This is a genomic window from Tateyamaria sp. LSS28 (assembly GCF_059611725.1).
On record NZ_JCAPFI010000001.1, the window covers coordinates 109948 to 167618 of the forward strand.

Consider the following 57671-nt stretch of genomic DNA (forward strand, 5'->3'; position numbering starts at 1 on the left):
CTGCCTCGCGGCTCATATAGTCCAGCGGTCGCGGCAATGAGACGGTCGAAGACCGACCATATCCCGCGCGAGAATAGGCCAGCACGCCCATTCCTGTCGCCGCGGCCAGCTCGGCAGGCCAGTCCCGCCACAGCCCGACTGATCCAAGCCCCTCGTGCAGCATCACCAGTGTTGGCGCGTCACCGGGCGCAGGTCCCCAACACGCATAATCCAGCACTTGCCCCGCAACCGAAACCTTGCCCGCCGACCACTCCATCACACATCCTCGCGCAGCTTGAACCGTTGGATCTTGCCCGTCGCCGTCTTGGGCAAGCTGTCCACACATTCGACCCAGCGCGGGTATTTCCACTTGCCCACGCGGTCCTTCACATGATCCTTCAGCATCTCTTCCAACCCATCAGGCCGCACGCCATGGGGCACGACAAAAGCCTTGGGCTTGTCCAACCCCTCCGCATCTTTCACCGCCACAACGGCGCATTCCAACACGGACGCATGAGACGTAATCGCCTGCTCCACCTCGAACGGGCTGACCCAGATACCAGAGACCTTGAACATGTCATCGGTCCGTCCGCAGTACACAAACCGCCCGTCCGCGCGGCGCTCGTACTTGTCACCGGTCCGCGTCCATACACCCTCGAATGTCTCTCGTGTCTTGTCGCGCTGGTTCCAATAGCCGCCCGCGGCAGAGGCACCATTGACCAACAACTCGCCCACTTCGCCCGTGCCAACATCCACGCCATGCTCATCCACCAGCCGCACCTCATAGCCCGGCACCGGCACGCCCGAGGTGCCATAAACAACATCACCGGGTGCATTCGACAGAAAGATATGCAGCATCTCCGTCGATCCAACCCCATCCAGGATCGGCACACCGGTCAGCTTTTCCCAGCGGGTGCCGACATCTTCCGGCAGCGCCTCTCCGGCAGAAATGCACCTACGCAACGGGGCATCGGGCGTCCCTTCCGCCTCCATATGCGCCACCATGGCCGCATAGAGCGTCGGCACCCCGCAAAACACGGTCGGCTGTTCGTCGGCGATCACCTGCACCATAACATCCGGCGTAGGCCGCCCGCCAAAGATCACGACTGTTGCCCCAACCGACATGGGAAAGGTCATCGCATTGCCCAAGCCATAGGCGAAAAAGAACTTGGCCGCCGAAAACACCACGTCGTCTTCACGTACCTGCAAGACCTGTGCACCATAGGTGTCGGCGGTGGCCCGCAGCGCCGAATGGATGTGATACACACCTTTGGGCTGCCCCGTCGAGCCCGAGGAGTAGAGCCAGAACGCCGTCTCGTCATCCTTGGCCTCGAACGGCGCAATCGAGGCGTCAGCCCCGGCCATGAAGCTCTCATAGGCCTCCGTCCCGTCCCGGGCGTCGCCAATCACAACGACCCGGCGCAGGTACGGATTGTGCGTCAGAACAGGCTCCACGACCTCCAACAGCCCCTCCGACACAACCAGCATCGTGGCGCGACTGTCGCGCAGGATGGCGTCATAAACGGGGGTCGCCAGCAACGTGTTCAGCGGCACTGGAATAACCCCGGCCTTGAGCGCGCCCCAGAACAGGATCGGAAACTCGATATGATCCAGAACCAGCATCGCCACCCGCTCCTCGGGCCGGATATCCGCCGCCAGAAACGCCGCCCCTGCGCGCCCCGACGCATCAGCCAGCGCGCCATAGGTCAGGCTGCGTTCCGTGCCGACCTCACGAAAGGCAAGCTTGTCGCCCCGCCCCTCGGCCACATGTCGATCCACGAAATACGATGCCGCGTTTGCCATGCGTCCCCTCCCAAAGACTCATGAAGATGCTTTATCCTGCATCCCGCGCCCAATTGCCGCAACCACACGACAGGCTATGCGCAATTTACTGCAACCCCAGCAAGCGTGCCGCATTATCCTTCAAGATACCGGGCCGCACCTCATCCTTGATGTCGATACTATCAAAATCGTTCAACCACCGCTCGGGTGCGATCATCGGCCAGTCCGATCCAAACAGCACCTTCTTACGCAAGATCGAATTACAATACCGCACAAGGATCGGCGGAAAATATTTTGGCGACCACCCACTGAGGTCGATATAGACATTCGGCTTGTGCTGCGCGACGGCCAACGCCTCTTCCTGCCAAGGGAATGACGGATGGGCCAGGATGATCTTTAGGTCCGGAAAATCGACGGCCACATCATCCATATACATCGGGTTGGAATACTTCAGGCGCATCCCGTTGCCCCCGCGCATGCCGGACCCCACCCCGGTTTGCCCGGTGTGGAACAGCGCAATACCGCCCTCATCCTCGATCACCCGATAAAGGTCATAGGCCATGCGATCATTGGCAAAAAAACCCTGCATGGTCGGGTGAAACTTAAACCCCTTGATGCCAAAGTCTCGTATCAGCCGCTTGGCTTCGCGCACTCCCATCTTGCCCTTCCACGGGTCGATACTGGCAAAGGGGATCAGGATATCGCTGTTCTCCGCTGCAATCTCGGCGACCTCTTCATTGGCGTAGCGGCGATAGCCCGTCTCCCGCTCTGCATCGACGGGAAAGATAACAGCGGCGATGTTCTGCGCCCGGTAATGGGCCGCCGTCTCCGGCACGGTCGGCGGATGTTTCCAGGGCGCGCGGAAATACTCCGCCATGGTCGATTGCAAGTCGTCATAGCCGTCATCCGCATGACACCCGCACGGCTCTTCCGCATGGGTGTGGATGTCGATGGCGCGGATCTTTTTCAGATCAATCATAGAACAATACTCGCAGGGTCGTTGTCGTCATAAAGCCGGTCCACCAGATGGGCCCGACGCTCCAGCAGCTTGGCAAAATTGAGGTTGCCCTTGGCCGTCACCTCACCCGCCCCGATGTCAGGTAGCTCCGACAAAACCAAGGCGCGCGCCACCACCCGGGCCGACCCTGAGACGGTTTCAGATCGGATATACATACGCTGTCGTATGTTATCTGATGCTGCGCAGCATAACGCACCGTTGTCAGCCGTTCCATCCACCGCATCAGGCCCCGGAACCACCAACATCCCGACCTCATCGCGCCCGGCACCGCAGATCACCACATCCTGCGCCAACGGACCAAGCAGCGCCAGCATCTCCAACCGGATTTGCGCCGCCTGCACCCATATCCCCGTGCTCAGCTTAAAGTCCTCGGACAACCGCCCGTCAAAGCGCAAGCCCTTGACCATATCGTCCGGATCAACAAAGCGCATCGCATCTCCAGTGACAAAAAATCCTTCACTGTCAAATGCTTCATCAGTTTTCGCAGGGGCATCGTGGTAACCCGAGAACACGTTGTCTCCTTTCACCCGCACGTCCATGCGTCCCGCCCCGTCGTCGATCAGCTTCACGGTCACGCCCGTCATCGGTACGCCGACAATGCCAGCACCCTTGGCGGGGACATGCTGCAACAGCGCAGCAGGCGCTGTCTCTGTCAGCCCCCAGCTTGACGTGATCAGCGGCATCCGTCCCGCTTCTTCCATTGCCATACGCTCAAGTATGCTCCACGTCTCCTGAGGCAGCGACGCACCGGCATAAAAGATCATATCAAGGTCGCGGAAATAGGTCTCTCGCAGCGCTGCATCCCGCTCCATCGCCGCCACCAATTGTGCAAACCCAATCGGCACATTGAACGAGATCGTACCCGACACCAGCCCCAGATTCTCGACCGTACGCGCAAACTTCGCAGGGATCGGCGCGCCATCATCAATGTACAGCGTGCCCCCATTCGCCAGCACCAGATTGAAGTTGTGCGAGCCGCCAAACACATGGCTCCACGGCAGCCAATCCACCAACACCGGCGGGCGGGCAGAGACAAAGGGCAACCCATCCCGGATCTGCGCCTGATTGGTGGTCATCATCCCGTGGGTCGTCACCACGGCCTTTGGATCGGACGTCGAGCCGGAGGTCAAAAGCAGCTTCGCCACGGTCTCGGGCCCAACACCGGCATGGGCCGCATCCACATCCGCCGAACCGGTCAAACCGTCCAACGCAGCCGCACGCCCAGACACCACACGTGACACCAGTTTGGGGCACTCAAACACATCCAGCGCAGGACCAAACGCGTCATCATCGGCGGCATAGACCAGCGCGGGCTTCACCAGGTCGCGCACATACTCCAACCGCGCCCGGGCCGCCGGGATCAGGCTGTATTGCACGGCCACGGGAACGGTCACCAGGCCAACATATTGCGCGGCCAACGTCAGCAACGCATGGTCAACCGAATTGCCAGACAGGATCAGGATCGGCCCATCGACACCGCGCGCCAAAAGCCCAGCGGCCAGATCACGCACGCGGGCACGCGCACCTGCATACGATACCGTATGCCAACCTTCTCCGGACCGCTCGGCCAGAAACACCGCACCCGGTGTCCGCGCCGCCCACCGATCCAGCCACACCCCCGTACAGCGATCGACGGCAGACATCTCGTATCCGGACCGCAACAGGATCGTTCCGTCCGCCCGATCCTCCCGCACGACCTTGTGCGGACGCAGGTCCAGATGATCCGTCATCCCCGCCCCTCGATCCGCATCAGCGCTTTCTTCACGGCAGCAATCTCGACCTCGCGCAGCCCGTCCAGCATACGCCGATCATGGGCGCGCACCGCAGCCCGCGCCTTGTCATAGACCTGCCGCCCTGCCAACGTACACTGCAACGCATAAGCACGGCGGTCCGTCTCGCTCGGCGCGCGCGTAACCCACCCGGCTTCCTCCAGCTGATCCACATAGACCACCACGTTTGCCCGCTCGACCGACAGCGCCTCGGCCAACTGGCTGGGGCGCAGGCCCGGGTTCTCAACGATCATCGACAGCACGGAAAAGGTCAGCATGCGCAGCCCAAAAGGCTCTAACGTCCGCGCCAGATCCGCCTGCAACACGTTGAACGCCCGCTTCATGTTATAACCGACAAAGTCGCGCAGCGCCGCGTCCGACGCGCCACCCTCGGGCTTCTCCTTTGGCTTTTCCATCACCGGAACCTCGGGCTGCGTTTTTCAAGAAATGCCGCCAAACCTTCGGCAGCATCGGGAGAGGTCTGCGACAACGCCGTGGCAAGGCTTTCGACAAACAGCCCGTCCTGCCGCGACATGTCTGCAATCCGCGCAATCCCCTGGATCATCATATAATTCGACAGCGGCGCATTCCCGGCAATCAGCGCAGCAATTTCCATCGCGCGGAGCAAAGCCTCTCCGGCCCCAACCGCGTAATGCGCCAACCCCAGCGCCACGGCCTCGTCGGTTCCGTATTTGCGCCCAGTCAGCATCATTTCGGTCATCCGGTCCGGCCCCAGTATGCGACCAACGCGCACCGTCGCCCCGCCGCCCACAAAGATGCCGCGCCGTCCCTCAGGCAGCTGAAAAATGCACTCCGGCTCTGCAATGCGCACGTGGGTCGACGTGGCCAGTTCCAGCCCCCCGCCAATCACCGCACCGGTCATGGCCGACACGACAGGCAGCCCGCTGCACTGCACTTTGTCCATCACCGCATGCCACCCGCGCGAATGGTGCAATGTGCCCTCGGCATCGCGCGCCACATGCTCCGACAGGTCCAGACCAGCGCAGTAGTGCCCGCCCGCCCCGGTGATGACCGCAACACGCACCCCTTCTGGCGGTGCGGAAAAGAACGCATCAATCTCGGCCAGAAGCCCGTCCGACATGGCGTTGCGCTTGTCCGGGCGATTCAGCGTCAGGACAGCAATCGCCTCTTGAACATCCACCAATAAATCCGGCATGCACGCCCCTTTAGTTATGCTACATAACTACCCAAACACAGCTCACCCGATTCCAGCAAGCCTGCCGTTAACGGCCCATTAAGGTTAACGTACCGCGCGCGTCCTTAACCCCGCTCGACACACTGAAACCGCCCAAACCGGTGTACGGGGGGTGCACAGGGGGTGTACGCATGGTGACAGACCCATCCCCCTTGTTTTCATGGCGTTAACACCCGTGTCAGGGAAAACCCGTCGCTCAGACCATCGAACGTTGCGCATCAGGGGATCAGGAACAGCGTGATCGCCGGGAAAGCAACCAGCAGAATCACCCGGAAAATGTCGGATCCCACAAAGAACATGACGGCCTTGTAGGTCTCGGTCATCGGCGTCTCCCGGTCCATCGCGTTGATGATGAATAGGTTCATGCCCACCGGCGGCGTGATCAATCCAACCTCCACCACGATCAGCACCAGAATGCCAAACCAGATCGCCACATGCTCGGGCGTCATTCCGAAATCGAGGCCAGAGATGACGGGGAAAAAGATCGGCACCGTCAGCAGAATCATCGACAAGCTGTCCATCACGCAACCAAAGATCAGGTAGAACAGAAGGATGACGCTCAACACCAGAATGGGCGTAAACCCTTGGGATAGAACGAAATCAGCCAACCACTGCGGCGCGCCCGACAACGCCAGGAAGTTGTTGTACAACGACGCGCCCAACACGATGAAAAAGATCATGGCAGTGGTCTTCGCCGTTCCGATCAGCGCCTCTCCCAACACCCGCCAGGTCAGGTTGCCGCTCATCAGTGCAACCAGCCCCGTGCCCGCAGCACCCACCGCAGCGCCTTCCGTCGGGGTGAACCACCCGGCATAGATACCGCCCACAACCAGTGCGAAAATCGCCAGAACCGGCCATGTCTCGGCCAGCGCCTTCCAGCGTTCTGCCATCGGCACCGCCGCGCGCGTGCCCGCACTGTCAGGATAGAGGCGCACGTAGATCGAGATGGTGATGACATAGCCAATGGCGGCCAGAATGCCGGGGACAAAGGCGGCAAGGAACAGCTTGGCAATGTTCTGCTCCGTGATGATCGCATAGATCACCAGGATCACGGACGGCGGGATCAGGATACCCAACGTACCCCCAGCCGCCAGCGTCGCGGTCGAAAAACCCCCTGAATACCCGTATCTTTTCAGCTCCGGCAACGCCACGCGGCTCATTGTGGCCGCAGTCGCAAGTGACGATCCGCAGATCGCCCCAAAGCCGGCGCAGGCCCCAACGGATGCCATCGCGACCCCGCCCCGGCGGTGGCCCAGGAAGCTCTCTGCCGCCTTGAACAGCGCGGTCGACATGCCGGAAAGGGTTGCGAACTGCCCCATCAGCAGGAACATCGGTATGATGGTTAACGAGTAGTTAGAGAATGTGGTGTATGTCTCGGATTTCAGTTTGGCGAGGATCGGCGTCGGGTTGCCGTTCATCGCGAATATCCAGCCCAACAGGCCCATCAGGAACATGGCCAATCCAATGGGCGCCCGCAAAAAAATCAGGCCCAGCAAAATGGGGAACGACCAGAACCCAAGCTCTAGCCGGGTCAGGCCCAGAAATTGGACAATCTCGCGAATCCAGTCCATGTGCCGTTAACCCTCTGGCAAGATTTGGCGGCCCGTCGCGGCTTCCACCAGCCGCGCCCAGGCGCAGTAAACAGCCGTCAGGCTCGCAATGGTCGCAGCACCCACGCTTGCCGCATAGGCCCACCAGACCGGAAACTGCAGGAACAGCGTCGTCTCGCCATTGCCCAGATAGCGCAGCATGCCTTCGTACAAACGCAAGGCGATAAAGACGATGACAATGGCCAGCACGACCTCCCAAAAGGCGCGCAACCAGCCCAAGGGGCGGCGGGGCATGGCAGAGGTAAACACATCCACCGTCGCGTGATTGCTATAGAACTGGCAAACGGGAAAGAAGGCAAAAATGGCAAAGGCGACCCCAGCCTCGGTCAGCTCGTAGGTGCCGTTGATCTCGTCCACGCCGGTCGCCACCAGCCACTCACCCAACGTGACCATCCAACCATCGGCCATGGAATGCCCCAGCTTCGACAGCTCGCGCCCGATGATCGACAGGGTGGTCAGCAGAATCAGAACCAGCAGAACGATCCCCCCGATCACCGCCGACATCCGCGACAGCCATTTCACCACCTCGTGCATATCCGCCTCATTTTATTGGAAAATCGGGCCGCAGCATCTCTGCCACGACCCGATTTCAAAGGTTAAAAAGGATCAGCCTTCGTAGGCATCCATCAGCGCGCGCGCTTCATCGATCAGGGCCTGACCGTCGATGCCTTTGCTTTCCATATCAGCCACCCACTCGTCATAGATGGGTTGGGCCGCGGCACGCCATGCCTCCAGATCATCGCCAGACACGGTCACGATGCTATTGCCATTGTCCACCGCTGCCTGACGGGCAGGACCATCTGAATCCGCCTGCGTCCCACCAGCAAAGATGCTGAACTCCAGACCGGAGTTGTCATCAATGACCTTCTGCAGATCGGCAGGCAGCGACTCGTAGCGATCCTTATTCATCGCCAGCACAAAAGTCAGCGTATACAGGGCGTTACCTTCGAACTCGGTGTGATTTCCCACCAGCTCCGGCACCTTCAGCGCCGCCGTCACTTCCCACGGAATAGTCGTGCCATCAATCACACCCTTGCTCAGCCCTTCGGGCACTGCAGGAACGGGCATACCAACAGGAGTCGAGCCCATCTTTTCAAGCAAGCTGTTCACGGTGCGCGAGCCGCCGCGAATTTTCAGACCCGCCATGTCCGCTGGCGTATTCACTTCCTTGTTCACATGGATCATACCCGGCCCGTGCACCCACGTTCCCAAGATATGCACATCCTTGAACTCAGTGTCTTTCATATGTTTTTCAAACATTTGCCAGTAGGCTGATGACATCGCGCGGGCGTCTGTCATCATGAACGGCAGCTCGAACACTTCGGTGCTGGGATAGCGTCCGGGGGTGTAACCAACCACGGTCCAAACGACATCCGCCACACCATCAATGGCCTGGTCCATCAGCTCGGGCGGTCGCCCGCCCAGCTGCATAGATGGGTAACGATCCACCTTGATCCGCCCACCCGAGGCTTCTTCGACATTGTCAGCCCATACATCCAGCACCAGCTTGGGCACATTGGCCTGCGCGGGCAGGAACTGGTGCAGGTTCAGCGTAACCTCTTGCGCGAGCGCGGCGGTGCCGGAGCCGATGGCGAACGCGGCGGCGCCGAGCATGTTCAGAAATGATTTGCGTGTAAGTGACATGAATTTCCTCCCTTATCCGGTCGGGCACGTGCGGCCTGACTCGCTCTTCCAGAGAGATTGTTATGCAACGCAACTAAATCTGTCACCCGCCTTTGTAACTATATCGCCGCTTTTGGCCGATGCCTGTCAGGCACGTGGGCGGGTTGTATCGGGGTCGTAAGGACCGGGTGCAATGACCCTGCACGACACCAGTTCACCCAGCATATCCACCGTGATTTCAGTGCCTTGCGCTGCCAGATCAGGACGCACAAAAGCGTAGGAAAGGTTCATCCCAACCCGATGCCCCCAATCGCCAGAGGTCACAGTCCCCACGACACTGTTATCCTGCATCACCGACGCCCCCGGTTGCGCGTGCGAGGTGGTGCAGTCGATCTGCAAACTCACCAGCTTGACCGTCGGCCCCTTGGTCTGCCGCATTTCAAGCGCCGCCTTGCCCACGAAATCCTTGTCCATCTTCACGAACCGGTCCAGCCCGGTCTCGAACGGATCGAACTCCGTGATCAGGTCGGCCTTCCAATGCAGATACCCCTTCTCCATCCGCATGGACTCGACCGCCCGCGCCCCAAACAGGCGCATCCCATGCGCCTCACCCGCAGCCCGCAGCGCCAGATAGGCCGCGTAAAGCTGGTTGTTCGGCACATGGATTTCATACGCCAACTCGCCCGAGAAACTGACTGACATCACGACCGCAGGGGCAATCCCCACAAAGGCGCGACGCACCGACAACCAGGGAAACGCCGCGGTCGACCAATCGCCACGAGAGGCAGCTGAAAGCACATCCCGCGCCTTTGGTCCCGCCAGAACAAGGATCGTCCAGTCGTTCGTAAGCGACTGAAACGACACATCAAACCCGTCCGCATTTGCGCGCAGCCAATCCATGTCGTGCCACTCGGCAGCGGCAGCCGACCCATACCAGACGGGCCCATCAGGGATGTTGGCAATTGTCGCCTCACCCTTCACGCAGCCATGATGGTTCAGTAGGTAGCCAAGGCCCACCTTGCCCGCTTTCCGCGTCACCCGCCCACAGATCACGTGGTCCAGAAAGTCATGCGCATCAGGCCCCGTGATCTCAATCCGGTTGAACCCGTTGACCTCAGCCAAGCCAACACCGGTCTGCACCGCCTTCACTTCCCCGGCGACAACGTCAAACGCCTCGTCAAACTGAAATCCATGCGTCACTTCAAAGTCCGGCGCAGGCTTGAAGTACTCGGTCCGTTCCCAGCCGTTCAAGACCGTGAACTCCGCGCCTTCTGCCGCCAATAAAGGGGTCAGTGGTGTCGTCTTCATTGGCCTCCCGGCGGGCCGATGTTCATTCGGGAAATGGAACCGAAACTCGTTCTGATAATCCTCTATCGCCTTCAGTGCGGTCAGTTCCACATTGCCATGCCCCGTGAACCGGCGGGGATCGAGGCACCATGTGTCATAGCACGCCTCGCCATGCACGATCTGCTGCGCCAATAGCCAACCATGACCGCCCCCTTCACCCAGCCCAGCGCGCAACCCAATGATGCAAAACGCATTTCTCTTGCCCGGGATCGGCCCCACCAAGGGCGCCCCGTCGATAGTATAGGTGATCGGACCGTTGACGACATTCTTGATCCCCACCTCTGTCAGCGCAGGCATTCGCTCAAACGCGCCCTCCAGCACATCCGTGATCCGGTCCAAATCATCCGGGCACAGATCGTTCGAGAAATCGGGCGAAATCCCATCCATGCCCCAAGTCTTGCAGTCCTGTTCGTAGAACCCCAGCAGCAGCCCGTTCTTTTCCTGACGGCAGTAATAATCGCTGATCGGGCAACGCAGCAGCGGCATGCGGTGTCCGGCAGCAACGATGCCGGGGATCTCGTCCGTGACAAAGTACTGATGCTCCATAGACGTCACTGGGTGATGGACACCCATCATCGCGCCCACCTCGTTCACCCGATACCCACAGGCGTTCACGACCACCTCGCACGCGATATCGCCCTTGTTTGTATGGACGATCCAGCTGTCATCCTTGAGCTGCGTCAGGCCAGTCACATTCGTCTGCCGGTACACCTCGGCCCCGGCCTTGCGCGCCCGTCGCGCAAGCGCCTGGCAAAGCGAAGCGGGGTCAATATCCCCGTCATTGCCGTCCCAAAGCCCGCCCAGCAGATTGTCGGTCGAGATCAGTGGATGCCTGCGCGCGCACTCCTCGGCATCGATCACCTCGAACTCCACCCCCATGCCCCGCGCCATGGACGCGAAATGGCGATACCCATCCATCTGCGCCTCGGTGTTGGCCAACCGGATGCCGCCATCCCCGTGATTGTACTGCACCGGGTAGTCCGGATCGTCGCGCAGTTCCTGATAGAGGTTGATGGAATGCGTCTTCAGCCCCACCATCGTCTGGTTCATGCCAAAGTTCGTCACCTGCGCCGCGGAATGCCACGTGGTGCCGCTGGTCAGCTCGTCCCGCTCCACCAGAACCACATCGGCCCACCCCTCTTGGGTAAGGTGATACAGGGTGGAACACCCGGCAATACCGCCGCCAATCACAACGGCACGGGTCTGGGTTTTCATGGCAACGCTCCGGCTCTGAATACGTGCCCGAACAATGGGGGCAGCGCCAGCGCGGTCAATCACGGCGCCTCACCTTCATTGTTCTGAAAACATGTATTTGCCGTCATCAAATTCAAAGCGGAGGACTTGCATGCGCGCCAAACATCGCAACCCCTGATCGCATGTCCGATCCCAAACCCATGCGCAAAGGACGCTCAGCCCGGAAGAAAGCCCGGGCTGCAGGCCCACCAACGAACCCGGCCCCGCCAGGACAAGCCGGCGGCCAGTACCGCCCCCTGTCGGACACAGATGTACAAAGCATCCACAACGCTGCCCTGCGTCTTTTGACCGATCTGGGTATGGGAGAGGTCCCGGACCGCCTGCGCGCAACACTGGAACATGCCGGGGCACAGACGCTGCCTAATGGGCGCGTTGCCCTGCCCCGCACGCTGGTGGAAGAGGCTATTGATCAGACGCCCAAAACATTCCCCCTGCATGGCCGCGATCCCGCCCGCACCATCGAAGTTGGTGGGGACGCGGTCCACTTCGGCACCGGCGGGGCCGCAGTCCAAACACTTGATCGGCAAACCCGGTCCTACCGACCTTCAACGCTCAAGGACCTGCATGATTTCACCCGGCTACAAGACACGCTCACCAATGTCAGTTGGTTCACCCGCTGCTGCATCGCAGGCGACATGCCCGATGAGTGGTTGCTAGACATCAACACTGCCTACGCGCTGATGCGAAACACGACCAAACCCGTTGCGACAGCCTTTACACTGGCGGAGCACGTCGCCCCCATCGTCCACATGTTCGACATGGTGGCCGGGGGCGACGGTGCCTTTGCAAAACGGCCCTTCGTCAAGGCGCATATCAGCCCCGTCATATCGCCCATGCGCTTTGGGGCAGATGCGGTCGAAACAGTCTATGCCTGCATCGACCACAACATCCCGCTCAGCTGCATCACGGCGGCACAGGCCGGGGCAACGGCCCCTGCGACACTCGCCGGTTTCCTCGCCCAATCGCTGGCCGAAACGCTGGCCAGCCTGGTCATGGTGCACGCCATCAAACCGGACCACCCCATGGTGTTCTCGAACTGGCCGCTGGTCATCGACCTGCGCACCGGCGCCTTCGCTGGCGGGGGTGGAGAGATCGCCGTGATGAACGCCGCCTCGGCCCAGATCATCAACCATCTCGGTCTCGTGTCCGGCGTGGCCGCCTCCATGACGGATGCCAAGGCGCTTGACGCGCAATACGGCCAAGAAAAGGGCCTGACCTCGCTTGCGGCGGCCCTCGCGGGCGGCAACCTGATCTATGAAAGCTCCGGCATGACAGCGGCTCTTCTGGGTGCCAGTTTCGAAGCCTTCGTGCTGGATGACGAGATGCACGCCGCCACCTACCGCATCCTGCGTGGCGTCGAAGTATCGGACGACACGCTCGACCTTGCGGGCATCCATGCGGCGGTTCTGGGCGAAGGCCACTTCCTCGGCGGGCCTGCCACCATCGCCGCGATGGAGCGGGACTATGTCTATCCCACCCTCGCCGACCGCGAGACGCCAAAGACATGGGAAGACATGGGCGCACTCACGGCTTGGGATCGGGCAGCCGCGCAGGTGGACGACATCCTTGCCAATCACCATCCATCCTATATCGATGACATAGCCGACGCGGCCATCCGTGCGGCGTTCGACATCCGATATCCCTGAAAGGCGCGCCATGACCGTCAAAGACACCCAAGCGATGATTGCGGGTATGACGCCGATCATCGTCCCCGGCGACTGGGTCTTCTGTGCAGTGAGTGGCACGGGCACCATCCCACCCGACGCATTCGCGGTGATCCAGGAAGCCGAAGGCACAACCCTGATCCTGCCCGAAGAAACGGCCAAGGCGGATGGCTATCAAAGCAGCGCGGTCATGCAACTGATCACCCTTCAAGTGAATTCCGACCTCGAAGGGGTCGGCCTGACCGCTGCGGTCGCAACCGCGTTGGCAAAGCAGAACATCCCATGCAACGTGGTGGCCGGATATCACCACGACCATATCTTTGTGCCAAAGACACAAGCCGGAATCGCCTATGCTACGCTATTGGATGTGCAGAACGCCGCACACTGATCGTGTAGTCGTTCCTTTTTACCAGAAGCGCTTTCGTGCATTGGGACAGACAAAATGTCATACGCGTGGTGCGTGTAACAGCTTGAGTCCAAAGTGCCAGTTGCACTGCATCGACCGTATGAGGGTAAAGCGCAGAAAGCTAACTTTGCAGTTTTTGCAAACTTCGGGCGAGGACGGCCCGTAAGAGAATTTCGCGGTCCAGCTGGCTTTCTGCGGCCGCAGCCCGGTTAGCCGTCATTCGCCGCAGGGCGGATCATTACAACTGACTTGAAACTACGGTCTGCGGGGTCCAAGTGCTCGGTCTTGATTGATGTTTGGGCTGTCACGTTACAGCCTGTGCGAATTTATCAAGCGTCCAGACTTCAAAATCAATTCCGAGAAGAGACTTTGCTTCAGCACAAAGAATAGGATGAGCTTCGCCCTCTCGACACCAATCAATCTTTCCATCGTTGGTCACAAGTATTACTTTGGAAGGCGCTTCCACTGTTTCAGGAAGCGTTAAAAGTCCAAAGAGTAGGTCCACCCAAACATAAAAATCTCCGTCGCCGTCATCGCGGAAACCAGGCGGTGTCTTGACTCGTTTTCGGTGTTCTGCGGCTTGATGAAAAGCCAAACGCGGAGCATAAGGAACAATTGCTTTTTCAGATAGAGTTTCCAAAAAATTTAGAGTCTTACGAACTGTGTCAGGATGGAACAATTCGCTATTGTCGTCCTTAAAAGCTTCAAGCCCATCTTTGATCTTACCGAACGCTTCACTCTGGGTTTGGGCGTACCTATCGACTTCCGTCTTAAAGGCATCGAATTTTTTCTGCATCCCTTTAGAGACAGTATCAACCGCGGCTAACTGATTGTTCCAATACTCTTGGATGACTTGTCCAGGCAAAACTATTGGGCCGGAATGTTGTACCGACAAATAGTCAATAATGTCGGAGCTTTTTCGATGCTGTGGGACTCTCAGCACAGCATTGGCGTCAATCGCTATGGCTGCGCCATCTAGACTTGGTGGACCGTTGTCGTTATTTAAGGCAGAGACAAGGGCTTCAAGCGCTGGGATTTCAGCTCTCCGATCAAAGACCTTTGCCATCCTCCCAACAATTGCATCGACACTTTTCGGGGTGCCGTTAACCATACCAGATTTCTCCAGCAGTTTCTGCCAAGCTTTCTCCAATTTCTTTAACAGCTTCAACGTCCCATACTTCACATTTTCCCAACTCATCTACCCACTCACCGGCGACAGCAGTAGGCATCAATACTTCTTTAAATCCTTGCCAACTCAATGCACCTTCTGGCCGTCTACTTTCAGTCGACAAGAAAGTATTACCAATTCTGGGGGCCCAAATTGAGCGCTCATCCTCATTGAATCCGACCCAATCAGTCGGAGTTCGGGGTATGATGTAATGCATCGTTTCGTATTCATCTGGTGCAATTTTTTTGCTAATAATCGAACTTCGCAGGAAGGTCATAGTACCTTTGTTGAAGGGGCGCTTTTTTATCTGATTGATAAACTCTTCCATGCTCGGGTTGAGATCTGCAAACTCTGTTTCCAGAAACCCCCACGTTTTCTCATCATGAACTTTCTTAGCCGCATCGGAGAACCGTCTTTCGATGTTACCTGTACCAAGCGTCCCAACAACCATCCGTCGAACCACTAATTTGAGAATATACTCCAGTCCTTCACGCGGCTCGTCCAAATCGCCAATTGCCATTAATAGTGGTCGAACAGTGATTACATTCAACTGATTGAGTGCAAGAAATACTCGCAATGCAAAGTCGTCAGCTGGACCAGGAAGCGTTGGATCGACCATTTGGGAGTACACGGGAAAGCGATCTTCAAGGAGGTCTAAAAGGCCATAAGCGGTTGGCGGCTCTTTGGAGGCTGATATGCTCCTACCAGCAAGGAATGCAAACAGGTCGCGAGGAAGGATATGTCCACTTTCAACCGTCACGGCATGTCTTATGAACTGAACAAAAGTAGTAGTGCTTGTAGACGGAAATGCACCCGCAAGATTTTGCCAACGATTGTAGATTTCTAGCTTCCTATCTTCCTTCGTTTGGCTAAGAATATAATTTTTTAGCAAATCCGCGGTCGTGAGATCTCTGCCCCGAGTGTTGATAACCTCGAACAAGCTATAAACGGTCGCTGGATCAGGGTGAGCAAAAACAGCAAAATAGAGCTTATGCGTTATGAACTCGGTCCATTTTCCCAGTCGTTTGAATGGATCTGACGCCAAATCTGCAGATAGTAATCTAGAGATTAAATCAAAAGAAGACCGCATTTGCGCTGAGACCCCATCCGCGTCCTTCACCTTTTTTGCTTTTGAGCCATGGTCAAGGATGTCTTGAAGCGTCTCGTCGTCTTTAGGATCGGTCAACACAACTCGAGGATCAGTTTGATCGGTGGAGTAATTGATTGAACGTAGAAAATCTGCTTTTAGGCGATCTGCGAGTGCATCCCTACCACGCTTTTGTGCTTCGTGGTAAAGTGCCGCAGCGAGCAGACTTAAGGTAACAATCCGTTGTTGCCCATCAACAATCTGTCGTCGACTCTCCTCTTCTGTAATAATCACCAGTCCCAAGAAATAGCTATCTTGCTCCAAAGCACCCTGAATATCATTAAAGAACTCTCTGATCTCATCGCTGGTCCAGGAATATTCTCTTTGGAACGGAGGCACTTCGAAGACCGAACTCGCAAAGAGCGAACCGGCTGTGAGTGCATTGGCATTAAGTTCTTTCTGCACGGGACCCTCAGCGTCTTTTAGCTGTTCAACTTAGCTTCATCGGACACATTGCAGTTAGTGGTCCAGGCATTCAATGGATTTCGACAGATTATGTAGTTTTCTTGAAACCTGTCCAAGAGGTGGTCTCCCTGGTAGAAGACTACTTTGCGAGCATTTGGATGCCCGCTTCCCGCGCCGCCTGCAGGTGCAGTACGTCCTCAATGAGTAAAACCAATGTCAGCTTCGGGCTGAGAGCAGTCCTGTGTCAGCACAAGAGGAAAGGCAGCTCCGTCCCGCTGAGCCGCCGGTGATCTGCGTAGAATAAAAGTCAGCTTTTCATGACTCCTATGGCCTTCAACGATGGGCTTGCGGGCGCCTGAGCAACTGCGAACCGATTGAGATTGCTAGGATTGAATATCTCCACGACCTTCGTGTGGATCGCCTATTTCTTCGCGTTACAGATGATCGAACCCGCCGTGGTCTTCACCATTTTCTCCGGTCTGATCCCCGTCGCCATTCTTGCCGCCGCTTGGTTCGGGGTGTCGGAGGCCTCGCCGCTGCGAAACCGCGCTGAAGGGTTCGGCTTGCTCGTGGTGGTCCTTGCCAGCGCCTATATATGCGCCATCACTATGCTTGGGTGATCAGGCTTCTTGCGCGGTGACTGGACCATCGCGGTCGTTGTTGTGATCGGCTTCGCAATCATGTCGTTTCCAGTCTTTGCAATACAAAAGCCGATCTCGCTCATTTCCACACTGACGCTTGCGACAATCACCGCGCTCGGACCGGTATTTGTCCCTCTGTTCCAGATCGTTGAAGGTCGCGTGGACTATGCCCCCGCAACCATGACCAGACTTACGATCTACTTTGCGGGCGCGATCCTCGCGGCCTATGGAGGGGCGAGACGCCCGGACAGAAAGGCTGCGCAAGTATGACTGCAACAGCACCAACATATCGCACCGGCTTTGCGGTTGGCGCCGTGATCATCGCGGTGCTGGCCCTGTCGCTTGGCGATGCGATCATCAAGGCCACCGGCCTCGATCTACCGCTCTGGCAGATGTACATCCTGCGTTCTACGCTCGTTCTCCCGGTGCTCTGGTGGCTGGCGCGGCGCAAGGGGCCGATTGCCTTCACTTCCCTGCTTTGGGTCATCCTGCGCAGCCTTCTACTGGTCGCCATGTGGCTCAGCTACTATTCTGCACTGCCGCTCATGCCGCTGTCTCTCGCAGCTGCGGCCTACTACACGTCGCCGATCATCATCACGGTTCTTGCCGCCCTGCTGGCGGGACGCAGGCCAGCGCCGCGTGTGATGCTGGCGGTCGTTCTGGGGTTTGGGGGTGTGGTTCTTGTCTTGCGGCCTGACGCTTCGGGCTTCGATCTGGCGGCGCTTCTGCCGCTGTTGGCGGCGCTGCTCTACGCCTGCGCAATGGTGCTGACCTCGCTGAAATGTCGTGATGACAATCCCTTCGCGCTCGCCTTGGCTCTGAACATCGCCTTCATCGTTGCGGGGGCCGGGCTGGGCCTGTTCTCGGGTCAGGAAGGGTCGTTCATTTTTGGCCCATGGCAGAGCTTCGATCTCGCGCTCATCGGAACCGTCGCCGCACTCTCTGCCGTGATCCTTGTGGGCAGCGTGGGCGCGGCCATCGCCTATCAGAATGGGCCACCCGCGACGGTGGCAGCCTTTGACTACAGCTATCTCGTTTTCAGCCTGATCTGGGGTGCGCTGTTCTTCACGGAATTACCGGACGCACTGTCTTTGGCCGGTATCGCCATCATCGTTCTGGCCGGGTTCCTGTCCCTGCCGCGCGGCAAAAGCGTGACAGCATGATACGCGCCCCGAAGCTCGCTGCTCTGGCCGTTGTGATCCGGGAAAACACAGTGCTTATGGTGAAGCCGCGCCGCAGAGCTGGATTGTGCGACGAATGTCGGCAAAAGAGCTCTCCAGCCAACTGACCGTTACTGTCAAACATCGGCTTCGGCCCCACCTGGCTTTACGCGGTATAGTCCTGCAACGCCTGCAATGCGCAGCCAGTCTTGTAATCAAGCCAACACGGTCAGCCCGCCCCACAAAGCGACTTCGGTTGCAGAGAGCGCGTGTTCTTTTTATGTTCTGTTCTGCAGCACTGGAACAGAATGGGTATAGTTGGCATGCGATCCACCTTGAGAACCAGGGCAATCAAGATCTGCAACGAGAAGATTGCCAAGAAAGGGGAAAAGGTCGGCCTTTCTTTTTACGCATTCTTTGCCAACAAGAATGACGAACCTGAGTTGCTGATGGAAGCGGCGGAATGGTGGATCAAAACACATGAGTTGGATCATTTTGAGAAGGCCGTTAAAGTCCGTGATATGATCAGTTCCGGCGTTTAAGCAACGGTGGCTTTGTCCCGCTGACCTGCCATCGTGATCTAAATCCCAGGTCTCCTTTGAGCTGCAAAGCAGCCGTTCGGCCAGATTGCAACATCCGTCGATGTCGGCTTGAAGCAGACAGTAGGAGACAGCGCGGCACCTTTGTCGCCAGAGACCAGTCCACGCGCCACTGGCATATCCCTGCGGATCTTGATGCAATCGTACTCCGCGGCAATGCAGCAGTCACCAAAGCTGAATTGATCATCTGCGCCGTGTTTTTGCTGACGGAATAACCGCGACCTGGATAAATGAGCATCGATAACGATTGCTTCAATTGCTGCTTGGCGAAGAACAGCATCACGAAATCGACCACTGGCCAAAAAACTCGGCAGGACTGGCTCTATGCGTATCGGGCAACCGCCGTTATGCTGCTGAACGGGGAGAAGTGATGGAAGCGACAGTTCTGACGTTCGAAATGATGGCGGTCCTGGGGCTGCTGGCTCTAACTGTATTTCTGTTTATCTCCGAGATCATTCGCATCGATTTGGCCGCAATCCTGGTCATGGTGATCTTGGGTGGGCTGAGCACTTTGCCCGGACTGGCCAATCTCTCGAACCGGGCTGACCTTTTTGCGGGATTTTCGTCAAACGCGGTCATCTCGATCATCGCTGTGATGATCATCGGGGCCGGGCTGGATAAAACTGGCCTGATGTCCAAAGTTGCCACGCTGATATTGAAACGTGGCGGCACGACCGAGGCGCGGATTATCCCGATCGTCTCTGGCACTGTCGGTGTTATCAGTTCTTTCATGCAAAACGTTGGCGCGGCCGCATTGTTCCTGCCCGTCATCAGCCGAATATCCGCCCGGACCGAAATACCAATGAGCCGTTTGGCGATGCCCATGGGGTTTTGCGCAATCCTTGGCGGGACGATCACAATGGTCGGGTCCTCTCCGTTGATCTTGCTGAACGATCTCCTGATTTCGGCGAACCGAACATTGCCAGCCGATCAACGGATGGAACCGTTTGGCCTGTTTTCAGTCACACCGATCGGGATGATGCTGGTCCTGACCGGCGTTCTCTACTTTGTGCTTCTGGGTCGTTGGATTCTGCCCGGACAGCGAGGGCGCGGCGAGGACGCAGGCGCTGCGCGGTCAATGCAGACCTATGTCGAGAACACCTATGGGCTGCGCGCCGATATGTTCGAAGTGCGCGTGCCAGAAGGGTCAATCCTGATCGGTCAGAAGCTGGCGGATATCATGGTTGCACATCATATCTACATTCTCGGCACGTCTTACAGAGGCCACAAGGTCATCGCACCAATGGCCGATACCACAATCGAGGCACCCGCACGCTTGGCTATTCTGGGCCTGCGGCGGGTGCTGCAGGATGAATTCGCTGAGCCGTATGGTCTGGAAATTTTGCCTGGCTTGGACGTGTTTGCTGATGACTTTGCCGCGACAGAATCTGGCGTCGCCGAAGTGGTCATCCCACCGGGCTCGACCGTCATAGGTCAGTCGCCCATAGAACTCCGCCTGCGTCAAACGCATGGACTGTCCATTCTGGCGATCCACCGAGGTGAAGATACGCTGAGCCATGTTGAAACCGATGACCACGTTGCCACCCATATCGGTGAGGTCCTTCTACAAGCAGGTGACACACTGGTGGTCCACGTCCAATGGGAGCGGCTGACCCGGCTCAAGTCCGATCAGGACTTCGTCGTCGTGACATCGGATTTCCCCCAAGAGGAATTGCGCCCACACAAGGTAAACTGGGCACTCGGTTTCTTTTTGATGACGCTGGGTCTCATTCTGTTTACCGACCTGCTGTTGTCACTTTCTTTGTTGGCTGGCGCAGTAGGCATGATCTTGTCACGCGTGCTGTCGATCGATGAAGCCTATGAAGCGGTCAGTTGGAGCACGGTCTTTCTCCTGGCGTCGCTGATCCCGTTGGGGATCGCGGTACAAAACACCGGCACGGCGGCTTGGATCGCAGAGCAAATCCTTTCCCTGTTGAATGGCTGGCCGCTTTGGTCTCTGCAGGCTGGTTTGGCAGTGCTGGCGACGATCTTTACGCTCGTGATGTCGAATGTTGGCGCGACGGTATTGCTGGTGCCGTTGGCTATCTCCATTGCGATCTCTTCCGGAGGAGATCCGGCAGTCTTCGCACTGACAGTTGCAATTTCGACCTCAAACTCCTTCCTGATCCCAACACACCAAGTCAATGCGCTGATCATGGGTCCCGCAGGCTACCGGGTTGTGGATTTTATCCGTTCAGGAGGAATTATGACCGTGTTATTCCTGATAGTATCCATGATCGGGCTCACGCTCTTCATCTAGTGCGGCTTAGTATGTTCCCTCAGAAAGTTTAAATCGGGCGGCCCGTTATGCGGCGACAGGTTGGCCGCAGTATTGCAGCGCGGCACGGTAGGATGAAAGTCTGGAAAGGACTGTGCTTGCCAAAGTCGAAAGCGCATGTTTCCAGAGTACTGAAATGGGATGTCGGTCGGATCGTTGGGCGCGCGAAAAATCGGCAAGTTCCCGATGTCAGGCATGCTCTCCTATGACTTCGTCAGTAAACTCCGCGAACAGTTTCGTGAATTGTCGTCAACGATTAACCTGTACGCCTTTGTATTTTGATGCAAAGCATTTGATTTTAAACGTAAGTTTCTTCACGTATCTCACGACTGTCGTGACTATTTCTCGTTCTTATACACGGTATTCGGACCAAGAATTTCCAATACATCCATGCATCCGCACTTGGTTGAACAGCGGGGAGGCCACAGTCTCGGTCTGATCTCCGCAGCAACCAAATCTCAAGCGGAGATCACCCATGCTTTCCGAACTACTTGCAAGCCTGCGCGCCAGACTGCTGACGACCTCGTCACTGGCCCAGGAAACTGTTCGAGATGGACAGACACTGACCAACGGCTTTTTCCAAAGTACCGTTGTCGACAACACCCCGGCTTTCGTGCTGAACAACGACCTTTCCCGGTTTCTGAACTTTGGCGAGGTCGAAACCAATGGCGCACCGTCCGCCGTATCGGTCGAGGCCGAGGACGTTCAGGTCTTTAACTTCCGCACAGGCAGTATCGAAGCCAATGGCGCAGACGCCACGGGCATTGAAGTGACTGACGGCTCCAGCGCCGACATTCGCAACTTTGGCAGCATTGCGGGCGAGTTGAATGGTGTTGAATTCAGCGGGCCAAACAGCTCGGGCACGCTCGACAACTTCCGTGGTGGTGTCATTTCGTCCGACAGCCGCGCGGTCGAGATTGAGGGCCAAGGCATCAGCGTGCGCAACTTTGGCGACATTGTTGGCACGGACGACCAGCGCAACGGCACCATCTATACCAACGCGACGGCAGAAGATGTCAGCATCTCGAACTTCACAGGCGGTACGATTGACGCAGGTGAAGGCAATGACGGCGCCGGCATTTCGTTCCAAGTCGGCGACGAAGCAGGCGACGTGGTGTCGAACTCAGTCTTCAACGGCTTTGGTGCCACCATTCAAGGACGCGGCCAAGCGGCCTCGAACACCGGCGGCGCGGGCGACGGCATCCGCGTCAACAACGGCGTAGAGGGCACAGTGTCTGACACGGACATCGTGAACTCGGGCCTCATCTCGTCCGAAAGCAACAACGGCACGGCGGCAGGTATCCGTATCGCCGACGGCGCCGCAGCTGAAGGTCGTATCCTGAACACCTCAACCGGTGTGATCGAAGGGGTGCGTAATGGTCTGTATATCGGCGAAGCCGAGCATGATCTTGACGTCCTGAACTTCGGGACGATCCAATCGGACAGCCGCGCGGTGAACATCGATGGGACCGGCGTTGATCTGACCAACGCAGGCGACATCCTGGGGATAGGCGACCAGCGCAACGGCACCGTTTACGCCGATGGTACGGCGGATGACTTCAGCGTGCGCAACCTCGCAACCGGAAGAATCGATGCCGGTGAAGGCAACCAAGGGTCTGGCTTTGGAGCCGAGATTGGTGGTGCCGCGGATGGTGCCAACACGTTTATGCTGAACAATGACGGGGTCATTCAGGGCCGTGGCAATGCGCCAGCAGGCAACAACCCAGCGGGCGACGGCGTACGGATCGGCAATGTCGGCAACACCGGCACAACTGATGCCACCATCACCAACTCGGGCGAGATTCTATCCGAAGGTGCCAACGGAACGGTCGCAGGTGTTCGTGTCGTCAATGGCGTGAACTTCCAGGGTGAGCTTTCCAACTCAGGCTTGATCGCTGGTGTTCAAAACGGTGTCTACTTCGGGACAGGCGACCACACTGGCGGTTCATTCGTGAACGAAGCAGGCGGCGTTGTGTCCTCGGACAGCCGTGCGCTGAACATCGACGGCACGGGCCTGAGCGTTGAAAACGCGGGTTCGATCCTTGGTACAGCCGATCAACGCAACGGTACTGCCTATGCCGATGGCACTGCAGATGACTTTTCAGTCGTCAACAGCGGCTCCATTGATGCCGGTGCTGGCAACCAGGGCTCCGGGTTTGGGGCCGAGATTGGTGGCGCCGCTGATGGGGTGAACAGCTTCACGCTCGATAACTCCGGCACAATCCAAGGCCGTGGAAACGCAGCTGCGGGCACACCACTGGCTGGCGATGGCATACGGATCGGCAACGTTGGCAATGTCGGCGTAACCGATGCCATCATCAACAACTCCGGTGCCATCACGTCCGAAGGTGCCAATGGCACCGTCGCTGGTGTTCGTGTCGTAAACGGCATCGACTTCAAAGGTGAGTTGAACAACTCCGGAACGATCTCCGGTGTGCAGAACGGTGTCTACTTCGGCACGGGTGATCACACGGGCGGGTCCTTTGTGAACTCTGGTGTAGTGTCGTCTGACAGCCGCGCGGTCAACATCGATGGTGAAGGTCTGGAAGTTGTGAACTCCGGCACGATCCTCGGCACCGGCGATCAGCGTAACGGCACAGTCTATGCCGACGGTACAGCTGACAACTACACCTTCACCAACACCGGTGTTGTAGATGCCGGACTGGGCAACAACGGTTCCGCCGTGTCATTGCAGACCGGCGACGTGGACGGTGATGTTGTGTCAGCCGCCATCTTCAACGAAGGCATCCTGCAAGGTCGCGGCGACGCGGTCGAAGGCAACACTGTCGGTGACGGCCTGCGCCTCTTCAGCAACCAGGAAGACGCAAGCTTTGCCGGACTGGTGCAGAACGAAGGCGTCATCGCAGGGTCCGAAGATAGCGACGCCGCAGCGGGTATCCGCATCGACGGTGGCCTGAACCTGCTGGGTGCGATCCTGAACGAAGGTGAAATCACCGGTACGGTCAACGCCATCGACGCAACCGAAGCGGGCGACGTCACCTTCGTCAACGATGACGACGGTGTGGTGAACGGCAACGTGCTGCTGGGCGCCGGAGAAGACATTGTTGTCGACCTTGGTCAAATCAACGGTGTTCTCGACGGTGGCGCAGGCGATGACGTTCTGATTGCCGGACAAGGTGACAACGTGATCGTTGGTGGCCTTGGCAACGACTTCATCGAAGGTGGCGCAGGCATCGACACGGCTGACTTCTCCGATCAGGACGTGGCTGTGACCGTGAACCTTGGGGCCAACGGAAACGGAACCGCCACCCGCGAAACCGGGTTCACGGTCTCTGTCGAAAATGTTGCGGTCGGTGCATCCTTGCAACCCACCGAAAACATCAACGACGCGGCCGGATTTGTAGCAGAAGCCCTTGCCGGGAACCTGTACTACAACATCCACACCTCGGACTTCCCCGGCGGTGAGATCCGTGGCCAGTTCGAAGTTGTCAGCGATGAGGGCGACGGGCATGCGCGTGTCATCGAACTGGTGGCGACACTCGACGCAAGCCAGGAACCTGGTCCGACCTCCGACAGCGACGCGACAGGCACGGCGACACTGACCATCTCGGTCGATGAAGCCACCGGCCAGGTTGTCTACTCTTCGGAACTGACAGTGACGGGCCTGAACGAAGCAGACCTGCAAACCCCGGTTCCGGGTGTCGTGTCGGCCATCCACCTGCACAACGCACCTGCCGGGATCAACGGTCCCATCGCGCAGGACACGCTGGTGGACGCTGGTGCAACCATTGACGCAGATGCCCCCACGGGTGTGTCCGGTCTGGATGTCATCGACGAAGTGGTCGAGACCGACATCCTCAGCTCGATCGAGAACGTGATCGGGTCGGACGATGGCGACGTCATCATCGGGTCCAATGCCGACAACACCCTGTCGGGCGAAGACGGTGATGACCTGCTGAACGGTGGCCAAGGGGACGACCTGCTGCTCGGCGGCGAAGGCTCCGACACCTTCACCTTCGAAGGGGTGTTCGGCAACGACACGGTCGGCGACTTTGAAGTTGGCGTGGACCGGTTGGACTTCTCCGACTTCGGCCCGGACTTCGCCGAGAGCCTCGTTGTGTCGCAAGACGGCGACGACGCCCTGCTGACCTTCTCTTCGGACGCCTCCGTGCGCCTCGAAGGGGTCAACAGCAGCGACTTCTCCGACGACGACTTCATCGCCTGATCAAAACACACCGAGGTGGCGGCACAAGCCGCCACCTCTTCACGCTGAAAAGAGATCACCCAAATGTTTCAGAAAAAATCCACCGTCAAATCCGCATGGGGCAAGCTGCACAGCGGCTTTGTCGCCATCGGCTTCTTCAGCATGATCCTGAACCTGCTGATGTTGGCCGGCCCCCTCTACATGTTGCAAGTCTATGATCGCGTGCTGACCAGCCAGAACATGGACACCCTCATTGCCCTCAGCATCCTGCTGGGCGGTGTTTTCCTGGTCACCGGTCTTCTGGACCTGATCCGTATGCGTATCCTCAGCCGCCTTGGCGCGCGGTTTGAGCTGGAAATTGGCGCACCGATCCTCCAGGCCTCGATCCGCCGCCGGGTTCAAGGCAAGGCCAGTGGCGACAACCCCGCCGCCGATGTGAACGGGATGCGCGACTTCATTTCGGGCCCTACTCTGGTCGCATTTTTCGACGCACCGTGGATCCCGCTTTACCTGGGTGTGCTCTATGTTCTGCACCCTTATCTTGGCGCTCTTGGTCTTGCCGGCGCGCTGTTCCTGACACTCATGGCCCTGATCAACAACGCGCGCTCCGCAGATGTGATGCAAGACGCTGGCGAGGCGCGCGCCAGGTCCGACGGTTTGTTCACCTCCAGTGAACAGAATGCAGAGCTTGTCCACGCAATGGGTATGACTGGTGATCTCGCCCGGCGTTGGACAGCTTTGCAACACAATGCGCATCACCTGAAATCCCGTGTGTCTGACCGGCTGGCCAGCTTTTCGGTGATGTCCAAGACGACCCGCATGGCCCTACAATCGGGCATGTTGGGGCTGGGCGCCGCCCTCGCCGTCAGCGGTCAGGCCACCGCCGGTGTGATGATTGCCGCCACCATCGTGCTGGCCCGCGCGCTTGCGCCCATCGATCAGTTGATCGGTCAGTGGCGCACCTTCCTGGCTGCACGTGGTTCGTACAAGACCCTGCGCGCCCTCTCTGAGGCCTACCCCGAACCGCCCAAGCGGTTGGCACTGCCGCGTCCGCAAATCTCGCTGAACGCAGCCATCGCGCAGGCGGGTCCGCCCTTGGCGCAAAACGCCACCATCGGCGGGATCGAGTTTGCCCTGTCGGCTGGCGATGTTTTGGCCGTGATCGGTCACAGCGGGTCCGGCAAGTCAACGCTGGCAAAGATGCTGGCCGGGATCTGGACCCCGCAACGCGGAGCCATTCGCCTAGATGGTACGCCCATGGCCAAATGGGATCCCGAAGAGCTGGGACAGTTGGTGGGCTACCTGCCGCAGGATGTGCATCTTTTCGATGGGACCATTCGCGAAAACATTGCGCGGTTTTCAACGTCGATCGACGACAGCAAGGTGCTGGCCGCGGCCGTCGCCGCCGATGTGCACCGCCTGATCAGCAGCCTGCCCGATGGCTACGCGACAGAGATCGGCAATGGCTTCCATCTGTCCGGCGGTCAACGCCAACGGATCGCACTTGCGCGCGCGCTTTATGATGATCCGTTCATTCTGGTTCTGGATGAGCCGAATTCCGACCTGGACGCCCAAGGCGAGGCGGCACTGCGCAACGCCATTCGTGGCGCCAGCGCACGCGGGGCCGTCACCTTCGTGATGACGCATCGCCCGAGCACGCTGGAAGCCGTCAACAAGGTTCTGACACTCAACAAAGGCGCGCAAACCGGCTTTGGCGACAAGCAGGATATCCTGCGTCCCCGCCAGCAAGACACAGCCGTGGCCCAGACCGCCGCCGCACAATTGGCCGCGCGCCGCGCACAAACGGCGGCCGTGAAAGGAGCCACACAATGACAACCACACTCACCCCCGCCCGCAACACCGGCGTTCTGCGCCTTGAAGACTACAACCGCGTTCAACCCAAGGCCTCCGGCGCTGGCATTACCGGCTTTGTGATCTTTGGGCTGTTGGCCGTCATCAGTTTCCTTGGCGGTGCCGCCTATTGGGCGACGGCGTCAAAGCTGGATGGCGCGGTTGTGGCCCAAGCGAGTTTTGTGGTCGAAGGCAATCGCAAGACGGTCGAGCATCTGGATGGCGGCATCGTCAGCAGCATTCTTGTCAGTAACGGCGACCTGGTCGAAGCGGGCCAGACCCTACTGGAGCTGGACAGCACCGATCTGGGCGTCGATCTGGACGTGATCGAAAGCCAGCTCAGCGATCTATCAGTGCGCCGTGCGCGGCTGATGGCTCAGCTGCAGGAAGCCGATACATTTGATCAAGCGTCCGTTGCGCAGATGATGCGTGTCGAACTGGACCCGACAACGTGGGCCACCGCGTACACGACACAGAAGCTGCTGTTTGATGCAGAACGCAGGTCGCGCGATGCCGAAGAGGCGCTGACAGCACAACGCATCGCCAATCTCGAGGATCAAGTGAGCGGCCTGCAATCGCAACGCGCCTCCAACACCCGGCAGCTGGACATCACACGCCAGGAGCTGGGCAACCTGCAAACCTTGCTGGACAAGGGACTTGTTGCTGCGGCCCGCGTGAATGCACGCCGGGTCGAGGTCGAGCGCCTGATCGGCGTGGAAGCGGCCCTCTTGACCCAAGAGGCACAGGCCCGCAACCAGATCAGCGAGTTGCAACTGGCCAGCATCGGCGCACGCACCTTGCGGGACGAGGCAGTCTCGACCGAACTGGCGCAGATCGACGCGTCACTTGCCACGCTCGAGCCGCAGTTTATCGGGGCCTCAGAACGGCTGAAGCGTGTGGCAATCACTGCGCCCGTCAGCGGGCGTGTGGTCGAGATGACGGTGTTTACCGCAGGCGGCGTTGTTCGCCCGGGGGCACTCATTCTGGACATTGTGCCGATTGACCAACCGCTTGTGGTCGAGGCGCGCGTGAATACGGCCGACATCGAAAAACTCTATGTCGGTCAGTCCACGCGCGTGCGCCTGTCTGCCTTTGATCAGGGCGATGTGCCCGAGGCAGAGGGCCGCATCATCGACATCTCTGCCGACAGCCTCGAAGACGAGCGCACCGGAGACTACTATTACACCGCGCGTGTCAAACTGGATGACGTCCAACCCCAAGACGTGGCCGCGCTGGATCTGGTGCCGGGTATGCCCGCCGACCTGTTCGTGAACACGGGCGAACGCACGGCCCTCAGCTACCTGACCCAGCCGCTGAGCGACCGGTTGGCGCGGACCTTTATCGAGTAGGAAAAGGAAGCGTCACGCCCTGAATGTGGGCGTGACGCCTTTGGGTGGATTTTCCTGGATATAGGCCCCGATCTTGGCGAGCAGTGGTTTTCGGGGGCAGTTCAATCGCGACGCGGCACCGAGGTTGCGAAGGTTCCCGGGGGCATCAAACGGGATAAAGGACAACGGCCAATTGTCCTGGCGGAACTGCTCAGCGGCGAGGGCCGAGACAATAGTGCAATCGTCCGAATGACAGATATGCCGGCAGATGGTCTCGAAGCGCAGCGCGGTAAGATCGAACTTTTTGGAGCCGCGTGAGGCTTGGTCTGGTGTTGGCAACCGATCTTCGAGCTCGTATCCGAATGAATGCGGGAGACGAATGAAGTCATGTATTGGCACGTCTTCAGGCCGGATGGATGGGAGTGGCGCAAGCGGGTGCCCCTGGTGAACCGCCAAATACAAAGGCTCTTCCCAGATCGACGTGAATTCGAGCGTCGGATTGTGATTGAGTTTCGCCACCAAAGCCACGTCCAGGCTGTGATCCTCGACCATCTTCAACATGTTCTGCGGCAGGTCTTCGATCATGGTGACCCGCATTCGTGGAAAAAGGACGCTGAACAGTTTTGAGAAGTAGTCCGTCAGATACGGGGCCAGTGTCGGGGTCAGGCCGATGTTAAAGGGCACCGCTTCGGGGTCGCGAAACTCGGTAGCCGTGTCTTTGATCCGTTGAGCGCTGATCAACATCTCGTTGGCAATTTTTATGATGCGTTGGCCGCAGGCTGTTGGTCTAACCTCGCCGCTCAGGCGGAGGAACAGATCAGTGCCCAGCTCTTTCTCGAGTTTTTTGATTTGGTTTGACAGAGCGGGCTGCGAGACGTTGCAATACTCCGCAGCTGCGCTGAAGTTACCACACTTCGCAACTGCAGCCACGTATTCTAAATCTCGTAAGTTCATTACTTCCCGTAATATTTGTGTAATTTTCTTCTAAAGGACCTTTCTTGCGATAGAAAGAACCGTCCGCCGGAGCGAACCAGACGGTATTGGAAGACAGCACACGGCGGGGTTCGCTGTTTGAAGACAGGCATTTGGCTGCGTCGGCTGTATGTCGGAAATGTCTGTGGCTGCTAAGTTCGCCTGCTACCCAATTTGCACATGCGGTGAACGGTCGGTTTCGTGAAGCTGCGCCGTATTTGATACCTCGGCCACGGTCCGCTTCGGGCTGGCACCATTCAACCGAGCCAAACCGTCAGATGTCTGCTCCGAGCCCAGATTCTGCAAATGCTGCAGCTTTCACGAATGCTCGCAATCCGCCACTGAGCGGACACCCGTTTCAGGACAAAGCCTTGTTACTTATACTGCCAGCGGCGATTGAAACTGGTTTGCGAACTGTCTGGGTGGGCTGCCCACGACCCGTTTGAACGCAGTATTGAAAGCATTTTCAGATTGATACCCGACGCGCTCGGCAACCTCCGCAATCGTATCGCGTGAAGTCTTGAGCTGATCGCTCGCTTTCGCCATGCGCAAGTTTGTCAGGTAGTCCATTGGAGTCTCACCCACTACGTCATGGAAGCGCCGTGCAAATACGGACCGGGACATACCAGCGTGTCCCGCTAGAGCCGTGAGCGTCCACCTACGTCCGATGTCTGCGTGGATCGCGGCCAATGCCAGAGAGAGCTGTGCATCCACCAGAGCGGCCAGCCAGCCTAAGCCACCATCCTTTGCAACGTGTTGGTGCCGCAGCGTCTGCACCAAAAGGACATGGGACAGATGCTGCGCTATCAACAACCCTCCAGGACGCGCCGCGGCGATTTCATCCAAAATGCGTTCGACCAGGTATTGCAATTGCGCTGCGGCAGCCTGTTCGGCGGGGATCACGATGATCGGGGGCAGCATTAAGACGAAATGCGCCGGTTGGACCTGTGACACTATAAAACGACAGCTTGCGATCGCTGCATGACCCCCACCATTCACGACAGCAGGTTGCTCAGACAGAGGCATCGAAAAGAGACGCTCTAACGGTTCGGGCACACATGAAGGGTCCGTAGAAATCGAAAACGGTCGACCACTTGGAAGAACAAAGAAGTCGCCTTGCTCAACCAGAACCGGCGTGTCGCTTCCCTCAACCGCCACCCAACACTGCCCCGCTAGCATCGTATTGCATTTCAGCGCACCGGCCTGATCCGGAAAGGCGACTGCGGATGGGTGGCCTAGGTCGATCAGGCCTGCGAGGTGGCTCTGCGGCTTCAGGATCGAAAGAATGTCAGACAGGGGGTCCATTTGGTTTGCTCAGTTGTTCAGCTTTGATTGAGAATACCAAACCGATTGTCGCAAAGCTACAAATTGGGACGATGGCGAAGATTCTAGCGACTATCACACATTCAACGTATCAGAAACGCTCATATATTTAGTCTCATGAGATTTGGGTTGGACGACCGACCCAAGTGCAACAAAGGAGATAGCTATGCGTGTATTCGTAACCGGAGCAACAGGTTATGTCGGTCGTGCCGTCGTTCGCGAGTTGCTGGACAACAACCATGCGGTCATTGGGCTTGCAAGGTCCGATGCCTCAACTGATGCCCTTAAAGAGGCGGGGGCTGAACCACATCGGGGAAGCCTCGAAGACCTGTCGAGCCTGCGTGAAGGGGCCGCCAAGGCCGACGCGGTGATCCATCTTGGCTTCAATCACGACTTCTCAAAATTCGCCGATAACTGCGCCCATGACGCCAAGGTTGTGCGTGCCATTGGCGCGGAACTGGCTGGATCGGACCGGCTTTTTCTTGTGACATCGGGCACTGCAATCCTGTCACCTGAGGCATTCTCGACCGAGACCGACCTCGCCCCCACAGGTGAAATGGCACACCCCCGTGTGGCGACAGAATATGCGAGCACAGAAATGGCGCGGAAAGGCGTCAAGATTGCCGCAGTGCGATTGGCACCCTCTGTTCACGGCGCCCGGGACCACGGCTTTGTGCGCATGCTGGCCGACATCGCGCTGCAGAATGGCGAGGCCGCCTATGTCGATGAAGGGCAAAACCGCTGGTGTGCCGTGCACCAGCAGGACGCCGCGCGACTATATCGCCTGGCTTTGGAGCGTAACGAGGGCGGCGTCCACTACCATGCCGTGGCCGAAGAAGCCGTGCCGTTCAAGGACATCGCCGAGGCGCTCGGCCAAAGCCTTGGTTTGTTGGTATCGCCCAAATCCGGCGAAGAGGCGCAGACGTACTTTAATTGGTTCCACTTCATGGCCGCTTCCGACACCTCGGCGTCCAGCGCATGGACCCGCAAGGTCTTGGGGTGGATCCCATCCGAGCCGTCTTTGATCGCTGACATCAAAGCAGGCCTGTACCGTCCAATCAAGGCTTGAGAAGGAATGGCGTGAAACAAGAATACCTCGATTGTCCAAATCGCAGACGTTTCGCCAAACGATAGAGCACCGTTGGTATAGGAAGACCGCTTCGTTATGCACCTCAACAAACGACTGCTAACAAAGTCATCCGGACATTTGATCAAACAAACCAAATGTCCGGATTGTCCGCAAAGCTGTCACTGAGCCTGTCCTACACAAGCCCGTGGGGTGGTGTCGCATCAAAGGTTCGGCAGCGCTTAATACTGGCCAAGCACATTCCACAGAAATTCTGTTCGGGGCCAGTCGCCAAAACACCAGCCCGCCGGGACGGGCTTGTGTTGGACCGGCGCCTTCGGCTTGATTCCGGTCTGGTCAGTGACCTGAATGCAAGGGGTTTCGGACTGCATATCTAACGTATGGGCCATTCCAACGGCGTCCGCTTCGGGCTGGCAGCCGTCATCGCCTCACCGCACCGAACGTCAGGTTTGGCATAACTCGGCGTGATGTCGAAGGGACCGAAACATGTGAACGTGGTGGCGTGGGGGAAGACTTGAACTCCCGCACTCAGTGTAGCGCCAAAGGCGATGCGCGTAAGTCGGGCCCTCTACGGCGCGGACCCTGTCAATTCGTCCAAACGGTTGGATGTGGTGGCGTGGGGGAGACTTGAACTCCCGACCTCTCGATTATGAGTCGAGCGCTCTAACCAGCTGAGCTACCGCGCCATGGAGGCGTGACCTATGCCAGCGCCTTAGAGTCGTCAAGCCAGAAATCAGGACTTTGTGGACCGGACCGTTTCGATCATCAGCGACACGTTGTCCGGGTCCGCATCCGGGGTGATGCCGTGGCCCAGGTTAAAGATGTGCGGCCCCTTGGAAAACGCCTGCACGATGGCCCGGGTCTCGTCCACCAACGCCTGACCACCGGTCACCATGTGCGACGACGCAAGGTTGCCCTGTACACAGCCATCCACCTGAACGTGCGCGGCAGCCCACTCGGGCGACACGGAATTGTCCAGCGCCACGCAATCCACGCCCGTCGCTTTGTGAAACCCGACATAGCCCTCGCCCGCCTCACGCGGGAAGCCGATGACCGGGATGTGCGGATAGCGCGCCTTGAGCGCAGCCGTGATCTCCGCACAGGGGGCAACGGCGTATCTCTGAAAGGCCTCGCCCTTCAACGACCCGGCCCAACTGTCAAAGATCTTCACCACCTCAGCGCCCGCCTCGATCTGCGCAGCGAGGTATTCAATGGTTGCGGCGGTGATCCGCGCCATCAACGCATCAAAAGCCTCCGGCACGCCCTCGCGCATCGCATGAGCCGGACCCTGATCCGGCGTGCCCTGACCTGCGATCATGTAGGTCGCAACAGTCCACGGCGCCCCAGCAAATCCAATCAATGTCGTCTCGGTGGGCAATTCACGCCGCAAGATTTTCACCGTCTCATAGATCGGGTTCAACGTCTCGTGAATGTCATCCTCCGACTTCAACGCGTCCACACCCGTCTGATCGGTGATGGTCGACAGACGCGGCCCCTCACCCGTCACAAACCAAAGGTCAGCCCCCAAGGCCTGCGGCACCAACAGGATGTCAGCAAACAGAATGGCCGCGTCGAACCCATAGCGCCGGATCGGCTGCAACGTCACCTCGGCCGCCAGCTCAGGGTTGTAACACAGAGACAGGAAATCCCCGGCCTGCGCCCGGGTCGCGCGGTACTCAGGCAGGTAACGCCCCGCCTGCCGCATCATCCAGATGGGTGGCGTCGGCAACACCTCACCCGCCAAAGCCCGTAAAATGGTCTTGCCGGTCCCGCCATCTTTCATCACACACGCCCCTGTCTCTTCGTTTCCAGTTGTCAACATAAGTTGACACATCTAAAAGATAAAGTCATGACCGTGCGCCTACCAACTCCATCCGCCCCGCTCAAGATCGGAACCCGCGGATCGCCCCTCGCCCTTGCCCAAGCCTATGAAACGCGCCAGCGTCTGAGCAGCGCGTTCGACCTGCCGGAAGAGGCGTTCGAGATCGTGGTGATCAAGGTGACAGGCGACAATCGCTCGATGATCGCCGCGGACCGCCCGCTCAAGGAAATCGGCAACAAGGGCCTCTTCACACGGGAAATTGAAGATGCCCTGCTCGAGGGCAGCATCGACATTGCCGTGCACTCGACCAAGGACATGCCCACCGTCCAGCCGGACGGCCTGATCCTCGACACGTTCCTGCCACGAGAAGATGTGCGGGACGCCTTTGTATCGCACAGCCTGACACGGATCACCGATCTGGCCGAGGGCGCCACGGTCGGCACCTCATCCCTGCGCCGCCGCGCTCAGCTCCTGCACAAGCGCCCCGACCTGAACGTGGTCGAGTTCCGCGGCAACGTACAGACCCGGCTGCAGAAATTGGCAGATGGCTTGGCAGACTGCACCTTCCTTGCCAGCGCGGGCCTCAGCCGGTTGAACATGACCGACGTGCCAGCCACGCCCATCGAAGCATCCGACATGCTGCCCGCCATCGCCCAAGGGGCCATTGGGATCGAGCGGCGCATCGATGACACCAATACAGCCGGGATGCTGTCGGCCATCCATGACACACCGACTGGCCAGCGCCTCGCAGCCGAGCGCCAGTTCCTGTTTACGCTCGATGGCTCCTGCGAAACCCCCATCGCTGGGCTTGCCACGCTCGACGGCAACACGCTCACCCTCACCGGCGAAGTCCTGCGCCCGGACGGCTCGGACGCGATCAGCGGCACCCGCCAGGGACCCGTTGCAGATGGTGCAACCATGGGCACCGACCTGGCCCAAGACCTTCTGAAATCCGCAGGCCCCGGCTTCTTCGACTGGCATTGATCCCATTTCACTTTGCCAGATAAACTTCGGGGGAGGTCGCAGACCGGGGGCAGAGCCCCAATAGGCGGAACCTAACAACAGAATGCCAGCGCGGTCTGGCCTTGACCGACTCAGGGGCAAAACAGCACGCTTGCACCATGCCCACACCGCGCCGCCATCTGCCCACGCATGAGGTCGAAAACCAGCCTGATCCGCTGGGCGACGTGAACCTTTTTGCAGACGATCCCATTCTGGTGACGATCGCGCCTGATCACCTGACGGAGTACGGCGCGGCATTGGGGCGGACCGACACACGTGCAACAGGACAAGCGGCCAATCGGCATACTCCGGAACTGACCCTCTTCGATACAGGTGGGCGGCGCCTGGACGAGGTCTCGTTTCACCCCGCCTATCACCAGATGATGTCGCTCAGCCAAGGCGAAGGCTATGCTGCCACCGCCTGGGATGGCGGAAGCCACGTGGAACATGCCGCGATGGTCTACATGGCCAGCCAGGTCGAGCCGGGTCATTGCTGCCCGCTGACCATGACCTATGCAGCTATACCTGCCCTGCAGGCCGACGCGGAACTGGCCGCCACCTGGGTGCCGAAACTGACGGCGCGCTCTTATGACCCGAGCATCCTGCCGATCGATCAAAAGACATCCGCGACACTTGGCATGGCGATGACCGAGAAACAGGGCGGCTCCGATGTGCGCACCAACAGCACAAAAGCGATACGCGCAGGAGATCACTGGCGGCTCACCGGCCACAAATGGTTCTGCTCCGCCCCAATGTCCGACGGGTTCCTGACCCTCGCCCAAACAGACAAGGGCCTCACCTGCTTTCTGGTCCCACGCTGGCTTGAGGGCGACCGCAATGCGATCCACCTCATGCGGCTCAAGGACAAGTTGGGCAACAAGGCCAACGCCTCGTCCGAGATCGAATATCACAACGCCCTCGCCTATCAACTCGGCGACGAAGGAGGCGGCGTACAGACCATCATCGAAATGGTGCACCACACGCGTCTGGACACCGCCATCGCGCCCGCGGGGCTCATGCGCGGGGCGCTGACCCACGCCATGCACTGGGCGCGGCACCGGCGCGCATTCCAGAAAACCCTGATCGACCAGCCGTTGATGGGCGCGGTGCTGGCCGATCTGATCCTCGACTGGCAGGCTGCGACCCATCTCGGGCTGCACGTCGCCAAAGCATTCGACAATCCAGAAGCGCGCCCCTTTGCCCGCATCGCGGTTGCCCTCGCCAAGTTTCTCAACAACAAGCTGTGCCCGCGCGTGACCTTGGAGGCGATGGAGGTGCTCGGCGGCATGGGATATGTCGAAGATACGCCTATGCCGATGTACTACCGCGAAGCCCCCCTCAACAGCATCTGGGAAGGGTCAGGCAACGTGATCTGTCTCGACATCCTGCGCACGCTGGCACGCGAGCCAGAGGCCGGTGCCTCTCTGACAGCAGACCTCGATCGTGCGACCGGCCAGGATGCCCGCTACGATCAAGCGGTCAAAGACCACCGCGCCCGCTGGCCCGCCCTGCCTGCCGAACACGAGGCGCGCGCCTTTGCCGAACGCACAGCATTTCTATTGGCGGCCTCCGTTCTGATCCGCCAAGCGCCTTCTGCCGTCGCCGACGGCTTCATCAGCACCCGTATCCACGCACCATCCGGTCAGATTGCAGGCAGCGCCACTGACCTCGACATTCAAAACGTTCTGGCCAGTTTCGAAAGCTGAACGGGTCGGCGGGCGGGCGCCTTTGCGCACCGCGTAAACAGAGCCGCCCACCGACATCCGCGAAACCGCGCCCCATCGGGCACGAGGGTGCCACGCGCATGGTTAAAATAGGCATATCGCACCGTACGGCGCTCAACCCACTGAAAACACGGCACACTCACAGATCGGTTAAACTTCGGACAAGGCCCCGAACACCTTGTCCCCGCGGGGACAAATCACACCCACTTCGCCAAAGGCGGCAAGGACATCAGCACGGCATTGGCGTCATGCCCCGTCTCAAGCCCGAATTTGGTGCCCCGGTCATAAACCAGGTTGTACTCGGCATAGAGCCCGCGATGCACAAGCTGCTTGTGCTTATGATCCTCGTCCCAATCCTGCACCCGGCGCTTTTCGACCAGCGGCACGTAAGCAGGCAGAAAGGCTCGCCCTATGTCCTGCGTCAGCGCAAAATCCGCCTCCCAATCGCCGGTGCAATGGTCATCCATGAAGATGCCCCCAACGCCCCGCGCGCGGTTACGGTGGGGAATATAGAAATACTCGTCTGCCCATTCCTTGAGGCGCGGGTAATGCGTGTCCCCATGGGGATCCAGATGCGCCTTCTGCTGGGCGTGAAAATGCGCCGTGTCATCGGCATATTCGATGCACGGGTTCAGGTCGGACCCACCACCGAACCACCATGCATGGGGCGTCCAGAACATACGGGTATTCATGTGTACTGCCGGGCAATGCGGGTTCTGCATGTGGGCGACAAGGCTGATGCCCGAGGCCCAGAACCGCGGGTCGTCCTTCATTCCCGGAATGCCCTTGCGGGCCGCCATGGCATTCTGTGCGCGTTCACCCAGCGTGCCATAGACCGTCGAGACATTTACACCGACCTTTTCGAACACCCGACCGCCCCGCATGACGCTCATCAACCCGCCGCCCGCGTCCGAGCCATCGTCGGACGTGCGCTTGGTGTCTGTCACCTCGAACCGACCGGGTGCGTCATCAGACATCGGACCTGTGCCGTGGTTGTTCTCCAAGCCTTCGAACGCAGCAACAATATCGTCCCGCAATTGACGGAACCACGCAGCGGCGCGGGTTTTCTGGCTGTCGAATTGTTCGGTCATGACGCGCTGTCCTGTTTGGTTGACAGTTTTCTAGCCCAACGGTCCCCGCGGGGCCAAGCGCAAACTCTAATGCGCGGGCGCGTCGACGGGGTCCAGCAGGCTGCGGCCCCCGTCCACGGTCATGATCTCGCCGGTCATGAACCCTGATCCATCCGATGCCAGGAACTGCACTGCATCCACCAATTCCGTCGGGCTGGCAATGCGATGGAGGGGGGTGTGCCCCTCGATATTCTCACGCCAGTCGGGGTTGTCGCCGATCGCCGCCTTGAGCGATGCCGACATGACCGACCCGAAGGCAACGGCATTCACACGGATGCGTTTCGGCGCCAGGGCAAGCGCCATGGAGCGGGTCATCTGCTCCAACCCGGCCGAGGCGATGGAGTATCCCAACAGTTCAGGGCGGGTCTGATGCGCGGCGATGGAACTGAGGTTGACGATGGACCCAACACAGGTTGCTTCCTCGTTGTCCTTGGCCTGTTTTATCATACGACGCGCAACCTGCTGGCTGAGCCGCAGGGCGGTCATCAGGTTCTGTTCGAGCAAGGTTTCGACAGAGGTGTCTTCGGTGTCCAGTGCGTCGGTTTCCATGACTTGACGCGATGCATTCACAAGAATGTCGATCTGATCAAAAGCATCAATGGAGGCCGAGACCAGATTGGCGATGGTCAGTCGTTGCCGCAGGTCGCCGGCGAAGTACCGGATGTTCCCCTCTTCCGCGACATCACCCAACTCTGCGTGCAGCCGCTTTTCATCCATATCGGCACACATCACGTTCGCACCGCGATCCGCAAAATGCCGCGCGATGGCGAGGCCGATGCCATTGGCAGCACCCGTCACAATCGCTGTCTTGCCATTGATGGAAAAGGACATGGGGCTACCCCTTGTTTTTCTTTGGCCGTTCGGCTCGCACCAGTTTGAACCGCGCATCGCCGTCCAGATCAACCACTTTGGTGAAATGGGACGCAAGGGCATCTTCGTAGGGCAGGTGACGGTTGGCGACCATCCACAGCGCCCCGTGGGGACGCAGGATGCGCGCCGCATTGGCAATGAAGGCCCGCCCGAGGGACGGATCGGCGCTGCGCGACTTGTGGAAGGGCGGGTTCATAATGACCGCATCGACCTTTTCAGCCGGTGACCATACGGTAGCGTCCGCCCAGTGAAACTGCGCGCGAGGGTCCGTCACATTGTGGCGGGCGCATTGCAGGGCCATGTCGTGTGCTTCGACAAGGTGTACGGCTTTGACACCACGGGTCAGGACGTGCGCCGACAGATAGCCCCAGCCTGCGCCCAGGTCGGCGATGGTGCCTACCATCGCTTCGGGCAATGCCCCCACCAGCAATTCAGAGGCGGGATCGACCCCGTCGGCAGAGAACACACCCGGCGCGGTCCAGAAACCGCCGGGATGCAGTTCTGGGCCACGGGCCCAGTCGGAAAAATCGGCACCACCGGCCATCCAGTAGATCTTGCCATGCGCCTTTGAGATGGGCGCGCCCACCTCGACGCGCTTGCGCAATGCTTTCAACATGGAATCTGCGCCGTCGGTCTTCTGCCCATCCACAATCACCGAGCCATCGGTTTGTGCCATGGCACCTGCGACGAGCGATTGCGCCTCGGCCCGGGCACGGGTCAGGCAGACGATGCTGGCGGCAAAGCGAGTATCTTTGGGCAGTTCAGGAGAGACGGTGTAGCCCATCCGTTCAAACCGGTCGCACACCATGACCAAGGGCGACACGATATGCACGCGGTCCTTGGACAGCGCTGACAAATCAGCATCCTCGGACGGGTGCAGAACGGCCACGAGGCCATCGCCCCATGCGTCCATCGCATCGAGCGCCAGAGGCAGACGATCACCTAGCACGTAGGCGGCCTATTCCTCTTTTTCCATTGTGCATTGCAGCGGATGCTGATGCCTGCGGGCAAAGTCCATGACCTGTCCCACTTTGGTTTCGGCAATCTCGTGGCTGAAAACGCCCACAACGGCGAGCCCCTTCTTGTGCACGGTCAGCATGATCTCGAACGCTTGCGCGTGATTGAGGCCAAAAAACCGTTCCAACACGTGCACCACGAATTCCATGGGCGTGTAGTCGTCGTTCAAAAGCAGCACCTTGTAGAGCGGCGGGCGCTTGGTCTTGGGCTTGGTTTCGGTGACAATGGCGGTATCGCCATCCTCATCCGCCGGACCTGCCGACTTGGGTGCCATCATGTGCATGTCAGACTGCATGCGCGTCCTCATAAACGGGAATCTCTTGGTGAGCTTGGATCACCCTATATAACGCAAGCGCGTATTTAGGAAAGAGGGCGGTGCGGGAATGTCGCGTCATGGTGATCCCAATGGGCTTTGAAACCGCGTGTATCGCGTTCGATGCAGACGACACGCTTTGGCACAATGAGCGCGTGTTCAAGCTGACGCAGGAGCGGTTTGCAGAGCTGCTGGCCCCGCACGCAGATGTGCCGGACTTGGATGCGCAATTGCTGGCTGCCGAACGACGCAACATTGGGCATTATGGCTTTGGCGTCAAAGGTTTTGTGCTGTCGATGATCGAAACGGCGCTTGAGGTCACCGAGAACAGGGTGCCCGGGGATGTCATTGGCGATCTAATCGCGGCCGGTCAGGAGATGCTGCGCCATCCCATTGACCTGTTGCCCCATGCAGACGAGGCCGTCGCCCGGGCTAAGGAACATGGCCCCGTTCTGCTGATCACGAAGGGCGATCTGCTGGACCAGGAGCGCAAGCTGGCGCAATCCGGTTTGGGTGATCTGTTTGACGGGGTCGAGATCGTGTCGAACAAGACCCCGGCTGTCTATGCCCGCATATTCGACCGTTTTGGTGGCGCAGACCGCGGCATGATGATTGGCAATTCGATGAAATCCGATGTGCGCCCGATGATCGATGCGGGCGGTTTCGGTGTTTTTGTGCCCCATGATCTGGCCTGGGATCTGGAGGCTGCCGATGCCCCCGAAGGACACCCGCGATACGCGGCCTTGCCTGATTTGGGCGCCCTGTCCGACTTTCTGAAAACGCGGCGGTAGACCGCCGCCACATTCCTGCCACAATCGCCCTTTTGGGGCCATGCGTTGCCGCATCCCCCACATGTTGTTTGATGCGAGTGCAGAAAAACGGAAACGTGAGCCGCATCAACACTTTATCGAAACTGCGACCTGTGCTAGCTTCGCGGCAATTACAAAAAAGGTCAGTCGAATAATCGACGGCCAGAGGCAGACATAGGCAGGTTTACCGTGAAGGTTCGGCGCGCACAGCCGGCCCGGCTAGGGCTTATTATTTTTGCATTGTTGTGGATGGTGGTCATTGTGCCCGCCTCTGTCATGGCTGCACCTTACGCGGCGTTCGTAATGGACGCCCGGACGGGTGAAGTACTGCATTCTCGCAACGCAGACACGCAGTTGCACCCCGCATCGCTGACCAAGATGATGACGCTTTACGTCGTCTTTCAGGCCGTTGAGCGGGGTGAGATCACCATGGACACCGAGGTGAAGGTTTCAAGGAAGGCCGCCGCCGAGGTGCCATCGAAACTGGGCTTGCGGTCAGGATCGCGCATCAAGCTGCGCTATCTGGTCCGCGCCTCTGCCGTGAAGTCGGCCAATGATGCGGCCACGGCCATTGCCGAGGCCATTTCAGGATCCGAGGCCGCGTTTGCGCGCCGCATGAACCGGACGGCCAAATCGTTGGGCATGACCCGCACGACCTTCAAGAACGCCCATGGTCTGACCGAGAGTGGCCATATGTCCACGGCCCGCGACATGTCGACCCTTGGGCGGCACCTGCTGTATGATTATCCGCAGTATTACAACCTGTTCTCGCGCACCTCGACCAATGCGGGGATCGCCACAGTGAACAACACGAACCGTCGCATGCTGGCCAACTACAAGGGCGCGGACGGGATCAAGACCGGTTACACCCGTGCTGCCGGTTTCAACCTTGTTGCGTCGGCCGAACGTGGGAATGAGCGCATCATCGCAACCGTCTTTGGCGGCAAGTCCACCGCGTCGCGCAATGCCAAGGTTGCAGAGCTGTTGGACCTTGGGTTCCGCCGTGCGCCCAGCCGTGCGCCGCTGCGCAAACCATCCAAACCCAGCTATGTGCCCGGGGATGAGCCCATCATCGTTGCAGGAAACCAGGATGCCCCACGAGGTGCTGGCAAGATCATTCGCCTGAGCGGCGCGGTCAAGACAAGCTATCGCCCAAAGATGCGTCCTGGCAGCGCGGCCCCTGTTCTGGTGGCAGAAGCGCCAGTCGCCTCGACCGTTTTGCCGGATGACATCCAGACCGCTCTGGTCGCGGCGCAAGTGTCCGAGACAACGGCACCAGCGGCCGCCACTGCGGTCTCTGCCGCGTTGGCACCGACAGTCCGCCCAGAAGCGCGACCAACCCAGGTTGCGTTGAAAGCAGAACCCGAGGTCGTGACCCGTGTGTCCACGTCCGGGGGCCGCCATTGGGGTGTGAACGTGGGTCGTTATGGCAGCCGCTACAAGGCCGAGAAGGTGCTGTTGCAGACGGCATTGACCGAGATGTCATCGCTGGATGGCAGCTTGCGCAAGGTCGTCCGCCGGCCCACCGGGTTTGACGCCAATTTCATGGGCATGACCCGTGATGGGGCCGATCTGGCCTGTCGTCGCCTGCAATCGCGCAACATGACCTGCTTCATGATCGGGCCGCAATCCTAAGCCCAATTGGCTGGATCAACGTTCAGCAGCTTGGACAACTGTTCGTAAACCTCTGGTTCTGCGGCCATGAGCGCGTGCGGCCTTTCAAAGAACAGTTCGACCACAACGGCAAAGAATTCTTCATGGCTGGTGGCACCATAGGCGTCGATGGCCGTGCGGCGTCCGGCCTGCGTGTTGGCGACATGGCGGTCATAGGCTTCGACGATCACCTGCGCCCAGCGGGCAAAGCTTTGGCCTTCTGCCATGGGCGGGGCACCGTCGGTCTGGCCCGACAGGTCGTCCAGTTGGTGCGCGAATTCGTGCAGCACCACATTCAGTCCGTCGTTGTCGTTCAGCCCGCCCTGCTGCACGTCCCGCCACGACAACACAACGGGGCCGCGTGACCAGCTTTCGCCGAGGCGCACCACCTCTTCCTGGGTCACAACATAGCCATCCTGCGTGGTCTGTTTGGATTTGAACGCGCCGGGATAGATCAGCACGGTCGTCAGGTTCTTGTACCAGGCATCCGTCCCCACAACGAGCAGAGCCGCCTGCCCTGCAATGCTGAGCGCGATGTCGTCCGTCACTTCAAGCCCGTCGCAACCCACCAGATCGACCTGGTTGAGGAAGAGCGCCACCTTGCCCTCGAACGGTTCCTTGAGCGTTGGGGGCAGTTTGCGGATCAGGGGCACCTGCACCCGGATGATACGCCATTCGGCATCTGTCAGGCGCGAGGCGAGCACTTCTTGCTGCCACTGCCGTTTCGACCATGCGCGCCACGCCAGCACACCACCGATCAGTGTGAGAAGCCCGAGAAACAGGATCATTCTTTCGCCGCCTTTCTGATCCATCGAATAAAGTCTCGCAGCGCAGGGCGCAGAACGCCGGGGCGCGTAACGAGATGATACCCGGCGCCATCGACCGCATCCTCGTGCAGGACAACCAGCCGTCCGGCTGCGATGTCAGCAGCCACAAAGTTGCGAACCGTGACGGCAAGCCCCTGCCCGTCTCGCGCACCATCAAGCATGAGGTTTCCGGGCACCTGCGTCACCGGGCCCCTTGGCATATCAGCAGCACCGCGCTGGGACAGCCATCTCGAGCTTTCCGTGGTCCCGATCTCTTCCAGCCACGGCAATGCACCAAGGCTGGACGGGTCGGACACATCGCGCCCGGCAACAAGGTCGGGGGCCGCGACCACCACCATCGATGTCGGGACCAGAAGCTCGCTGTCGAGCCCATCCCATCCACCAACGCCATAGCGGATCGAAAGATCGACACCGCCCGGCGACAACTCCACGATGTCCGATGTCGGGTTGAGCACAAGGTTGATCTCGGGATGTTTCACCCGGAACTCGGACAGGCGCGGCATCAACCAGGCAGAGGCAAAGCTGGGCGTGGGCGAGATATGCAGCGGGCGCGCCGCCTCTGCCCCGGTTACAAGTGCCACGGCCCGGGTGATGCTGGCAAAACCGTCAGCGCAGCCTTGGGCCAGAATTTCTCCATCGGGGGTCAACCGCATGGCCCGCCCCGAGCGATCAAAGAGGCTCACACCCAAATGCGCCTCAAGCGCGCGAAGCTGTTGGCTGACAGCGGCATGGCTGACCGACAGCGCCTGCCCCGCCTCAACCACGCTGCCCGTATCCACATAAGCGGCAAAGGCCCGGAGGGCCGCCAGAGGGGGAAGGCTGCGCCATTCCATATGTCAGTTCAGCTTACACATGAGTATTCCAATTGAGTCGCATAAGGAGCGCGATGGATCAATATATAATCATGTTCCTTAACCGCCCAAGAGGTGTTCCATGCTCAACATCTATGCTCAAACTTTCATGACAGCAGCCCGCCAACGGCGCTGTATCCGGGTTAACCTCCCCAAAACCCGCTGGTGGCAAGGCAAACGCACCAAATGCATCGATCTGGAACGGCTATGAACGCGCTCGTGCGGCGCTCAACCGAGACGAACACGATCAAATGGGGCGCGTCGGTCATCCAGATCTTCGGCTATGGCGCAACGGCCATCGGGCTGGCGCCCCTGAACATGTATTTGTTCCTGGCCGGGCTGATCGGCTGGCTGATCGTGGGCTGGCGCTGGAACGACATGGCGATGACGCTGATCCATGTCATCGCATTGGCCGCCATGGTGATCGGACTGGCCTTGGCCTGAAGAGACGGTGGGCGGGGTGTCGTTGACCCAACCGGGGCAACGCACGTCGCCCTCCGTCAATGCGTGGCTTGCAAAAGCAGGCGGGTGTAGTCGGTCTGGGGCCGTTCAAACAGGTCCTCGGCCACGCCCTGTTCAACGATATCCCCCTGTTTCATCACCAGCATCTTGTGGCTCATCGCGCGTACAACCTTGAGGTCATGCGAGATGAACAGGAAGGCCAGCCCGTATTTTCGTTGCAACCCGCGCAACAGCTCAACAATCTGTACCTGCACCGTCATGTCGAGGGCTGAGGTCGGTTCGTCCAGCACCACCAACTTGGGCCGCAGCACCATGGCGCGCGCAATGGCGATGCGCTGGCGCTGACCGCCGGAAAACTCGTGTGGATAACGATCCATGGTCATGGGATCGAGGCCCACCTCGGTCATCACCTCGGCCACCACCTCGCGCGCGCTGCGCCCATCATCAATGCCGTGTACACCCAACCCTTCGGCAATGATCTGCATCGCCGTCATCCGGGGTGACAGAGACCCGAACGGGTCCTGGAATACGATCTGCATGTCCTTGCGCAACCGCCGCAGCTCGCGCACGGACCACGCACGGATGTCCTGCCCCATATAGACGATCCGCCCCTCGGACGAGATCAACCGCATGATGGCAAGCGCCAACGTGGTCTTGCCCGATCCGCTTTCACCCACGATGCCCACGGTTTCGCCCGCGTGTACCCTGATGGTGGCGTCGTTCACCGCCTTCACATGACCGACCGTCTTGCGCAGAAGACCAGCAGTGATGGGAAACCAGACTTTGAGGTGTTCTGTCTCGGCCACCAGTTCCGCGTCCTGAGGCACGGGAGACGGTTGACCCGTCGGTTCCGCGCTGAGCAGCTTCTGTGTGTAGGGGTGCTTGGGCGCGTCGAAAATCTCTTTCGTCGGGCCGGTTTCCACGATCTCGCCATTCTGCATGACGCAGACGCGATCCGCGATGCGCCGCACGATGCCGAGATCGTGGGTGATGAACAGGAGGCCCATGCCTTCGGCCGCCTTGAGATCCGCCAGAAGATCGAGGATTTGTGCCTGGATGGTGACATCAAGCGCCGTCGTAGGTTCATCGGCGATCAGGACGTCCGGCTTGTTGGCCAGCGCCATGGCGATCATGACGCGCTGGCGTTGCCCGCCCGACAGTTCGTGCGGATAGGCATTGAGACGGCTTTCTGCGTCCCGGATGCCGACTTTGTCCAGAAGTTCGAGAATGCGCGCGCGCGCCGCATCCCCGGCGATCCCCTGATGCAGAGCGAGGCTTTCCCCCAATTGCTTGGCAATCGTATGCAGCGGGTTCAGCGATGTCATGGGTTCCTGAAAGATGAACGAGATGTCATTGCCCCGCACCTTGCGCAGCAGCCGTTCGTCCGCCCCGATCATTTCCTGATCGTCATAGGTGACGGAGCCGGTGACTTCAGCGCTGTCGCCCAGCAGGGATACGGTGGAGAGGGCCGACACCGATTTCCCCGACCCGGACTCGCCCACCAGCGCGACCGTCTCACCCCGGTCCACATGGAAGGACACGCCCTTGACCGCCTCGGTCAGTTGCCCGTCCTGGCGGAAGCCGACGCACAGGTCTTTGACTTGGAGTAGCGCCATTAGGAGAAAGTCTTTCTTGGGTCGAACGCGTCGCGGATGCCTTCGAAGATGAAGATCAGCAGGCTGAGCATCACGGCGAACACGGTAAAGGCGGTGAAGGCAAGCCACGGGGCTTGCAGGTTCTGTTTGGCTTGCAGCGTCAGTTCCCCAAGCGAGGGGGCAGAAGACGGCAGGCCGAACCCGAGGAAGTCGAGCACGGCCAGGGACGAGATGGTGCCCGTGATGATAAACGGCAGCATCGTCAGCGTCGCCACCATGGCGTTGGGCAGCATGTGCCGGAACATGATGGTCAGGTTGCTGACGCCCAGCGCCCGGGCCGCGCGGACATATTCGAGGTTCCGGGCGCGCAGGAATTCTGCGCGCACCACACCCACAAGGCCCGTCCAGCCAAAGAGGATCAGAAGGAACACGAGCAGCCAGAAACTTCGCCCCAGGATCGCGAACATGATGATGATGACATAGAGGCTAGGGGTGGAGGACCATATCTCGATGATCCGTTGGAAGATCAGGTCGGTGCGTCCGCCGAAATAGCCCTGGATCGCGCCCGCAATAATGCCGACGAACGCACTGGCCCCCGTGACAACCAGAGTGAACAGGACAGACAGCCGGAAACCGTGGATCACGCGTGCCAACACATCGCGCTTGGTCCCGTCCGTACCAAGCAGGTTCTCTCCATTGGGTGCCAGCGGGGCAGCACCCGGGCGGTCCACAGCGGTGTCGAAGCTGTAGGGAATGAGGGGCCAGATGGTCCAGCCCTTGGTGATCGCTTCGCCGTCGATTTCACCGTCTTGCGCGTCTTCGATCACGCCCTCAGGGTCATCGAAACACGTATCCAGCCCGCCCGATACGATCAGGCACTCGACCTCGGGATCGCGGTAACTCGCCTCGGTCCGGAAGTCGCCACCAAAGGCGGTTTCCGGGTAGAAGTTCCAGATCGGGGTGTAGAATTCGCCCTGATACCGTACGAGGATCGGTTTATCGTAGGCGATCAGTTCGGCCACCAGCGACAGTCCGAACAGGATCGAGAAGATCCAGAGGGACCAGTAGGCGCGGCGGTTCTTCTTGAAGTTCCGCCAACGACGCTGGTTCAGCGGCGACAGGGAGAAGAAAGGTCGGCGCGGGGCTGGCACCACTGCGGTTGGCGGGGTGTCCGTATCGGTCACGGGGTCTGGCATCGCCATCAGCCCTCCCTCCGCTCAAAGTCGATGCGGGGATCGACCAGCACGTACATCAAGTCCGAGATGATACCCACAAGCAGCCCCATGAGGCCAAAGATGTAGAGCGTGCCGAAAACGATCGGATAGTCGCGAGCCACCGCCGCCTCGAACCCGAGCCGCCCAAGCCCATCGAGCGAGAAGATGGTTTCGATAATCAGGGAGCCGCCAAAGAAGACGCCAATGAACACTGCAGGGAAACCCGCGATCACGATCAGCATGGCGTTGCGGAAGACGTGGCCATAGAGCACGCGGCGCTCTGACAGGCCCTTGGCGCGTGCGGTCATCACGTAAAGCTTCTTGATCTCGTCCAGAAAGCTGTTCTTGGTCAGCAGAGTCAGCGTGGCGAAGGCCCCGATTGTACCTGCCAGCACCGGAAGAGTGATGTGCCAGAAATAGTCGACCACTTTGCCCAAGGCGCTGAGGTCATCGAAGTTGTCAGAGGTCAGGCCGCGAAGCGGGAATATCTGGAAGTAACTGCCGCCCGCAAAGAGCACGAGCAGCAGGATGGCAAAGAGGAAGCCGGGGATGGCGTAGGCCGCGATGATGGCGCCGGACGTCCAGGTATCAAATGGCGTGCCGTCCTTGACGGCCTTGCGGATGCCGAGCGGGATCGACACGAGATAGGCGATAAGCGTGGACCAGAGCCCCAGAGTGATCGACACGGGTAGTTTTTCGATAATCAGGTCCACAACGCTGATAGATCGGAAGTAACTGTCCCCGAAGTCGAACCGGGCATAGTTCCAGATCATATTCAGAAACCGCTGTATGGGCGGTTTGTCGAACCCGAACTCGCGTTCCAGTTCCGCGATGAACTCAGGCGGTAGCCCGCGCGCGCCGACATAGGTGCTGTCGGATGCGGTATCGAGTTCGTCGGCTCCCGCATCATTATTGCCCCCGGCAAACCCACCAAAGACGTCGCCCCCACCCTGGGCCCGCGCAATGGCTTGTTCCACAGGACCACCGGGCACGAATTGTGTCAGGGTGAAGTTGACCAAAAGGATGCCCAGCAAGGTCGGTATGACCAAGAGCAGCCGTCGCAGAATATAGGGGCCCATTGCCTTACCTCAGCGCGCCGGACGCTTTGAGGGCAGCGGCCTTGTCTTCGTTCACCCACCAGAAATCGAGGTAGCCCAGGTTGTAAGGCGGGATGACCGGCGGATGTTCGTACATATCGTAATAGGCGACCCAGTGGTTTGGGTTGTACCAGACGGGCACCATGAAAAACTCGTGCCGCAGCGCTCGATCAAGCGCCATCATTGACGCGGTTTCTTCTTCTTGCGTTTCTGCCCGCAGAGACACTGCGATCAATTTGTCGATCAATGGGCTGGCGAGTCCGGCGGGGTTGAACAGGGAAAACGCAGCGTCCTCGGACCCGAACCGTTGCTCAAGTCCCGTACCTGTACCGATAAAGGCCGAATAGCTGTCATAGATAAGGTCATAATCGCGGTCGCGCTCACGCGAGGTGAATTGCGATGGGTCCACACGTTCCAACGTGATGTCGATGCCCATATCGGACACATTCGACACAAAATTCTCCATAACACCGGTCAGCGTTGGCGATGCGGAGCTGTTGAACAGGAAATTCAGCGTCAATTTTTCACCATCTGCATTGCGACGTAACCCATCGCTGCCGACCTCCCACCCTGCATCATCAAGCAAGCGCATGGCCTTGCGCAGGTTGCGGCGGTCGCGCAGGGTTTCGGGATTGGATGTATGTGGCATACGCGCGGGTTCTGTCAGCATCTCCTCTGGTACGATGTCGCCCAGAGACTGCAAAATCTCCAACTCGATACCCGTTGGCGCATCGGTGGCCATGACGGGCGTGCCTTGGCTGAAGGAGGCGCGCTGTTTGAATAGGCCATATTGCAGGCTTTCGTTGGTCCATTCAAAATTGTAGCCAAACGCCACTGCCTCTCTGACGCGGCGGTCTTTCAACGGGTCCGAGGCGAGGTTGAAGATGATACCGGTGGGCGTGGGCGGCGCGCCGTCTCTAAGTTCCTTTTGCACTACGGCACCTGATTGCACCTTGGGGAAGTCGTATTGCGTGGCCCAGATACGGCTGTCGCCTTCGGCGCGGAAGGTGTATTCGCCTGCCTTGAAGGCTTCGAACGAAGCAGCGCTGTCGCCGAACATTTCAACCCGGAGGCTGTCAAAATTGTTCCGCCCCACATTGAACGGCAGGCCGTCGCCCCAATAATCCGGATTGCGCTTCAGTACGATACGGCGCGAGATATCGACGTTATCGACCATGTAGGCGCCAGAACCCGGCGAAATGTCGAGACGGGTTTCGTTCAGCTTGGCGCCTGTTTCCTCGTACCACTTCTTGGACCACGCGGGCACGCCCCCCACTTGTTCGATCAGCGTCCGGCGCGAAACGCCGTCGGTGAAGTAGAATTTGATCGTGTGATCATCAATCACCTCGACCTTGGGGATCAGCTTGCGCACCGCATCTGCGTAGGACTTGAACCCCTGATCCAGCAGCAAGTTGTGGCTAAAGGCGATGTCGTGTGCCGTGACCGGTGTGCCATCCGAAAAGCGTGCCTCGGGCCGCATGTAGAATTTGACCCAGGATTTGTCTTCTGGATACTCCAGCCGTTCGCAGAGCAGGCAGTAGTATTCACCGTAGGTGTCTGCCGGGGCCGCACCGCCGCCCGGTGCCTCGCCCAGCAGGCTTTCATACATGAAGATTGAGAAAGCATGTGCGCGGCCCTGACGCGCATAGGGATTCATGGAATCCAACGTCCCGACAAAGGCGATCGCCAATTCACCGCCCTTGGGGGCATCCGGATTCACATAGTCGAAATGCGGGTAGTCCGCTGGATATGTCAGATCGCCATAGAAGGAGTACCCGTGCGACGAGATGATGTTCTCATCCCCTTCCGCCCGCGCCGTGCCGGACAGAGCCAGCGATACCAACAAGCCAAGGATCGTCAGACCGCCCCACAGGATGTGTTTGTCCCGCGTCTTACTTACACGGGCCCGTGCTTGGGCATGTCTGCGGTTGGGTTGCATTGGTACTCTCCTGTTCGTGGCATTCAGGGCCGTCTTGTCGTTGGAGGTAAGCTAAATGCCCAACATGCCAATATGCAACTTGAGATTCCGTGATCACGATGCCCGGCATGTGAGATCATTGAAACAATTGGCAAGAAAAAAGCCGCAGGCGAGGTGCATGCGGCTTTGACTTGGTTAGATTTTGAAACAATCAGTCTTTGATGGTTTCGAGATAGGCAATCAGGTTGGCGCGATCTTCGATGTCGCGCAGGCCGTTGTAGCCCATGGACGTGCCGGGCGCATAGCTGCGCGGGTTTTCCAAGAACCCGTTCAAGTGCTCAGGTGTCCAGGTGTCAACCGCTGCGTTCAACGCACCCGAGTAACCAAACCCATCCGCGGCCTCGACCGCGCGTCCGACAATACCATGCAGGTAGGGACCCGCACCGTTTGCACCGGCTTCAAGCTTGTGACACGCGCTGCACTGACGGAAAACGCGTGCACCTGCCCCTGCATCCGCGGCTGCGTAAACGTCTGCAAAGGCCACCTCGACCACCTCTTCTGCACCCTCGTCAGCGCCGGTGTCGATGACATACGCTTGTTCGCCGTGACCATCGACATGGTACAGCTCTTCCGCGGCCCATTTGCCGAGCAAAAGCACCAGCAACGCACCACACAGGCTGGCCGCAATCTTGGTAAAGGTCATGGTGTCGAACATTTGGCTTCCGATTCCGTGGCTTTTGATATTGTTCCGGCGGGTATCTACGGCTTCCCCTTGTCACTGGCAAGGTATAGAAAGCGCGACCAATCGCCCTGCCCGACCGAAGTGCAGCGGCCCGGCAGCAAAGGACAAACGATGTCGACACGGATTGCGTTCCAGGGTGATCTGGGCGCCTACGGCCACGAAGCCGTTCTGAAAGCCCGGCCAGATGCCACTCCGGTCCCCTGCCATGCCTTCGAAGATGTTATTGCCGCCGTGCGTGATGGCGCCGCTGACATGGCTATGCTTCCGGTGGAAAACACCACCTATGGGCGCGTGGCCGATATCCATCGCCTGCTGCCCCAAAGTGGCCTGCATATCGTGGATGAGGCGTTTGTTCGGGTGCGGATCGCGCTGATGGCCCTTCCGGGTCAGACGCTGGACGATATCTCGCTTGTTCGCGCACATCCCGTTTTGATCCCGCAGGCGCGCGCTTACCTTGATACGCATGGTATTGCGGCCGAGGCAGCGCCAGACAGTGCAGGTGCTGCGGCCGCCATCGCAAGGGAAAGCGAGAGGGGCGTCGGCGCACTGGCGTCTTCGGTGGCTGCGGATATTCACGGTCTGAATGTCCTTGCCCGCGATATCGAGGATCAAGGGCACAACACCACGCGCTTCTTGCTGATGGCGCCCAAAAAGGACACGGCGCGCCGCGCCGACACCATGATCACCACGTTTGTCTTTGAAGTGCGGAACATTCCGGCTGCGCTCTACAAGGCCATGGGTGGATTTGCGACAAATGGCGTGAACATGACCAAGCTGGAAAGCTACATGGTCGGTGGCGCATTTACGGCCACGCAGTTTTACGCCGATGTCGAGGGACACCCCGACGATCCTGAGCTGGCACGGGCACTTGAGGAGCTGGACTACTTCACCAACCGGCTCGACATCCTTGGGGTGTACCCAGCAGCGCCCGGTCGGGATTGATCACGGGTCGGTGGGCGGGCGCCTTTGACCCGCATGGGTCAAACAGAGCCGCACAACGACAAGATCAAGCAGTGCGTTCCAGACGCTCTTCGAGCCCTTTGGCGTAGTCTGCAACCCGCAGCTTGAAGCGCTTCGTCAGTGACGTCTTGGCCAGTTTCAACGACTGTATGAACAGCCGCGTGGACAGCGTCAGGGGCACAATGTCCAGTGCCAGCGCCATGCGCGTCCGGGTGCGTGACAGGGCCAGCAATTCGACTGAAAAGGTGCCGCTGATCCCTGCAGATGTGATATCGAACACCATCTCATTCGGCGCGTCGTAACGCGTAAGCTCAAGGTCCATTTCACGCCGACGACCACGCATCTTGAAATACACTTTCCAGCGCATGCCGACACCGGCCTGTGTCAGAGGGTCCACGCGCTGAACCTCGGCACCGCGGCGCATCGCCTGACGTTCGAAACCGTCAAAATCGTTGAGGGCTGCGAACACCTTGTCGATATGCGCAGCCACGTCTTCCCGGGCCGAGAGCTTCATTTCATATGCCTGTTATTTCCCGGATTCAGTCTCCCCTCAATCAAGGGTGTCCGCAAGCCAGTTCTCAAGTAAAAAGTGTGCAATTGCCCCTTTGCGTGCGGGCAGGACGGTTTTGTGTTCGCCTGCGAAGATCGCAAGCATCTCTTCGCGCGTGACCCATATGGCGTCTTCGATCTCGTTCGGATCGATCGTGATGTCGCGGGTTAACGCTTCGCCTTGACAGCCGAACATCAACGAAGCCGGAAACGGCCATGGCTGGCTCGAAAGATATTCAACCGGGCCCACACGGATGCCCGCTTCTTCAAATACTTCGCGTCGCACTGCCGCTTCGAGGGTTTCGCCCGGTTCTACGAACCCGGCCAGCAACGAATACATACCCTCCGGCCATCCGGGCGACCGGCCCATCAGGACCGAGTTCCCATGGGTGATCAGCATGATAACCACCGGATCCGTGCGCGGGAAATGATGTGCGCCACAAGAGGGACAGGTGCGTTGCCAGCCTGCTTGGGTCATCTCCGACGCCGCGCCACACTTGGCGCAGAACCCGTGGGTTTCGTGCCACCCAAAGACGGCTTTGGCTGTCGCCGCGAGTTCGGCGTCGCGCGGCGACAGCCATGTCATGGTGCGCCGCAATTCAGCAAAAACCTCATCTTCGGCACAGGCAGGGTGGTGTTGCTCTGTCGGGTCCAGAAACCCGCCTAACGTGGACAAGTCCAGATCATCTGGTGCCCAGCTGGACACGTCCAAGGCAAAGCGCGGCGCGCCATCTTCGCTCCCAAGAAACACGGCAGTTTTCATGTCTGCGACTTCACAAGCGGGGTGATCCATCGCAAGGCGCACCACAGATGCCGGTCGGGTACGTTGGATCAACGGTTTGCCACGCCAAATCAGAACCGCGCGCGCCGTTGGGTCAGCCAGCGCCCCGGCGATAGCCTCGGCATCGCCCCGCATCTCTGCCGCCCGGTCGAGGTGGGACCCCCCGAATGTCACGGTCTCAGCATGTTTCATGCCTGCCCTCGCATTTTCTTCATTTGCGCCTTGCTTGGCATGCGCCGGACGGTGACGCAATGGGACGGCGTATGGTCCAACGCGGATGTTTCCGAACCAGATGTTCTTTTTTGCTTGCCTTGAACTCAACCGTAGGGTGCAAGTTGCAATATGACCTTGCCGACCGCTTGTTTACGCATCGCCGCCACATCCGACGTCCATATGCACCTCACCGGATGGGATGCACTGCGCAACACCCACACGCAAACCAAGGGTATGGATCGATTGGCGAACCTGATCCAAGACGCGCGCAGGACGGCTGCCGGCGGTTTTATTCTAGTCGATAACGGGGACGCACTGCAGGGTACTCCACTGGGCGATATTTGCGTGGATGCGCCAGAAAACCATCCTTGGCCAGCCATTCTAAACGCTCTGAACTATGACGCTGTCGGCCTCGGCAACCATGATTTTGATTTTGGGCTGCCGTTCCTGAACCAAGTGATGGGTCAGGCCCATTGTCCTGTGCTGTGCGCCAATGAGACAACCAATGCTGTCACATGTGCTGCCCCCTTCGCCATCGTTGAACGCAATGTCCTCTGTTCAGACGGTGAGGGTCGCCTGCTGCGTGTCGGGCTAACATCGGTCCTGCCGCCGCAAACCGCCGTGTGGAACCGGCGTTGCCTGGACGATGCAGTGCAATTCGAAGGCGGCGTCGAAGCCGCTGGCAAAGCAGTCTCAGCCTTGCGCGACGCAGGTGCGGACGTTGTTGTCTTCTTGTGTCACAGCGGACTGAACGACGGCGTCGATTCGACTGGCGAGAATTTTGGGGCGGCGATTGCTGCAGATGTGCCCGGGGTCGATGCAATGATCCTGGGACACACCCATCTGCGATTTCCTGGACCAGACCACTCAGGGCTCGACGGGGTGGATGCCGTCAACGGCACAGTGTTTGGTGTGCCAGGGGTGATGCCGGGACACGGAGGTACAGAACTGGGCGTGATTGATCTGACGCTGGTGCATGGGCGTAACGGATGGCAGGTCGACGGGCATGCAGTGCGGCGTTCTGGTGTCCGCATCGGTGATCCCCAGGATCAGACATTGGTGAATATCACCAGCCCTTTGGTTGAAGCCGCGCGGATGCATCTGGACAAGCCAATCGGGACGACACCCGAACACTTGCACACTTGGTTTTCGATGCTGCGCCCGTCCCCGACAGAAGCGTTGGTCGCGCGAGCGTTATCAGGCACGATTGCCAAAGCTGTCGCTGGCACGGACCTCGCCAACTTGCCCGTTCTGGCAAGTGTTGCACCGGCCGCACTGGGTGGCAGGGCAGGCCCGGACAACTATGTCAACATTCCATCAGGCCAATTGTGCGAACGTCACGTAGCCATGTTGTGCCCTTATCCCAATACGGTTTGGGCTGCTGTCCTAACCGGCGCAGACCTGCAGGACTGGATTGAGCGCAGCCTCGCCTTTTTCAATCCGGTCGATGGCGAAGGCGCTGCTTTGGTGAACCCTGACACTCCGGCTTTCAACTTTGATGTGTTGCATGGAACGGAGGTGGAGGTGGATTTGCGCGCACCCGCAACGTTCGAAACCAATGGTCATCGCGTGCTGCCAGACGCATCTCGCGTGAGACAATTGGCGTATGGAGGCCAATCGGTGCACCGGCAAGATCGCTTCGTGGTCGCCATGACCAGTTATCGTGGTGCCGGTGGAGGTAATTACCCTGGCATCGGTCCGCAGACAGAGATTGTGCAGACGAATGTGGAAGTGCGGCAAGCACTGCGGGCTGCAATGGCCGGGGACATACAGTCGGCCATTGTACCTGGCTCGGACCCTTGGAGATTCACGCCTAACCAAGGCGTTCGCCGCATCATCCAGACATCACCGGTGGCAGAGGACTATCTGTCCTATATCTCGGACTTTGATCCGCGACCCTTGGGTTTGGACGAAAGCGGGTTTCTTCAGGTCCAAGTCTCGATATGACTAATTGTGCACCTCTTGCGCCGGATGGGTGCCCGCTTTATATGACCTCTTGAGAGGTTGGCGCGGGCAGGCGCCTCGCCAACCCGGTCAGATCCGGAAGGAAGCAGCCGTAACGAGCCCCGCTTGGGTCGTTGTCAATCTCTCACCAAAGCGCAGCGTGGTGCGCGTCGGCCCGGCAGCGCATCTGAAAGGCGCGGGAGGGCGTTCGCCAACAGCGGACTAATCCTCAAGCAACACTGGCCAGATCGCTTTGTTCCGGCGCGAGAATGCGCCGAGATGTCCGACGCTTTTAACCCCATGGTCCCGTGGATCGATGACGACCGGTTCAGTCCCATAGACCTTTGCCAGCCTTGCCACCTGCGGCGGTGGGATCAGATCGTCGTCAGTGAATGCGTGCAACCGCACTCTCGCACTGCTTTGCCAATTCGGGGCCGGCAGGCTTGGACCAATATCCGCATCGTAGAACGAGCGCGATGTGCACCATTTGCGCCATTGCCAGAACACGCCAGATGGCAAGTCTTCGCCAAAGCGAAGTGATTTGCCGGGCATGTAGCCACAGATCAGCGTTGCCAACGGGCCCATGGCAAACCAAAAATTCAGCGCCAGCGCGCGGTAGGGCCACGGGTGATCGTTGTGATGCACCATACCAGATGCCACACCGATGACGCGTGCGACATCGTCCATTTCCGGCTGGTTCGGCAACAACATCGCCCCAAGGGAATGCCCAATGACCCACAGCTTGGTCTCCGGGGCTTCGCGGCGCATCGCACGGCGGGCGGCGACCTGATCGCGGATACCCCAGTCCGTCATGTCAGCCTGCACCCGGCGCATCGGCCCCGCATAGGAGCGCCCAAGGCCGCAGTGGTCATAGGTCAGCACAGCCATCCCCCGTTCCGCAGCCAACCAGCGCGCGAAATGGGTGTAGAAAGTCTGCGGCACACCCGTAGCACTGTTTAGCACCACCGCGGCGAAGGGACGTTGCTTTGGTCGATACATCCGCCCGACCAATTCTGCGCCGTCCTGCGTCTTGAAAGCCAGTGACCGTTCGGTCACCGCACGTTGAGTTGGAGCCGTATCGAACATGGAGCATCTCCTTGTAGCAGCGCTAGACCATTTGGTCTAATTGCAACGCTGGACCAATCGGTCTAATGCTGTCAAGATCAAAGAATGAACGACCGACCACTTCCAACCAAGGATCGCCTGATCCTGTCAGCCGCCACATTGTTCCGCACACGTGGCTACCACGGCGTGGGGCTGGCCGATTTACTGGCCGATGCCAAGGCGCCCAAGGGGTCCCTGTATCACCATTTCCCCAATGGAAAATCCGACCTTGCCATGGCTGCGGCCACGTCGGCGTCGGACGAAATGCTACGCCTCATCGCGGCGAGCTTTGACGGCGCCGAAAGCTTCAATGACGGCGCAAAGACACTGTGTTTCAAGCTGGCCAAACTATTCGACATTACGGGCTGGGACACCTGCCCCATCGCGGCCACTCTGTTCGAAGGCCCAGACAACGAAGATTTCCGGGACCATGCCAGCCACATCTACGAAGGCTGGATCGCCGAGGTTCAGGACCACGCCGCGCGGCTGGGCCTGAGTCCAGAGGAGGCGCAGGCCAAATCGGAACATCTGTTCATGCTGATACAAGGTGGTTGGGCACTGGCACGGGCACGGCGCAGTTCCGACGTTATCCGGAAGATGACGGATCGGCTGTAACAACGCCGATGGCACCGGCATTTTCCAAGTCACTTGAATCGATATGCAAGCGCAGCGATCCCGCGCCTGATCTGACAGCAATGGTGGACGCCGCCCGCCCTGCCCCGTAGTGTCCACAGGTCACTCCGAATCCGCGCGAAGGCCCATGTCAGAAGAGACCCAGAAATATCAGGTGCTGGCCCGTAAATACCGGCCCGAAACCTTTGCCGACCTTGTCGGTCAAGATGCCATGGTGCGCACGCTAAAAAACGCGTTTGAGGCGGACAGGATCGCGCAAGCCTTTGTGATGACTGGGATTCGTGGGACGGGTAAGACGACCACGGCCCGGATCATTGCCAAGGGGATGAACTGTATCGGCCCCGACGGCGAGGGTGGACCGACAACAGAACCCTGTGGGCAGTGCGAACATTGCGTGGCGATCATGGAAGGGCGTCATGTCGATGTGCTTGAGATGGACGCTGCCTCGAACACATCCGTGAATGACATTCGCGAGATCATCGATTCCGTCTACTACCGGGCCGCATCCGCGCGCTACAAAATCTACATCGTCGACGAGGTGCACATGCTGTCGAACAGTGCGTTCAACGCGCTGCTGAAGACACTGGAAGAGCCGCCCGCCCATGTGAAGTTCATCTTTGCCACCACCGAGATCCGCAAGGTCCCGGTC

Annotated in this window: 50 protein-coding genes, 1 tRNA gene, 1 other RNA gene and 1 pseudogene (2 of these 53 only partly in view); 22 read left to right on the forward strand and 31 right to left on the reverse strand. The window is 59.2% G+C overall.

Annotation, left to right across the window (positions count from 1 at the left end; genetic code table 11):
- From AC53L6_RS00665 to AC53L6_RS00710, 10 genes are all read right to left on the reverse strand, one after another.
- On the reverse strand, positions 1-256 hold the 5' portion of the coding sequence (locus tag AC53L6_RS00665; RefSeq protein WP_496906431.1) for an alpha/beta fold hydrolase. It extends 554 nt beyond the left edge of the window; the window shows 256 of its 810 coding nt (coding positions 1-256); it begins with the start codon at positions 254-256; its stop codon lies beyond the left edge, outside the window.
- Positions 256-1782: a benzoate-CoA ligase family protein gene (locus AC53L6_RS00670; RefSeq protein ID WP_496906432.1), complete on the reverse strand. Its 1527-nt coding sequence runs from the start codon at positions 1780-1782 to the stop codon at positions 256-258. Before AC53L6_RS00670 ends, AC53L6_RS00665 begins: the two co-directional genes overlap by 1 nt.
- A gap of 85 nt (positions 1783-1867) precedes the next feature.
- On the reverse strand, positions 1868-2740 hold the full coding sequence (locus AC53L6_RS00675) for an amidohydrolase family protein (RefSeq protein WP_496906433.1): 873 nt from the start codon (positions 2738-2740) through the stop codon (positions 1868-1870).
- Positions 2737-4509 (reverse strand): feruloyl-CoA synthase, encoded by a 1773-nt coding sequence (locus AC53L6_RS00680; RefSeq protein ID WP_496906434.1) that lies wholly within the window; start codon positions 4507-4509, stop codon positions 2737-2739. The genes AC53L6_RS00675 and AC53L6_RS00680 overlap by 4 nt, the downstream gene beginning before the upstream one ends.
- Complete coding sequence (locus AC53L6_RS00685; RefSeq protein ID WP_496906435.1) at positions 4506-4964, reverse strand: MarR family winged helix-turn-helix transcriptional regulator; 459 nt, start codon at positions 4962-4964, stop codon at positions 4506-4508. The genes AC53L6_RS00680 and AC53L6_RS00685 overlap by 4 nt, the downstream gene beginning before the upstream one ends.
- Positions 4964-5725 carry a crotonase/enoyl-CoA hydratase family protein gene (locus AC53L6_RS00690; protein WP_496906436.1) on the reverse strand — a complete coding sequence of 254 codons (762 nt, stop codon included), beginning with the start codon at positions 5723-5725 and terminating at the stop codon, positions 4964-4966. Before AC53L6_RS00690 ends, AC53L6_RS00685 begins: the two co-directional genes overlap by 1 nt.
- Before the next feature lie 257 nt (positions 5726-5982).
- The gene (locus AC53L6_RS00695; protein ID WP_299208302.1) at positions 5983-7299 is read right to left on the reverse strand and encodes a TRAP transporter large permease; all 1317 of its coding nucleotides are present in this window, start codon (positions 7297-7299) and stop codon (positions 5983-5985) included.
- A gap of 42 nt (positions 7300-7341) precedes the next feature.
- On the reverse strand, positions 7342-7908 hold the full coding sequence (locus tag AC53L6_RS00700) for a TRAP transporter small permease (protein WP_496906437.1): 567 nt from the start codon (positions 7906-7908) through the stop codon (positions 7342-7344).
- Positions 7909-7980: 72 nt separating this feature from the next.
- Positions 7981-9018: a TRAP transporter substrate-binding protein gene (locus tag AC53L6_RS00705; protein WP_496906438.1), complete on the reverse strand. Its 1038-nt coding sequence runs from the start codon at positions 9016-9018 to the stop codon at positions 7981-7983.
- A 126-nt stretch (positions 9019-9144) separates the two neighbouring features.
- A complete protein-coding gene (locus AC53L6_RS00710) occupies positions 9145-11559 on the reverse strand; it encodes a GcvT family protein (RefSeq protein ID WP_496906439.1) in 2415 nt (804 codons plus the stop codon).
- A gap of 161 nt (positions 11560-11720) precedes the next feature.
- On the opposite strand from AC53L6_RS00710, the gene AC53L6_RS00715 reads away from it, so the two are divergent.
- Together AC53L6_RS00715 and AC53L6_RS00720 are read left to right on the forward strand one after the other, a co-directional pair.
- The gene (locus tag AC53L6_RS00715) at positions 11721-13244 is read left to right on the forward strand and encodes a trimethylamine methyltransferase family protein (RefSeq protein WP_496906440.1); all 1524 of its coding nucleotides are present in this window, start codon (positions 11721-11723) and stop codon (positions 13242-13244) included.
- 10 nt (positions 13245-13254) lie between these two features.
- Entirely contained in the window at positions 13255-13650 is a 396-nt protein-coding gene (locus AC53L6_RS00720) for an ACT domain-containing protein (RefSeq protein WP_299599816.1), read from the forward strand.
- A 322-nt stretch (positions 13651-13972) separates the two neighbouring features.
- On the opposite strand, the gene AC53L6_RS00725 is transcribed toward AC53L6_RS00720, so the two are convergent.
- Together AC53L6_RS00725 and AC53L6_RS00730 are read right to left on the reverse strand one after the other, a co-directional pair.
- Complete coding sequence (locus AC53L6_RS00725) at positions 13973-14866, reverse strand: PIN-like domain-containing protein (RefSeq protein ID WP_496906441.1); 894 nt, start codon at positions 14864-14866, stop codon at positions 13973-13975.
- On the reverse strand, positions 14772-16388 hold the full coding sequence (locus AC53L6_RS00730; RefSeq protein ID WP_496906442.1) for a DUF262 domain-containing protein: 1617 nt from the start codon (positions 16386-16388) through the stop codon (positions 14772-14774). Before AC53L6_RS00730 ends, AC53L6_RS00725 begins: the two co-directional genes overlap by 95 nt.
- A gap of 380 nt (positions 16389-16768) precedes the next feature.
- Between AC53L6_RS00730 and AC53L6_RS00735 the strand changes: the two genes are divergently transcribed.
- The 8 genes from AC53L6_RS00735 to AC53L6_RS00770 all read left to right on the forward strand — a co-directional run bounded on the left by AC53L6_RS00735 (position 16769) and on the right by AC53L6_RS00770 (position 28431).
- Positions 16769-17008, forward strand: a complete 240-nt coding sequence (locus AC53L6_RS00735; protein ID WP_496906443.1) for a hypothetical protein — start codon at positions 16769-16771, stop codon at positions 17006-17008.
- A gap of 9 nt (positions 17009-17017) precedes the next feature.
- On the forward strand, positions 17018-17299 hold the full coding sequence (locus AC53L6_RS00740; RefSeq protein WP_496906444.1) for a hypothetical protein: 282 nt from the start codon (positions 17018-17020) through the stop codon (positions 17297-17299).
- Positions 17296-18192, forward strand: coding sequence for a DMT family transporter (locus AC53L6_RS00745; RefSeq protein WP_496906445.1), 897 nt, complete (start codon positions 17296-17298; stop codon positions 18190-18192). Before AC53L6_RS00740 ends, AC53L6_RS00745 begins: the two co-directional genes overlap by 4 nt.
- A 320-nt stretch (positions 18193-18512) precedes the next feature.
- On the forward strand, positions 18513-18731 hold the full coding sequence (locus tag AC53L6_RS00750) for a DUF6500 family protein (RefSeq protein WP_299599820.1): 219 nt from the start codon (positions 18513-18515) through the stop codon (positions 18729-18731).
- A 427-nt stretch (positions 18732-19158) separates the two neighbouring features.
- The gene (locus AC53L6_RS00755) at positions 19159-21048 is read left to right on the forward strand and encodes an SLC13 family permease (protein ID WP_496906446.1); all 1890 of its coding nucleotides are present in this window, start codon (positions 19159-19161) and stop codon (positions 21046-21048) included.
- A 493-nt stretch (positions 21049-21541) separates the two neighbouring features.
- Entirely contained in the window at positions 21542-25252 is a 3711-nt protein-coding gene (locus AC53L6_RS00760) for a beta strand repeat-containing protein (RefSeq protein WP_496906447.1), read from the forward strand.
- Between the two features lie 63 nt (positions 25253-25315).
- Positions 25316-27064 carry a type I secretion system permease/ATPase gene (locus AC53L6_RS00765; RefSeq protein ID WP_496906448.1) on the forward strand — a complete coding sequence of 583 codons (1749 nt, stop codon included), beginning with the start codon at positions 25316-25318 and terminating at the stop codon, positions 27062-27064.
- Positions 27061-28431 carry an HlyD family type I secretion periplasmic adaptor subunit gene (locus tag AC53L6_RS00770; RefSeq protein ID WP_496906449.1) on the forward strand — a complete coding sequence of 457 codons (1371 nt, stop codon included), beginning with the start codon at positions 27061-27063 and terminating at the stop codon, positions 28429-28431. The genes AC53L6_RS00765 and AC53L6_RS00770 overlap by 4 nt, the downstream gene beginning before the upstream one ends.
- 12 nt (positions 28432-28443) lie before the next feature.
- On the opposite strand, the gene AC53L6_RS00775 is transcribed toward AC53L6_RS00770, so the two are convergent.
- The 3 genes and pseudogenes from AC53L6_RS00775 to AC53L6_RS00785 form a co-directional block, all read right to left on the reverse strand.
- A complete protein-coding gene (locus AC53L6_RS00775; RefSeq protein ID WP_496906974.1) occupies positions 28444-29154 on the reverse strand; it encodes a LysR substrate-binding domain-containing protein in 711 nt (236 codons plus the stop codon).
- A 36-nt stretch (positions 29155-29190) separates the two neighbouring features.
- Positions 29191-29364, reverse strand: a pseudogene (locus AC53L6_RS00780) (LysR family transcriptional regulator); the annotation flags it as partial.
- A gap of 396 nt (positions 29365-29760) precedes the next feature.
- Positions 29761-30687 carry an AraC family transcriptional regulator gene (locus AC53L6_RS00785; protein WP_496906450.1) on the reverse strand — a complete coding sequence of 309 codons (927 nt, stop codon included), beginning with the start codon at positions 30685-30687 and terminating at the stop codon, positions 29761-29763.
- Positions 30688-30871: 184 nt separating this feature from the next.
- Between AC53L6_RS00785 and AC53L6_RS00790 the strand changes: the two genes are divergently transcribed.
- Positions 30872-31774 carry an SDR family oxidoreductase gene (locus tag AC53L6_RS00790; RefSeq protein ID WP_496906451.1) on the forward strand — a complete coding sequence of 301 codons (903 nt, stop codon included), beginning with the start codon at positions 30872-30874 and terminating at the stop codon, positions 31772-31774.
- Positions 31775-31929: 155 nt separating this feature from the next.
- Positions 31930-32169, forward strand: coding sequence for a hypothetical protein (locus AC53L6_RS00795; protein ID WP_496906452.1), 240 nt, complete (start codon positions 31930-31932; stop codon positions 32167-32169).
- Positions 32170-32401: 232 nt separating this feature from the next.
- Here the strand turns inward: AC53L6_RS00795 and AC53L6_RS00800 are convergent.
- Together AC53L6_RS00800 and hemE are read right to left on the reverse strand one after the other, a co-directional pair.
- Positions 32402-32478, reverse strand: a tRNA-Met gene (locus AC53L6_RS00800).
- Between the two features lie 47 nt (positions 32479-32525).
- Positions 32526-33575 (reverse strand): uroporphyrinogen decarboxylase, encoded by a 1050-nt coding sequence (hemE, locus tag AC53L6_RS00805; RefSeq protein ID WP_496906453.1) that lies wholly within the window; start codon positions 33573-33575, stop codon positions 32526-32528.
- Positions 33576-33641: 66 nt separating this feature from the next.
- Here hemE and hemC point away from each other — a divergent pair, with 66 nt between their 5' ends.
- Together hemC and AC53L6_RS00815 are read left to right on the forward strand one after the other, a co-directional pair.
- Complete coding sequence (gene hemC, locus AC53L6_RS00810; protein WP_496906454.1) at positions 33642-34598, forward strand: hydroxymethylbilane synthase; 957 nt, start codon at positions 33642-33644, stop codon at positions 34596-34598.
- A 137-nt stretch (positions 34599-34735) separates the two neighbouring features.
- Positions 34736-36322, forward strand: a complete 1587-nt coding sequence (locus AC53L6_RS00815) for an acyl-CoA dehydrogenase family protein (protein WP_496906455.1) — start codon at positions 34736-34738, stop codon at positions 36320-36322.
- A 215-nt stretch (positions 36323-36537) separates the two neighbouring features.
- Here the strand turns inward: AC53L6_RS00815 and hemF are convergent, their stop codons facing one another.
- The 4 genes from hemF to clpS form a co-directional block, all read right to left on the reverse strand.
- A complete protein-coding gene (hemF, locus tag AC53L6_RS00820; RefSeq protein WP_496906456.1) occupies positions 36538-37431 on the reverse strand; it encodes an oxygen-dependent coproporphyrinogen oxidase in 894 nt (297 codons plus the stop codon).
- Positions 37432-37497: 66 nt separating this feature from the next.
- Positions 37498-38301, reverse strand: coding sequence for an SDR family NAD(P)-dependent oxidoreductase (locus AC53L6_RS00825; RefSeq protein ID WP_496906457.1), 804 nt, complete (start codon positions 38299-38301; stop codon positions 37498-37500).
- Between the two features lie 4 nt (positions 38302-38305).
- On the reverse strand, positions 38306-39289 hold the full coding sequence (locus AC53L6_RS00830; RefSeq protein WP_496906458.1) for a class I SAM-dependent methyltransferase: 984 nt from the start codon (positions 39287-39289) through the stop codon (positions 38306-38308).
- Positions 39290-39298: 9 nt separating this feature from the next.
- A complete protein-coding gene (clpS, locus tag AC53L6_RS00835) occupies positions 39299-39652 on the reverse strand; it encodes an ATP-dependent Clp protease adapter ClpS (protein WP_299208534.1) in 354 nt (117 codons plus the stop codon).
- 110 nt (positions 39653-39762) lie between these two features.
- Between clpS and AC53L6_RS00840 the strand changes: the two genes are divergently transcribed.
- Complete coding sequence (locus AC53L6_RS00840) at positions 39763-40461, forward strand: HAD family hydrolase (RefSeq protein ID WP_496906459.1); 699 nt, start codon at positions 39763-39765, stop codon at positions 40459-40461.
- A gap of 207 nt (positions 40462-40668) precedes the next feature.
- Positions 40669-42114, forward strand: a complete 1446-nt coding sequence (locus tag AC53L6_RS00845; RefSeq protein WP_299701914.1) for a D-alanyl-D-alanine carboxypeptidase family protein — start codon at positions 40669-40671, stop codon at positions 42112-42114.
- On the opposite strand, the gene AC53L6_RS00850 is transcribed toward AC53L6_RS00845, so the two are convergent.
- Positions 42111-42920 carry a M90 family metallopeptidase gene (locus AC53L6_RS00850; protein WP_496906460.1) on the reverse strand — a complete coding sequence of 270 codons (810 nt, stop codon included), beginning with the start codon at positions 42918-42920 and terminating at the stop codon, positions 42111-42113. The genes AC53L6_RS00845 and AC53L6_RS00850 overlap by 4 nt on opposite strands.
- Positions 42917-43792, reverse strand: coding sequence for a LysR family transcriptional regulator (locus AC53L6_RS00855; protein WP_496906461.1), 876 nt, complete (start codon positions 43790-43792; stop codon positions 42917-42919). The genes AC53L6_RS00850 and AC53L6_RS00855 overlap by 4 nt, the downstream gene beginning before the upstream one ends.
- 225 nt (positions 43793-44017) lie before the next feature.
- On the opposite strand from AC53L6_RS00855, the gene AC53L6_RS00860 reads away from it, so the two are divergent.
- On the forward strand, positions 44018-44254 hold the full coding sequence (locus tag AC53L6_RS00860; protein WP_299599837.1) for a DUF6552 family protein: 237 nt from the start codon (positions 44018-44020) through the stop codon (positions 44252-44254).
- A 56-nt stretch (positions 44255-44310) separates the two neighbouring features.
- Here the strand turns inward: AC53L6_RS00860 and AC53L6_RS00865 are convergent, their stop codons facing one another.
- From AC53L6_RS00865 to AC53L6_RS00885, 5 genes are all read right to left on the reverse strand, one after another.
- The gene (locus AC53L6_RS00865) at positions 44311-45888 is read right to left on the reverse strand and encodes an ABC transporter ATP-binding protein (protein ID WP_299599838.1); all 1578 of its coding nucleotides are present in this window, start codon (positions 45886-45888) and stop codon (positions 44311-44313) included.
- A complete protein-coding gene (locus AC53L6_RS00870; RefSeq protein ID WP_496906462.1) occupies positions 45888-47069 on the reverse strand; it encodes an ABC transporter permease in 1182 nt (393 codons plus the stop codon). The genes AC53L6_RS00865 and AC53L6_RS00870 overlap by 1 nt, the downstream gene beginning before the upstream one ends.
- Positions 47069-48160 carry a microcin C ABC transporter permease YejB gene (locus AC53L6_RS00875; RefSeq protein WP_496906463.1) on the reverse strand — a complete coding sequence of 364 codons (1092 nt, stop codon included), beginning with the start codon at positions 48158-48160 and terminating at the stop codon, positions 47069-47071. Before AC53L6_RS00875 ends, AC53L6_RS00870 begins: the two co-directional genes overlap by 1 nt.
- Before the next feature lie 4 nt (positions 48161-48164).
- The gene (locus AC53L6_RS00880; RefSeq protein ID WP_496906464.1) at positions 48165-50117 is read right to left on the reverse strand and encodes an extracellular solute-binding protein; all 1953 of its coding nucleotides are present in this window, start codon (positions 50115-50117) and stop codon (positions 48165-48167) included.
- 190 nt (positions 50118-50307) lie between these two features.
- A complete protein-coding gene (locus AC53L6_RS00885; protein WP_496906465.1) occupies positions 50308-50811 on the reverse strand; it encodes a c-type cytochrome in 504 nt (167 codons plus the stop codon).
- Positions 50812-50949: 138 nt separating this feature from the next.
- On the opposite strand from AC53L6_RS00885, the gene AC53L6_RS00890 reads away from it, so the two are divergent.
- A complete protein-coding gene (locus AC53L6_RS00890; protein ID WP_299208554.1) occupies positions 50950-51780 on the forward strand; it encodes a prephenate dehydratase in 831 nt (276 codons plus the stop codon).
- A gap of 64 nt (positions 51781-51844) precedes the next feature.
- On the opposite strand, the gene AC53L6_RS00895 is transcribed toward AC53L6_RS00890, so the two are convergent.
- The gene (locus AC53L6_RS00895) at positions 51845-52312 is read right to left on the reverse strand and encodes an SRPBCC family protein (RefSeq protein WP_496906466.1); all 468 of its coding nucleotides are present in this window, start codon (positions 52310-52312) and stop codon (positions 51845-51847) included.
- A 36-nt stretch (positions 52313-52348) separates the two neighbouring features.
- The gene (nudC, locus tag AC53L6_RS00900; protein ID WP_496906467.1) at positions 52349-53320 is read right to left on the reverse strand and encodes an NAD(+) diphosphatase; all 972 of its coding nucleotides are present in this window, start codon (positions 53318-53320) and stop codon (positions 52349-52351) included.
- A 150-nt stretch (positions 53321-53470) separates the two neighbouring features.
- On the opposite strand from nudC, the gene AC53L6_RS00905 reads away from it, so the two are divergent.
- Positions 53471-55288, forward strand: a complete 1818-nt coding sequence (locus AC53L6_RS00905; protein WP_496906468.1) for a 5'-nucleotidase C-terminal domain-containing protein — start codon at positions 53471-53473, stop codon at positions 55286-55288.
- 50 nt (positions 55289-55338) lie between these two features.
- Positions 55339-55436, forward strand: an RNA gene (gene ffs, locus AC53L6_RS00910) — signal recognition particle sRNA small type.
- 71 nt (positions 55437-55507) lie between these two features.
- Here the strand turns inward: ffs and AC53L6_RS00915 are convergent.
- Positions 55508-56371, reverse strand: a complete 864-nt coding sequence (locus tag AC53L6_RS00915) for an alpha/beta hydrolase family protein (RefSeq protein ID WP_496906469.1) — start codon at positions 56369-56371, stop codon at positions 55508-55510.
- An 84-nt stretch (positions 56372-56455) separates the two neighbouring features.
- On the opposite strand from AC53L6_RS00915, the gene AC53L6_RS00920 reads away from it, so the two are divergent.
- Together AC53L6_RS00920 and AC53L6_RS00925 are read left to right on the forward strand one after the other, a co-directional pair.
- Positions 56456-57004: a TetR/AcrR family transcriptional regulator gene (locus tag AC53L6_RS00920; protein ID WP_299208564.1), complete on the forward strand. Its 549-nt coding sequence runs from the start codon at positions 56456-56458 to the stop codon at positions 57002-57004.
- A 145-nt stretch (positions 57005-57149) separates the two neighbouring features.
- Positions 57150-57671: the 5' end (the start) of a DNA polymerase III subunit gamma/tau gene (locus AC53L6_RS00925; protein WP_496906470.1), read on the forward strand. The gene runs 1230 nt beyond the window's last position; only the first 522 of its 1752 coding nucleotides appear in the window; its start codon is at positions 57150-57152; the stop codon falls past the right edge of the window.

Bases quoted from the DNA above. Each gene is read 5' to 3' on its own strand.
- AC53L6_RS00860 (WP_299599837.1), top strand. From the start codon at position 44,018: ATGAACGCGCTCGTGCGGCGCTCAACCGAGACGAACACGATCAAATGG.
- AC53L6_RS00875 (WP_496906463.1), bottom strand. From the start codon at position 48,160: ATGGGCCCCTATATTCTGCGACGGCTGCTCTTGGTCATACCGACCTTG.
- AC53L6_RS00790 (WP_496906451.1), top strand. From the start codon at position 30,872: ATGCGTGTATTCGTAACCGGAGCAACAGGTTATGTCGGTCGTGCCGTC.
- nudC (WP_496906467.1), bottom strand. From the start codon at position 53,320: ATGAAACATGCTGAGACCGTGACATTCGGGGGGTCCCACCTCGACCGG.
- AC53L6_RS00680 (WP_496906434.1), bottom strand. From the start codon at position 4,509: ATGACGGATCATCTGGACCTGCGTCCGCACAAGGTCGTGCGGGAGGAT.
- AC53L6_RS00795 (WP_496906452.1), top strand. From the start codon at position 31,930: ATGTCCGGATTGTCCGCAAAGCTGTCACTGAGCCTGTCCTACACAAGC.
- AC53L6_RS00775 (WP_496906974.1), bottom strand. From the start codon at position 29,154: ATGTTGATCAGCGCTCAACGGATCAAAGACACGGCTACCGAGTTTCGC.
- AC53L6_RS00720 (WP_299599816.1), top strand. From the start codon at position 13,255: ATGACCGTCAAAGACACCCAAGCGATGATTGCGGGTATGACGCCGATC.
- AC53L6_RS00715 (WP_496906440.1), top strand. From the start codon at position 11,721: ATGTCCGATCCCAAACCCATGCGCAAAGGACGCTCAGCCCGGAAGAAA.
- hemC (WP_496906454.1), top strand. From the start codon at position 33,642: ATGACCGTGCGCCTACCAACTCCATCCGCCCCGCTCAAGATCGGAACC.
- AC53L6_RS00890 (WP_299208554.1), top strand. From the start codon at position 50,950: ATGTCGACACGGATTGCGTTCCAGGGTGATCTGGGCGCCTACGGCCAC.
- AC53L6_RS00705 (WP_496906438.1), bottom strand. From the start codon at position 9,018: ATGTCACTTACACGCAAATCATTTCTGAACATGCTCGGCGCCGCCGCG.
- AC53L6_RS00675 (WP_496906433.1), bottom strand. From the start codon at position 2,740: ATGATTGATCTGAAAAAGATCCGCGCCATCGACATCCACACCCATGCG.
- AC53L6_RS00725 (WP_496906441.1), bottom strand. From the start codon at position 14,866: ATGAGTTGGGAAAATGTGAAGTATGGGACGTTGAAGCTGTTAAAGAAA.
- AC53L6_RS00880 (WP_496906464.1), bottom strand. From the start codon at position 50,117: ATGCAACCCAACCGCAGACATGCCCAAGCACGGGCCCGTGTAAGTAAG.
- AC53L6_RS00865 (WP_299599838.1), bottom strand. From the start codon at position 45,888: ATGGCGCTACTCCAAGTCAAAGACCTGTGCGTCGGCTTCCGCCAGGAC.
- AC53L6_RS00750 (WP_299599820.1), top strand. From the start codon at position 18,513: ATGCGATCCACCTTGAGAACCAGGGCAATCAAGATCTGCAACGAGAAG.
- AC53L6_RS00905 (WP_496906468.1), top strand. From the start codon at position 53,471: ATGACCTTGCCGACCGCTTGTTTACGCATCGCCGCCACATCCGACGTC.
- hemF (WP_496906456.1), bottom strand. From the start codon at position 37,431: ATGACCGAACAATTCGACAGCCAGAAAACCCGCGCCGCTGCGTGGTTC.
- AC53L6_RS00840 (WP_496906459.1), top strand. From the start codon at position 39,763: ATGGGCTTTGAAACCGCGTGTATCGCGTTCGATGCAGACGACACGCTT.
- AC53L6_RS00690 (WP_496906436.1), bottom strand. From the start codon at position 5,725: ATGCCGGATTTATTGGTGGATGTTCAAGAGGCGATTGCTGTCCTGACG.
- AC53L6_RS00850 (WP_496906460.1), bottom strand. From the start codon at position 42,920: ATGATCCTGTTTCTCGGGCTTCTCACACTGATCGGTGGTGTGCTGGCG.
- AC53L6_RS00870 (WP_496906462.1), bottom strand. From the start codon at position 47,069: ATGGCGATGCCAGACCCCGTGACCGATACGGACACCCCGCCAACCGCA.
- AC53L6_RS00825 (WP_496906457.1), bottom strand. From the start codon at position 38,301: ATGTCCTTTTCCATCAATGGCAAGACAGCGATTGTGACGGGTGCTGCC.
- hemE (WP_496906453.1), bottom strand. From the start codon at position 33,575: ATGAAAGATGGCGGGACCGGCAAGACCATTTTACGGGCTTTGGCGGGT.
- AC53L6_RS00670 (WP_496906432.1), bottom strand. From the start codon at position 1,782: ATGGCAAACGCGGCATCGTATTTCGTGGATCGACATGTGGCCGAGGGG.
- AC53L6_RS00895 (WP_496906466.1), bottom strand. From the start codon at position 52,312: ATGAAGCTCTCGGCCCGGGAAGACGTGGCTGCGCATATCGACAAGGTG.
- AC53L6_RS00745 (WP_496906445.1), top strand. From the start codon at position 17,296: ATGACTGCAACAGCACCAACATATCGCACCGGCTTTGCGGTTGGCGCC.
- AC53L6_RS00885 (WP_496906465.1), bottom strand. From the start codon at position 50,811: ATGTTCGACACCATGACCTTTACCAAGATTGCGGCCAGCCTGTGTGGT.
- AC53L6_RS00785 (WP_496906450.1), bottom strand. From the start codon at position 30,687: ATGGACCCCCTGTCTGACATTCTTTCGATCCTGAAGCCGCAGAGCCAC.
- AC53L6_RS00765 (WP_496906448.1), top strand. From the start codon at position 25,316: ATGTTTCAGAAAAAATCCACCGTCAAATCCGCATGGGGCAAGCTGCAC.
- AC53L6_RS00920 (WP_299208564.1), top strand. From the start codon at position 56,456: ATGAACGACCGACCACTTCCAACCAAGGATCGCCTGATCCTGTCAGCC.
- AC53L6_RS00770 (WP_496906449.1), top strand. From the start codon at position 27,061: ATGACAACCACACTCACCCCCGCCCGCAACACCGGCGTTCTGCGCCTT.
- clpS (WP_299208534.1), bottom strand. From the start codon at position 39,652: ATGCAGTCTGACATGCACATGATGGCACCCAAGTCGGCAGGTCCGGCG.
- AC53L6_RS00815 (WP_496906455.1), top strand. From the start codon at position 34,736: ATGCCCACACCGCGCCGCCATCTGCCCACGCATGAGGTCGAAAACCAG.
- AC53L6_RS00760 (WP_496906447.1), top strand. From the start codon at position 21,542: ATGCTTTCCGAACTACTTGCAAGCCTGCGCGCCAGACTGCTGACGACC.
- AC53L6_RS00755 (WP_496906446.1), top strand. From the start codon at position 19,159: ATGGAAGCGACAGTTCTGACGTTCGAAATGATGGCGGTCCTGGGGCTG.
- AC53L6_RS00700 (WP_496906437.1), bottom strand. From the start codon at position 7,908: ATGCACGAGGTGGTGAAATGGCTGTCGCGGATGTCGGCGGTGATCGGG.
- AC53L6_RS00685 (WP_496906435.1), bottom strand. From the start codon at position 4,964: ATGGAAAAGCCAAAGGAGAAGCCCGAGGGTGGCGCGTCGGACGCGGCG.
- AC53L6_RS00710 (WP_496906439.1), bottom strand. From the start codon at position 11,559: ATGAAAACCCAGACCCGTGCCGTTGTGATTGGCGGCGGTATTGCCGGG.
- AC53L6_RS00915 (WP_496906469.1), bottom strand. From the start codon at position 56,371: ATGTTCGATACGGCTCCAACTCAACGTGCGGTGACCGAACGGTCACTG.
- AC53L6_RS00855 (WP_496906461.1), bottom strand. From the start codon at position 43,792: ATGGAATGGCGCAGCCTTCCCCCTCTGGCGGCCCTCCGGGCCTTTGCC.